This is a genomic window from Pseudoalteromonas sp. SWYJ118, assembly GCF_015864505.1.
Taxonomy (GTDB): Bacteria; Pseudomonadota; Gammaproteobacteria; order Enterobacterales; family Alteromonadaceae; genus Pseudoalteromonas; species Pseudoalteromonas arctica.
The window spans coordinates 1-57,671 of sequence record NZ_JADYXC010000002.1; the positions used below are offsets into that span (position 1 = coordinate 1).

A 57,671-nucleotide genomic window follows, 5' to 3' on the forward strand; every position below is an offset into this window, starting at 1 on the left:
CACAGGGCGTGCATCTGTGAAAGTGTTATGGCAAGGATGGCTTAAGTTACAAGCCATCCTGGAAGGCTACGATTTAGCAAAATCTCTTGAGCCAGACTTGTGATCAAGAGACAGCTAATTAAGCGCTATTTTTCTATCTGCATTTTATTATTTAAATTACTTACAATGGCTCTTTTCTACCAACTAACTGCCCGTTAGCATCATTTATTACCGCATTGCTAATATCTACATGTTCATTATTACTCCAACGAACCGATACATTATTTATCTTTGTACACGTACCTAAACCAACGTGTAGCTTGCTGTTTTCGCTTTGTGAAAAGCCAGCACCTGTTGCGCCTACAACGCGTTTATAAGTTTGCCCACACGCTTTTATAGTCGCAGTAGCTCCCAATGCCGACACACCAGCGTTAGGTGAGTAACCAATATTAGTGACTAAAAAATTATGCTGCGCGTTTAAAGCTGTGTTGTTGGTAAATAAATGCCAACGGCCGCGCTCGTTTGAATAAATTAAGTCAAGGTCGCCGTCATTATCGTAATCAAAGGCCTGTGCGCTACCCCCTGTTGCTCCAAGCTCAGTTGAAATAACACCATGGTCTTGTAAAGTCTCAAAACCTTTACCTTGCTGATTTAAATACAGTAGCTGCTCGTTAGCTTTTGCCGGATTGCCATAACGTAATACAAATAAGTCACTCCAACCATCGTTGTTAAAATCCCCGGCTACAGCACTGGTTGTGGGTTCGCTAAGATTAATATTGAGTTTGGCTGTTGCATCAACAAATTTACCTTGCTGGTTTTCTAATAATACCGCTGGTAATGGCTCAAGCCCTTTTACTTTGGGTGAATTAGTCACTCTTTTAATAACACCCGCTGTAGGCGATTTAGTATCCCCCGCTACGCGCCAAGTATCGTTACCTAAGTAACCTATGTATAAACCTTTTTTATGTAGTTTTTTAGGCCAGCCAGCAGCTTGCTCTTTTGTTACCTGTACCGTACGTTCACTACCGCCATGCCCTTCGAGTGTTAAAGGCGCACTATTTTTGCCAATAAACACATTAAAATGGGGGTAAGCCATTTGGAGGTTTTCTATTTCAAAATTGCCTTCGATTTTAAAATCTTCAAATTTAAATGCTTCGTTACGAGTAAAAAAAGCAAAATTTTGAGATTGAGCGTCATAAAAAGTGTGTTGTTCAAATTGGTGTTTAGCGCGGGTTAAAAATAAATCAAAGTCACCGTCATTATCAAAGTCGATTTCGGTCATGCTGCTTACATGGCTAATATTGCGATTATTTCCTAGTACAGCCTTACTTTTATTTTTATAACCTAAATCAGATTTACTCTGCGCTGCAACAATGTCATCTCCACCGTAAAAAAATAAATCATCGTGCCCGTCATTATCAAAATCACTAACTAAGGCTTTATATCCAAGCCATTTTGCAGTAGGTAAGTAATCGACAAACTTAAATTGATTATGCCCTTCGTTTTTATATATATGATTAGCTCCCTTTTTTTGCTTTTTAAGTGGAAAAGCAGAGAGCATTAAATCTAAAGTGCCACTGTTATTACCATCAATTAATTTAACCGCACGTCCGCGTGTACGTTCAAAATCATCAAATGTTTCTCCACCTTCAACAGTACGGTCATGATTTATTTGAAACGATACAGGTAAACGCGGTTTTAGGCCTCCACCACCGCCTTGGGCTATTATTAAATCCATACGACCATCTAAGTCATAGTCAGCAACAGCCACGCCGTGTGTGTCGCCTTTAATAATTATCTGTGGTGCTGAAAAGGTATTTTTTTTGTTATTCCAAAAAATTTTTACTGCGTGGGTATGCTCAGTAATTAATACATCTTGATAGCCGTCTTTATCAAAGTCTGCAATCAACGCACTGTCCCATTTACGACGCGATAGTGGCTCAAAAGGTATGATATTGTGCGATTCGCTAAACATTAATTTATTACTGCTGTTGTCGCTTAGCGTTTCATTGCTTGCCCTTTGAGTGGTGTTACATCCATAAAGCAGAACACTTGTAGCGATCAGTGATAAACAAAATAACGTGTTTGCTGGCTTACTATTTTTTTTCATTTAACCCACTCCTTACTTAACTGACTGTAATGGTTTTTGTTGCCACACACGGATGTATTCAATTTCAAAGTCGACCACACCATCATCTTTTTTGCCCTCAGGGCTATTACGTTCAAGCTCTTCTTTACTTTTTGGTACGCCATGCCAAGGAAAAGTCTCCTGATCAAGCCATAAAAACAGTGGCTTAGTGGCTACGTAACCTTTATCAACCCCGCGATGCTCTTTTGCCCAGGCATCAGCTTGTTCTGCAGATACTTCGCTAAATAATTTACCGTCAACATAGTATTTAATTCCTTGGGCGCTCCAATCAATTCCATACACATGAAAGTCATCGGCTACTCTAAAACCTAAGTCTTTTCGTTCTGTGTAAGTGGGCTTGCCCATTACCTTTTTATTCCAATCGCGGATTGACCACCATAATTCACTGTCTATGTGATCTTTTTTAGGGTCGAGCGAATCGCCAAATAATTCAAAAAAATCAACTTCTAACTTTTCGCCCATCGACCAAAATGCACTGCTCACTTGCGCATCAGCGGCTTTGCTTTTAATTTCTATGTATCCGTACTGAAAAGACTTTCTGCCAATAAAGCATGCCGTTGTCAGGTTTTCGTATTTAAGTGCATCGCCAAACACGGGTTTATGTATTTTTTCTTCAAAAGGAAAGTCGGGTTCCCACCGTGTTTCTAGCTTTAGTTTGCCATTTTCTAGTCGGTAGTTATTACCCGAAAATTGCGAAGGTGCGCGGCCTTTCCATACTTTTTTATTTGGATTATCTGGATGCTTATAAATAGGTTTACCGTTTTCTATTTTACCCACAATGTACCAACGTTCTTCATCGATACTGCTGGCTTCAAATTCATCACTTACTTGAGTGTTTAAAACCCACTCGCCTTCATTTTGGGGATCCGTTAGTGGCAGTAGTAACTCATTAGCCGAAGCGCTCTTACTACCAAAAAACATCAACATACTAAGAGCAATTACACTTATTGCTGGCTTTTTAATGTGTAAAGTATTCATATAAAATTTTGCATCCTATAAATCAGATTTTAAAATTAATGTTAGGGAATATTTAGGGCATGTTGATCTTTGTGGATTGAAATTTGTTCAATCTAGGGGCGATTTAATCGCGGCGCGAGGTTTGTAACCTAGTGGGCTAAGTAAAAACCGAGCAACAAAGAGTTAATCGTCCCTAGAAAGAACCCAAAGGGCAGCGCATGTTTGGTCTTTATGCTGCGTTATCGCCTATTTATGGGGAATAACCACACTGCATAGACTCTGCCTTGCCTAAAAACCAAACAGTCTGCTGCAAATTCACCCACCAAAGATCAACACGCCCTAATTACGAGTTCAAAACAAAAATCCCATAGCTAAACTAACTATGGGATTAAAATTAAACGGCGCAGTTATTTGGTAATAAAATCGGTGGCGCTTTTAATACTGCCACCATTTTGATTAGTTCCATCAATGGCATTTTCGCGATAAATAGTCGATCGATTACGCGTAATATCACCTGCATTAAGTCCTAATAATGAATAATCAAGTGTAGCGTCAGCTTGTATAGCAGCATTAATTTTAATGTTGTATCGACCGCCAAACTTTCTATAACGCTTTCTTAGTGTGTTATTGCTACCTTCATCTAAATCTTGTCCAGATGCTTGAGCTGGGGCTTCAATATCACCATCAACAGTAAGTAAAGGGTTGTCGTAACGCTTAACTAAGTCATTCCCTACATCACTTTGAGAATATGAAGACACTACTGCAATTGGTGCTATGGGTTGACCTAACCAACGAGCGCCTGAACCATCGCGAGGCAATTTAAACAACTGAAAATTACCGTTAGAGCCATTTGATGCAGTATCACGAATACCCTCTCGCGGTAAAAAGTAACTACCAGCTTTAGTGATATCTGACTTAAAGTTTTTATTACTAACAATGTGCTTTACCGTGCCGCCTATTTTAGTGTCAGTAAAATATCCACGCGTAAAACCTATGTCGTCCGTATCAGCCCATACCGGCGCACTGCCTGAGTCAGCCCAAATAACAAAAGTGCTATTTTTACCTTCAGTTGTGCCTTTAATTTCTATGTTTTCGTTTATTTTTGTATGCGGTTTTAAAAATATGGCTGCAAACCCACCTGTATTACTAATATCTTCTAATATAATGTTTCTGTATGCACCGATACGTGGACCAGCTCGGTTTAAGCGATCTGTTACTAAACCACTGCCAGGCTCTATGCGCACTGTAATACCACGCTCACCGCTTATATTTTTAAAGTATAAATCTTCGCCACTAAAAGGTTGAATAACGGCATACCCTGTTGCTATTTTTTCTCCACTGATGTCAGCTAAATAACCTTTTTTAGGTATGCGAGCATAACTTGAGTTAAATACAACATTGCGATTTATATTAGTACCACCAGCGTCAGTTTTAACACCTGGTTGGCCATTATCATCTGCGACTAAAAATATATTGGGTGTTTGCGAGAAGTTATCTTTTTGATGTAGACGAGAAATAGAGAAATTTTCGGCATAACCAACTCTCACCATCCGTTTATCCTGAAAAATAGTATTAGTATTTACATCAATAATAAAACGGTCATTTCGGGTCGCATTTGTTTTTGCACCCGTTGTGGTTATTTCAATATTTTCTGCTTTTGCTCCATTGCCGCCACTTTTACCAAAATCAAACAAAATATTTTGATTCATTTTTAAAATAGTATCGGGTTCTATTTCAAGGCGAACATTAGAGGGCATAACAATGCGATTTAAAGTATAAGTACCTTTTTTAATAACTACTACACCACTAACCGCTGATGCAGCATTGAGTGCATTTATAATTTTATTAGTACATTGACCTGGAGTAGATGCACTATTGCTAGTACCACATTGTCCCGTATTAGTGATTGTCGCTTCTACGGTATTAGTAATAGTATTTGTAAAATACCCTGCTTTATTACCAATTGAGTCTGCGTAAGCTGAACTAATTGATGCACTTAGTAAAAGAGTGCAAAACGTAACTTTCTTCTTTTGTGTGTGTGTGAATTTCATAGGTAATCCTATTTAACGTGTGAGTTATGTGCCTCAATCGGCACATCGTTGCTAAAATAGCCATTACTGAATAAATAGTAATAACAGCAATAACTAATATTTGGTCAAGCTGTTATTCACTTATAATATCGGTACGTGTAACTGCGTAATCGTCAATCAAGATTGAATCACCCGTTGGCAGTCCATACACTTCCCAAAGGGTAAACACATCGGTAATTGAGCTCCATGTAGCTGGAATAGCCCAGTCCCGTTGATTAGTTGAATCCTCTACAAACTCGATGTATTGCCACTGCGTAGTAGCTGCGAGTGCTGCGCTAAATAAGCCGGCTTCTGAGTAACGACCTGTAAATCCATTTGCATCCTCAGGTATGCCGTCATAAACCCACGGTACAACCACATGGCGTAACGTAACGGGTTCAACAGGCACTTGATTTAACTTAACCCACACGGCATAACGGTATGTTTTACCAACAGACTCAGCACCACGCCCATAGTTGGCGCTATACCAGTTGCGTTGTTTATTCCAAACTTGCTGAGTTGCAAAAGAGTACGGTGTATTCGCTTCACCTTGAGTTGCAGTACCCGCTGTAATTTCAAGCGAACGACCATTACCCGACACAGAGGTTGCCGATACGCTATAAGTGGCATTGCCTTTATAAGGTGCGCCTTCACCATTGAGGTTAAAGTCGGTGTTAAAGCCTGCTTCGTGTTCAGACACACCCGGCTCACACATTTGGTTATTAACGGTATTGACCGTAATACTTTTTTGCGAAATAAGTGATAAAGGTGTACTTGCTGTATCGCCATCAATAAGTTCAACCGTTACCGTATTTGAGCTATCTATTGTTGTAGGTGCTTTAACGGCAAGTACTTCTCCAAAGCCGCTTTTTGCGGTTAAGCTTTTCGTAAATGAAACTTCATCGTTAAGTGTCCAATCAAAAGTATATTCGCCGCTTAACTCTGCGTTTAGTAAAGCCGGCTGTACTTCTACACCACTGGCCACACAGATTGGAACGTCCTTGTTACCTGAAGAAGCGCCTAGCTCATTTTTATCGTCGTTTGTTATTGCAAGACTAAAAGCACCTGTCACTGTAAGTGTGGCGCTTGCTGAAGCATCGGGGTTATCAACACTTGTGGCTGTAATAGTTGTTTCACCGGTATTTTTAGCGCTAATAAGGCCATTTTCATCAATGGTTGCAATATCTTCATCTGCAATTGAATAAATAAGTGCGGGGTTACACGCGTAACTTGGTATCGCTGATGCGAATACACTTGCTTGACCACCAGCAGGAATTTCAATCGGCGAGACGCTGACCTCAGTTACAACATCATCAATCGCATTGACAGTTAATTGTAATGTACGTGTAGGCAGTGCGCCGCTCGGTTCAACAGCTGCACCATTATTGATAGAATATGTAATGTTATAAATAACTTGGTTCGGAAAATCTAAGTTACCATCAGAAATAGGATTACCACCGCCATCTAAAGCGCCTCTTATATCGGTTTGGTCGCATTGTCTTAATGCCGCCGAAAACGCATCGGTATTTATAACTAATTTAGTGCTATCACTTGATTGTGTAAAAGGTGAAATTCGGTGTGATGCAATGGTATTAGCACTTGTTTGTGGGGTAGTGAAATTATTATTAACCACAAACTCTAACTCACTTACGTTTATGGTTGCACCTGACTCAGAGGCTGGTTTACCGTCGATTGTTACGCCTTGCAGTAAATCAATTTCTTGAACTCCGGACTCTTCATTTAATGTGCTCGTGATTACTGCGGTATCGATTACAAGTGCTAAATCAGATTTAAACTGCGGATCGTAACCTTCATCCGTTCCACCGCACCCTGTTAATACTGAAAATATAACACTGCTAATTGCTGTTTTTATTAGTAAGTTATGTTTCATCTTACTCTCCAAGATTTGTAAGGCAGCGCGCCTAACGTGGCCCGCTGCTAATAGTTTCTCAATTAAAAGGTACCGCGAAGACCAACACGGAACTGACGACCTGTTTTCCAAACTGATGCTGTACGCGAAGTAGTCACACTGCTATCTTCAATTGCATTACCTTCATCAAGCACAACCTCTTGCGAGTTAGCTTCAAACGCATTACGACTAAATGAACTGGTGTAATAAATTCGGTTAGTTTCATCAGTTAAGTTAAGTGCCTGAAAAGTTAAGCTAAAGTTTTTATTAATTTTATAACTTGAGCTAAAGTCCAAACGATGGGTTGCCTCTTGCCATGTAGCGCCGCCAACTAAACCTCGGTTAACTAATTGATCCCCTGTGTAGCGACTCGCTAAACGTAATTGAATCCCTTTTTGTTCCCAATACAGTGTTGTATTTAGGGAATGCTTTGGAGTGAAAGGTTGTGGTAGTGGTTTTAAAAATATATCGGTATTACCTACCTGCTGACGATCAGATTCTGAATCTTGGTAGGTATAGTTCATGTTTAAACCTAAGCCACCCCAATAACTTGGTAAAAAGTCATAGTTTTGGTTGTAACCTAGTTCAACACCTTTAATATCGGCGCCTTTACCATTGGTTACTGTGGTTACGTTTACAACGTCACATTCAATGCGCCATTGGTCAAAAAATCCCGCAACTTGCCTAAGTGGCATACAATCTTCTTCGCTACCTGGTGCTCTATTCTCATCGTAATCAAGTAATAAATCGGCTGTTTGTAAATCGTATTCAGTCCTAACGTCTTTGTAGTGATACGGAACAACCACCGTTTCTTCAAAGTCTTTCATATCTTTGTAAAAAAACGCTGCCGACAGCAAGCCTGAATCGCTAAAGTACCACTCATAAGACAAATCGAGATTGGTTGATTTAAGCGGTTTTAAATTTGCATTACCTGCTGAGCCATTAGCAGAGTCCCATTGTTGCTCAAAAATTTGTGTACGTGGGTTTAATGAATCAAAACGAGGACGCGTCATTGTTCTACTAACAGCAAAACGTGCAATCATTTCTTCGTTAACTGCATAATTTAAGTTTAAGCTAGGTAAATAAGCGTCATGTCCGCCTTTTTTAGTAACCCATGCAACGCGGTCTTGTACTTCACGTCCGCTACCTTGTGGCCCTGCAAATGAGGTTGTTCTGTCTAAAAATGGCCAAATTTGTCCGTTACTTGCAAAGTGTGCCCATGCATTAGCTGACGTTGGAACTAAATTTCCGTTGCTGTCGTAAATTAAAGAAGGTAATGCATTGTTAGCTATAATGTTGCCATTTTCATCTACAAACACTTGCTGATTTACACCCAGCCCAGTGTTGCCATCAGCACCGGGAATTACAAACTGACCCGTTTGCGGATCAACAGGGAAAGTAGCTGGGTTTGAGCGGTTATACGCATGAGTGATTTGCCATGCCCAACAGTTTTGTAGCTCAGCATCGTTTGTAGGTGTGTAACGATGATCAGCCTGACCCGTGTCAGAGACCCCCATAACAGCTGCCGGGCAGGCATCTAAATTTGTATTTGCTAAACCACGTTCAACTAACAAATTGTACGCATCAACCATTTGCGGATTACGAATAAAGTTAATACCGCCTACGCCTGTTGCTGTTGTGTCATCTTTTACATACCTAAGGCCTAAGTTACCTGTTAGCTTGCCATCCATCAGCTCAAAGTTTGCTTTAAAATAAGCGGCTTTTGTTTCGGTTTCAATATTACGACTGCCTGTAATGGTTTCGCGTATACCTACTTCGCCTGCATCTTTACCTGAAACAATTTCAAGCGCTTTTTCGGCATCTAGTAACGGCCAGCCATTAAAAAACTGTGCAGAGCGGTCTGATTGAATATCTTCACCAAAATTATCGTAAGGATAGGCGCTATCAGCCACTATATCGGCTAAGCGAATTGTACCAAGCCCACGTACTTCAAACGCTTGATCAGGGTCTTCTAAATCTATTAAGTCACTGCCATTTGTGGTTGCTCTATTTTGAATAGAGACATCTTTTTTACGATTTGACCACTTAACTCCAAATTCAAGCGATCTAAGAAAGTCGCCATCAAGCGCATAGTCAAAATCAACAAAAAGCGACTTGTTTGTATCCGCTAATTTATTTTTACGAAGCACTAAACTACCTAAGTGATTGTGCTGCATGTCATACGGATTAAAACGGCTGTATACCGCATTAGACGTACCATCAAAGGCGTCAAACTCCCCTGGAGTAACACCTGTTGAGTAACTACATTCTCCATTGCCGCCACAGTCGTAGCCAACCATTTCGTGGCTGCCATCGGGCATTGATTCAACTATTTGACGACCTGCCGTGCCCCATGTAGCTGTACTAATAGAGATGTAACGGTCTTTCTCATCATCATTTGGTGTTTCATCTGTCGTTTTAGAAAAACCAGCTCTTACATTCATATTTAATGAATCGGTTACCTGATAATCAATATCGAGTGACGCTACATTAGTATCAATTTCTCTAAGTCCGTAGGAGCGAACAAAGTTACCACCTGTAGAGCGGCTACTTGATTGCTGCAAGGTATTGGTCGATAAATCAACCCCGTTTAGTGCTGTATTATCGTCACCGGCATAAATTAAAGGTGTTACAGGCCCCATGTTCAAACGCAGTCGTTGACTGTCGGTTAACACATCTTGCTCTGTATGAGTTACATCTAGCTGAATATCGAGTGACTCTGTTGGTTGGTATTGAAAACCTGTAGACACTGACAAGCGATCTCGTTGGTCATTATTCAATGTAAAATCAATAACCTCACGCGCTAAAACAAATAAATCACCTTCATGTAATATTTGCGTTTCAGGGTCGTAATTATTAAGTGAACTCAGTGGATTTAATAATGCTTCTCCATTTTCACCAAAAAGCTTATTTCCATCAGCATCACGTTGATTGCCAAGTACCCTGATTGCTTTGCCTGTAACGGTGTCATGTGCTGTACGACCAGTTGCATCATCTAAATCAACAATAGGAATTGCGCCGTTAGCCCAATCGGTATTGATACGATCTTGTCGTGTTTTTTGGGTATCTTTAGAGGCCGTTATAATAAAGCCAAAGGTGTCGTCGAAGTATTTATCAGAAAAGCTAAAATTAATGCGTGAGTCACTTTCATCAGAAAACTCGTTGTAGCGCCCTTCAACCGTAAAAGAGCGACGTGGTTTATTTAAATTTAACGGTTTTACAGTTCTAAGCACAACACTTGCGCCGAGTGAGCCTTCATCGTTATCAGCAGAAGATGTTTTAATTACATCGATAGATGACAATATATCTGACGAAAAAGAGCTTAAATCAACACTGTTATCGTTAGTAGCACCCGCACTAGAGCCATCGGTACTTAGTCCGCCGGTAAGTGCTACACCATTCATTGATATTTGATTTAAAGAAGGTCCGGCACCACGAATTGATATACGTGTTCCTTCACCGCCCTCTTCTTGAATACTCACCCCGGTTACTCTAGATAGTGCATCAGCGATGTTTTGATCTGTTGATTTACCTACATCTTCAGCATGAATTGAGTCACTTACGTTGTCGGAAAAGCGCTTTGCGTTTACCGCTTTTCGTAAGCTACTTTTGATTCCTTGGACTTCAATTATTTCGATATCTTTTTGTAGTTTTATTTTCTCTTTTTCTTCATCTTCTTGTGCAAAAGCAGATGATGAAATAAGCGAAGCAATAATAGCTGCAGAGACTGCTGATAACCTAAAGTTATGCTGCATTGTGTGCTCTCCTGTTTATCGGCATCGTTTTTCTCAATGCCAGTGTGTGATGATGTCGTCTGTTTTTATTGTTAGTTAAGCGCCACAGATAAAATGAATGAACGTCCTGGTATCCTAATTTCGTTTCAGAGCGTTGCTTAACTTGCGATCAAGTTAAACATATGATGTTTATATTTACAAGTCGTTTACTTTGATTTTTACATTTTTGTTTCTTTTTTAAACGAAGTAATTTAAATCGCTGTTTTTAAACAATTTAAATTCATTAATATTTAAGTGAAAGTGATGTAGATATTTTTATTTTTTATACAAAACAAAAAAAGAGACTCAAAATCCCCATTAATAAATAAAATATGTTGTTGAAAATGATCAAAATTGAGTTGTTCAGAAAGAAATTTACGAGGGTTTATAATATTAACTTATGCTCATTAGAATATTTACAGCGATCAAAAGCTGCCAATCAGCAGTTTTGAAAGCGGTAAACCAAATGTATTGCCCATAAATCTAAAGCTCAAACATACACGGCAATACACACGATTTTAATTTAAGAACCTAATTTAAGCGCTTAACTTAAATTAAAACCTTACTTATTATGTAACTTAATTTCACTTACCGTATAAGGTTTGCCATGCCCAGTATTGGTAATGCCTGGGCCTGTAAGCAAGTCAAAATTCGACATAAGCAAAGAGCCTTTATAATAAATAATATCGGCGGGTTGGTCTAATTCACCATTTTCTGAATTGTTATCGGGGTACGATGCAATAACGGTTACATTTTGGTTTGTATCAATTTTTATAACTTGATTATTTAAAAAACCTGCGGCGTATAAATTACCTTGAGGGTCTATAGTTAAGCCATCAGGTCCACTTCCTTTTGTAAGTGTTGCATAGGTACTTTGGCTAAGCAGGTTGTTGTTTGTATCAAACGTTAATTTATAAATTAAGTCGTCACCTAGGTTGGTTACAAACAAGTTGCCCTGTGAATCAAACACTAAGCCATCAAGTCCAAATTTACGTTGCTTATTAGCTGTTTTAGCCAAAAACAATAAATGCGGATCATCTGTACTGTTAGTCACTAATATATTGGTATCTGTGGCCTTAAAACGATATATCCCGCTGAGAGTCTCGGCCTTATTTTCACTTGGCACACGCAGTTGAGTTACGTAAATATAGCCATTTTGATAGCGCACACCGTTTGGCGAACTCATGCCTTTTGCTACTATTTGAGTATTGATGACTTTGTTATTTTTTAAGGTGAGTTTAAGTAATCGAGCTTTGCCAGCACCTTGGTTATCGGCTATAAATAACGCACCATCGGGGGCATAGGCAAGCCCCATAGGACGGCCCTTCCCTTTATTGTTTGGCCCCGATAACTGGGCTATTTTAGTAAACGTTTTATCATTATTAATATTAACCAGCACACCCGCTTGTAGCCCTTTATTGGCATAGTTAACACACGATAAAGTAAGCTCTCCTGAAGGAGAGACAGCAAAAGCGTCTGGGGTTGGGCAATAATCAGGGAGTGATGCAAATAAACTCGCACTCTCAAGCAGTGTATTAGACGTTTTAACAGACGCTAAAGATGCACTTTCGCCCCCTTTATTTATATTTTTATTATTGCTTTGAGCCGTGTGGGTACTGCAACCAAACACAGTAAATAAGCACACTAAACCCGCTAATTTATTTTTAAGATGAGTGATGTTATTTTTATTCATTATTGCTCTCTTTTACTCTTAATTTTTTGCGAAAAAAAAGCAAGGCTTGTTACCAAACCTTGCTTTTTACCTCTCATAGTTAACTTTGTCGTAATCAAACGTTGTAATTAAAAATTGATTACTTGATCTGTCCCAACCTTAGATTTATTGATTACTTCGCCATTGCTGTAACGCACACTTACGTTATCTATTTCGTTGCACTGGCCTAAACCAAAATGAACCACGTTATCAAATGATTGTGTATAAGGTGCGGCATCAGGCGACACGCGCCTTGTAAGGGTTTTACCACAGCCTTTAAGTGTCGCTATAGCGCCAATGGGGCTTGCATTATGCTTAAGTGAATTACTTATACGCAGTAATGCATAGTGATTACTGTTATTGGCTTGATTACTAAATAAGTGCCACTGACCTCTGTCGTTATTCATAATAATATCGACCTGGCCGTCTAAGTTGTAATCAAATACATTTGCGCCTGAGCCAATGGTACCTAAGGTGTTTGTTATTAATCCCGAATGAGTCGCTTGGCTAAATGTGTTATCGCCATTATTTAAATACAGTATTTGCGATGTAGGCGTTACCAAGTTGCCTTGTTTAACAACAAACAAATCTTGGTAGCCGTTGTTGTTAAAATCTCCCACACTTACGCCGGTCGTATTTAAATTTGTTTTAATGCCAGCTTTAGCACTCACATCTACAAATTTTCCACTTTCATTTTTAAGTAACAAATCTGATGGAGCTATTGGTTTTTTATTTACCGTATAATGTTTAACACCGGTTACAACACCCGTTGTAGGTGAAAAAGTATTACCCGCCATACGCCATTTATCATTGCCTATATAACCAACATATAAGCCTTTATTAGGTTGGGTATCGGCCCAGCCTAGGCCATTACTGCTAACAATATTGACGTTTTGACCACTGTGCCTTTCACCTTCAAATTTATATTTATAAGTGCCTTCGCCTACAAATACATCTTGGTTTGGATAAGGTGACTGGTAGTTAACTAAATTAAGCGTATCGCCAATAAGTAAGTCATCATATTTAAATGGTCCACGCTTGGTGTAAAAACCAAATGTGTGGCTTTTAGCATCAAAAAACGTATCGCCTGCTTGTAATGGGTTAGCACGACTTATATATAAATCAAAGTCACCATCATTATCAAAATCGATTTCGCTAACACCCGTCGCATCCATTATTTTATTAGGTAAAACATTGGCGGTTACGTCACTAAAGGTAAAGTCGCCATTGCCTTTTAAAACACGTAAAGCACCGTCGCCGTAAATCACTAAATCGTCAATTTTATCGTTATTAAAATCTGTAATAAGGACTTTTTGACCATCTCGATTAGTTTTTGGTAAATCACTTGCGTGAGTTATATTGCCGCTACCATCGTTTTTATAAATAAAATTACTGGTTTGTTTACCGCTATTAGCCTGCGGGAATCCCATTAGTAATAAATCTAAATGACCGTTGTTATTGGCATCAAAAAACTTACTAGTGCGCCCACGCAACGTTGGCAGTTTGGGTGAAAACTCACCGCCTTCAACAATTTCTCTTTTGTTAAAGTGAAATAACTTAGCATTACGCGCGTTATCGCCAGAGCCACCACCACGCGAAAGCAAAATATCCATTTTGCCATCTTTGTCGTAATCGCCTACGCCAATACCGTGCATATCACCCACAATCAGGTCGCGCCCTTTGTCGTAAACACCTTTATTGTTCCAATACAAACGAATGGTATAACCATGATCGGTAAGTAATAAATCTGGGTAACCATCTTGGTCTAAATCGCTTATTAATGCGTTATCCCATTTACGGCGATTTTTGTTTTCTAATTTAATTGCTTGGTGCTGCTCAGTAAATAATGTTTTGCCCGGTGTTAGCTGAGCACCCGCTAGAGCACTCGCTTGTTGACAACCTAGTAAGCTTGCGCCCATGCATAACAAAGAAACATGCCATACAATAGTTTTTACTTTCATAAAGCCTCCATGAATTTGATAAAACTTACTTAGTTGTTTTAAACGTTTTATCGAATCGTGGCATGGCATCTAATCGCCAGTTCGCACCTTCAGCCGTTTCGTGAAACCATTTTGGTTGTTGATTATCCCAGCTCCATTTTTCCATTTCGCGAACCATGTCGGTTAACAGTGCTTTGTTAGATTTACTTACATCGTGTTTTTCAGAAATATCGTTTTCGATATTAAATAACTGCCATGGTTGCTGGTTAACTTTTAATGCTTTCCATTGGTTCATACGAATTGCAGCATCGCTATAACCTTTACGATGGCGAAGTGCATAAATAGGCTCATCTTTATGTGGGTTTTCATTTTTAATAAATGCAGGCCACATATTTGTACCATCTAAATGTTGGTTTTCTTCAACTTTAGCGCCCGCTAAAGCTGCAAATGTTGGGTATAAGTCAAGTGCCGATACAGGATGCGAAAAACGCTTGCCCGCAGGTACATGTTTAGGCCAATGAAACAACATAGGAACTCTAAAACCGCCTTCTTGTGTACTGCCCTTACCTGCTTTAAGTGGGAAGTTATTAGCGCCTTTACTTAATTTGCCACCGTTATCACTCATAAATACGATAAGCGTATTATCATACTGATTATTTTTTTTCAGGGTTTCTACTAGTTTGCCCACGCCGCGGTCAACTGCGTAAACCATACCTGCGTATGTTTTACGGTCTTTATTTTTTATATCAGGAAACATCGCCATATCTTCGTCTTTAGCTTGCAATGGCACATGCGGTGCGTTGTAAGCTAAATATAAAAAGAATGGATTTTTTTTATCCGCTGCTTTGTCTACAAAATTAACGGCTTCGCGCGAAAGTGCATCAGTAATGTACTGCGTTTCTTTTACTTCTTTGCCGTTGTGCTCTAGCGGAGTTATGTACTCAAAAATATTTTTTAAGCCTTGTGCCTTTTGCTTTTTATACTGAAGTTGATATTGGTCAGGAAAATAATTGTGCCCACCGCCTAAAAATCCATAGTATTCATCAAAACCACGTTTATTTGGATGATACTGCGGCGCATCACCTAAGTGCCACTTACCGAGAGCGCCAGTAAAGTAGTTATTTTCGTTTAATAGTTTACTAATAAACTTAGCGTCAGTAGGCACGCCTACGTTTGAGCCGCGTGTCGGTAAATTAAATTGTGAGCCAATCTTATGTGGATATCGACCGGTCATTAATGCCGCTCGGCTTGGGCCACAAAACGGGTGCGCTACGTAAGCGTCTGAAAAGGAAGTACCCGATTTAGCAAGATCATCAATATTTGGGGTAATAATATCCTTAGAGCCATTAAAACCAACATCTGCATAACCTAGGTCATCTGCAACAATAAGAATAATATTGGGTTTTTGTTCACTTGCGTGTATGCCCGCAGAGCCAATTAATAAGGCAAGCGATGATAAAGCGCTCAATAATTTTGTGTGTGTTTTCATAGTGCCAATCTCAATTTTGATAATAAAAAATAGCAGGCCAATTAAGGCCCACCAAAGGGCATTACTCGGCTATAAAAAAGCTTTCATGTGGTGATTAAATTTAGTTAATGATGGGTCTTCAATACGCTTAAGCTCTCCTGCCATTTTATGCACTAAATAAGTAAGCTGTTTTTTGTATTTAGGATTATCTATTTGGTTTGTGATTTCGTACGGATCATTTTTTAAGTCGTATAATTCATCGCGGCTGTCGCCTGGATTCCATACAAATTTCATTTCAGGGGTACGTATAGCTCTAATACCAAACCATCCACCGTTGTACCATTCGTAGGCATATAACGAAATATCATCTTTATCAGCATCGGCACTATCGCCTTGTTTCATCAATGGTAAAAGTGAACGTCCATCTTCATCGCCATCAAGGGGGAGTGTCATCCACTGGCGAAGTGTTGGTGCTATGTCTAGCATAGACACTTGGCGGTTAATTATTTTAGGCTCAAGGCTAGGGTCACGAATAATAAGTGGCATACGCATTAATTCGTCGTAGGCATATGGGCCTTTGTCATAAAGGTTATGCTCGCCTAGCATACTACCTTGGTCGCCTACTAAAATAATGTGTAGGTCGTCGTATAAACCTTCTTCTTTGGCGGTGTTAATAAGCTCGCCAACTGCGTGATCAATCATGGCAATGGCACCATAGTAAAAACTATGCGCTTTGCGCCAATCGGTTTCAGTCATGTGGCTTACATCGTGCCAAGGCCACCAAATATCATCTTGTGCCATTGGTTTATGTTTACGTTCTATACCAAAGTTTTTAGGAAGTTTTATGTCTTTGTAGTCGTACATGCTGGCGTAAGGTTCTGGTACGCGGTACGGCGGATGAGGTTGCTCAAAACTAACAATACCAAAAAATGGTTTGTCTGATTTGGCCGCATTTTGCAGCATTAATTTGCCTTCGTTTACTTCTTTAGCTGTTACTGTATCTGCGTATGTACCCGGAAGTGTTTTGTAGTAATCGTGCTTTTCGCCGTTTTTATCGCGCTCACCTGCATTCATACGGGCAACATTTTTTTGTGTACCATAAGGCGTAAAAGGACGGCCATTACGCTCTTCATCTTTATCGTGCCCCCACATAAAGTTTGCACCGCGCAGTGCTGGGCCTTGTGCACCTAAGTGCCATTTACCTACATAACTTACGTCGTAACCTACGCTTGTTGCACGTTTAATTACGCTGCCTTCACTAAGTGATAACTCCGAAAGGCGAGAATGATAAAGCCCCACGTTATCGTCAAGCCCCGTTTTATGTCCCCAGCGTCCAGTAAACATAGCCGCGCGCGAAGGAGAGCATAAGCCAGTAGATGTCATCGCTTGATCAAAACGTGTACCTTCGTTTGCTAATGCGTCAATATTTGGCGTTGAAACTGGGCCATTACGATAAGAAAACGTATCAAAGCGCATATCATCAAACAGTAAAATCAGCACATTTGGCTTTTTGGCTTCAGAGTTTTTCAGCTCTGCATCTTTTGCATATAAATTGGGAGCAAATAATGTGCAGCACCCTAACAGCATCACCATTTTTATTTTAAATAAGTTCATGTGTGTGTCCTTTTAAACAACTAAAAATTGCTACGTCAGTGTTTTAGCAATCTGCCTGTACTTTATTATAAAAGCATAAAATTGATTTCAATAATATAAACATATGATGTTTATATTGGCAACAAGTAAATTTTAATTTGGCTAATATTTACACTTTATTAGAATGGGCTTTAGGGTTTTTATTGCTTTAACCACGTTCTCACGTAATCAATTTCCATTGATGTTGGAAAACCTTGTGCAGACTGATTATCTGAAGGATAAAATTGATTACATTTCCATTGTGTATGCGGTGCGCGTAAGCCCTGCGATAATGTTAAGTTCATATCGCGGTGCCAGTACAAATTCTTTTTATAGCCAACCTGAACGTTATCTACATACCATGTAATGTCGTCTTTGGTTATATTAACCCCATAAGTATGAAAGTCTTCACTGGGATCAAATGGTAAGTGATAGCCATTATGGTTTGTTTCTGGCGAGCTACCAGGTCGCATCCACTTGGGTGCGCCATCTTTTATAACAATATTATGTAGGTCGTGGTCCGACTCCTGAAGCGTCTGTTTTTGAGTTAACTCAACTACATCTATTTCACTATATTGCACATCGCCTTCATTCGTTAAAGTACGATCTATTTTGCTGTACATCCAAAATGCAGGTGATACTCCCGGAAATTTATCCGCACCCTTTATACGTGCCTCATAATATCCGTAACTCCCTGTTGCCCTAGACTTAGCAACTCCCGAAGTGTAAAACAATCTATAATTAGGCACTTTTGTTTTATTACAGCCATCCCAAAACGTTCTTAAATGCGTTTCTCGTTTAGTGGTTAGTTTTAATATGCCTTCAGAAACACTGGCATTTTCATCTTTCCAAGACCAAACACCGTAGTTTTCTGTTTGAAAATTCCATTTTTCAGCATCTTTAATATCAAACTCATCTGAGCGTTCAGTTTGTAAAACCCAATTTTCGCCTGGTTGCGCAATATGAGGCATCGGCTGAGCATTAACCCCTGCACTACCAAGGATTAAGCTCAACGATATTGCTATTAGTTTAACCTTATTATTTGTTTTCATTTACTATCCACAACTTAATGTATCGTGTTAATTGAAAAGCGAGCACATAGGTATGTACCCGCTAAAAAACTATTTATTGAGCTGTAACTTCAACAAGCAAGACACCCTCAGAAGGAATATCAAAGCTGGTATTCATTTTATTGCTCGTCATTAAGTTTTTAACATGAATAGATTTACCATTTTTAAGCGACAGATCAACGGTTGCTGTTGTGTGGCCTAAATTTAAAATATTAACCAGGTAACTACCATTGTCTTGCTTAACAGTACGCCATGTTGTGGTTTTAAATGACTCACCATTATCTACTTTTACAACAACATCAGGCGTACTACCCGAAACCTCTGCAAGTGCAGTTTGTTTAATAGCTTCAACATCGGCCCCTTTTGGCATAACAATAAGCTTACCTTTACTGGCAACTAACTTAGCCTTACGCGGATGCCCGTACTCGTCTAAAGACAAGCTTTGCGCTGAGTCTAAAATAACGGTACCACCTTTGTTTAAATACCCTTGAAGCGCTTTAAATTCTTCATCTGTAACAAAGTTATTGCGATAAACCAGTATTGCATCCCAATTGTTATTGTCTTGCTTTTCGATTACATCTTTAGTTGCAAAACCAAGCGGGAAACCTTCAAAAAATAAATTTTCGTAAAGTGTGTAGCCCTTTGTCATATAGTCGTTTGTATTAATTGCTGTTGTTTCAGAGTAAAACAAACGAAGTGGGCGACGCTGCTCTCTAAGCTCAACAATTTCCTCAGAAAAACTATTAAGATCAAACATTACTTGGGTAACTTCGTTAGTTACATGTGGCTGCATATTGTTAGAACCCGCAAATGCACCGCCAAGACCTGGGTCAAAAAAGTCCAGATCGCCTTCTAAACGATCCTCTGGTGAACCATCTGGATCACGCGCCCAAAACCAGCCCATATTGGCATCCATACCAAGTAAAGTTGCAAGCCAATAAACACTACGTACATAGCTTGTACGTGTGTCTAAATCTCGCCACTGACCTGATGATAAAAAATGAGACTCTGAATTTACATTAATTTTATTCGGCGCAACTGATTCCATAAAGTCATGAAACATAGTAACTATGCCCCAGTTATATGCGTACTTTTCAATCCACTTAGATGACTTACCTGGGCGAATATTTTCGCTACCAAACGACTTAGCATCGTGCCCTACCATGGTTGTTAACTCAGCTAATGCTTCGGTATCAATACCGCCAGAGCGTGAATCGTCCATAAACATGCGCGGCATAATTTTTATATGGGTATCAGCGTCTTCATTTACAGAATGCAGTTCGTTTTGAACGTAAGTAAACCAGTCAGTGCTTCTGTCCATATTGTAACGCGTCCAGTCGTACCACTTAGGCTCGCCTTTAATCGCAGGATCAATAGGTATCTCAATAGCTACATCTGTAAACTGGCTAAAATGCGTTCCCCAGTTTTCATTTAGCTCGTTAATATCACCTTGGTATTTTTTATCTAACCAACTTCTAAACTTATTTAGTGTGTATGAAGAGATGCTGGTCATTTCTTCATATTTTTGTGTCCAATGGCCTTTTTCGGCGTACCAATGCGGCTCGTTAGCTAACACAAACCCAACTTCAGTTACTTTTTTGCCTTTAGTAAGCTCACCCGTTTTACGAATTATTTTACCCCAAAGATCTCGCGCTAATGGGTTATCAATATCGAATCCTGTAAATAACGAACGGCCTTTTCTAACTTCTGGCTCTTGCTCTTCAACCCACTTTGGAATACCCATTAACCAGTAAACTAAAAAACCAATGTTGGTATCAGGGATACGCGTTAGCTCTTTCATTAACTCTTCGTCAAAAGTGCCATCTTCACGCACTAAAAATGAATTAATGGCACGGTCGTGATCTACCGGGTATAAATCTTCACCGCCATGATAGAGCGCGCCTAAATGATCGTTATAAACATCTTTATTTGTAAGTGGCTGACCAACACTCTTTGAAAAATAGTCATATAAAAAAATAGGCTTGCCATTACTAACAAACATATTGTCTTGTGCTTTAGTATTTTGCCAATCAACCTTATTTACAGGGCGGCGTTTGATTTCGCCTGCAAGCTCTTTAGACAAGTCATCAATACCTTTATCTAAAATTTGAATTACTTTTTCGCGTTCAAAATTTGGTAACTCTTTTGCTAACCTTTCCTTGTCCGCTGCATAGTGGCGCTCGTAACCAAAAAGCTTTACAACCGCGTCGTAATTATTTTCATCCCAGTTAGCAAATTTTAAAAACTGCTCTGCAAACCAAACTACGCTTTCTTCACGAGTCACATCAATCTGTTTTGTTTGAGCTTGTTCCATCAGCTTTTTAAGTTTACTGATTTTTAAAAGAGCAGATTGCTCGTAACTATTTTGAGAAGCGCTTAGTGTTTCTGTGCTATTAACTTTAGCTACGCTTTCTTGCTGCGAGCATGCTGTTGTAAGTAGAAATAAGGGGGCTAGTGTGAAGCCTAATAGATGTTGTCTCATATTTTCTCCCGTTGAGGTCGTTATGTGTTAACAGGTTTTTGCACTGCTGTTATTATTTAATATCGACAACATACATCATATGTTTATATTTGTAATTCCTTTTCTTTCTGGAAAGTGAAATATTTCATGATGGCACCACATACTTATCTAACTTAAATGTGAATGCTTTTTAGTCTTTATGATGGCGATCCTAATTGATAAAAACTATAAGGATTTAAAAATGAAAGTATTGAAGGAGAATGATCTTAAATTTATATTATTGGACTTGAAATTAATAATATGCGCCAAACCCGTTACTATGGTTTTTGCACTTATTAAAAAGGATAGTATTTACTCTGTTATTGGTACAAGCTTTTTGTTTCATATAAAAAATTTAATAAAAATATCACTGAAACAAACCCGGCAAAAGCAGCTAAACTAATGTCTATAAGCATTACATTGAACAATCCGGTAATTAAAAAGTTAGCTATCCACTAGGGCGTGTTGATCTTTGGTGGGTGAATTTGCAGCAGTATGTTTGGTTTTTAGGCAAGGCGGAGCCTATGTAGTGTGGTTATTCCCCATGAATAGGCGATAACGCAGCATAAATACCAAACATACGCTGCCCTTTGGGTTCTTTCTAGGGACGATCAACTCTTTGTTGCTCGGTTTTTACTTAGCCCACTAGGTTACAAACCTCGCGCCGCGATTTAATCGCCCCTAGATTGAACAAATTTCAATCCACAAAGATCAACACGCCCTAGTATAGTAGGTTTCAAATTCGCTCCAAAATGTAGCACCACTGCCGCCATGAAATTGCTAAGAAACTGCAAAGAAAAACAAACCTAGCTCCCGAGCTCCTATTTTTACTGTTTTGACATAACGTATATGAAAAATTAAGAGCGTTTGGTTTTACGTTCGAGTTTTAAATTTTAGAATATTAATAAGAGCAATTAATTTAGCAAGCCTAATAGCTTCTCTTATATAAATAAGCTTATTAGCAGTATTTTTTATTCATTACTTTGTTCAATGGGTGTAAAGCGCCACCCTTTAAAAACTAATTTGCTTGTTGATCCATTACCACCAGATGAAGAGCCACCAAAACTTGCTTCATTTAATGCCGTGTCAAAGTGAATACCACCGGCGCCGCTTACAATAACGGTATCTCCTAAAATAGAACCTTTAAAACCGACAGCTGAAGTAACTTTAACTTGTGTAAGTGGTGCGTATATAACAGCGTAAAGCTCTCGTGTACCACCTGAAAACTCTATCCCAGTGTCACTTCCACTGTATGAACTATAAATACTAAAAACGGGTCGGCCTTCATTTGTAACTCCATTATCTGGTGCGTAAACTTGTGCCCCATTTCCTATCTTAAGTTTTCCTTTAATTATTATAGTTAAACTGCTGTTATCAGGGATCGTTAGCGAACTTGCGCCATTCATTGTAAAATCACCATCTACAAACATAACCGCATTGTGGTTGCTTTTTACCTGCATTCGCCCCTTAATTTTCACGTCATCAAAATAAAATATTTGAGTTGCTGAATCAAGAAAAGCTGCAGCTTTAGCAGTGATGGCACCATCTGGAGTACTTCCAAAATCTACTAAAAAGTTAGCCTCATTAGTTTCTAATTCGAGTAAGTCACCTGCACTGCTATTATTGTTTATAAAAAGATCAGGGCTTGCCGTATTGACTGACACACCATCAATTGCTGTTGCAATATCAAGTGGATCACACGCAGTTAATCCTCTATTATTTTCACTTTCTGGTGTTATTTTTTCAACAGGTTCAATAGTTGGTATTGATATTTCTGTACTTGATACTTTATAAGGAGAAAAAGCATACTCTGGTGTATCGCCTTTAAAAGAGCCATTACCTGCGTATCTTAAATCTTTACCATCTATAGTGCTGCCCCACTGTTTAAGTGTTACATTACCTTGAACACGCACACCACCAAAAACACTTCCACCTGTTTGTTCATAATTACCGGAAGTGTAAACACCGTTACGTATTATTGTTTGTGTAAGAGCCACTAAACCATATGAACGAATTGTTCCTTGGACTGTATTACCTGTAACCGAAATTGGACCTGATGAACTAATATCACCACCAACCGGAGTTTGCTTTACTGATATAGATTCATTTGCAGAAATACTACCCGAAACAGTACCACTACTTTGTGTGAAGCTTAAATATGCAGATGCATCCCCTCCAATAACCACACCACCAGAGAGTATTAAATCGCCATTACTATGAATATTGCCTGTAACATCTGCGCCTTGAATAATTGATAAGTTACTAGAGGATAAAACATCACCTTCAATTGTACCGCTACCATTGAGCGTAATATCACCAGTATCGTTAACTGTATTAACAAAAGATTCTTCTGATGTATTTCTACTGCCATCATCTAGCGTGTCGTTATAATCCCCTAAAGACGAATCATAACTATCAATTAAGCCACTTCCACTAATTGCAACACCAGAGCATCCTGTAATTCCATTAGAAAAAACTGAGGCACTGGTAGTTCCGCCACCACCTGCTACATATTCGAATATAGCTTGCATTTGGTCCTCACCTTCAAAGCGGGTTCCTTCGCTAGAAATTAAAATATCGCCATTACTGTCAATTTCAATGGTTGCATTGTATATACTAGATTCAAGTGAGCCTGTTCCAGAAACTTCACTATTACGGGCTATTAGATCATTAATATTTATAGTCGGGTCTGCAAGCATTGCTGTTTCAAGTTTTTCCATACTTGAAAATACGCCTTTTTCAGACATCAACCTTGCGTTCAACTTTTTCTGAAAATTACCACTCAAACGTTCCTGAATCACACTATCTCTAAGAGTGCTAAGTACAACAATTGAAGCCATAGATGTTAAAATAAGTACAGTAACAAGCGTAAAACCAGATGTATTTTTCATTTATTGAAATGCCTTATTCATTACCATTTGCGACAAAGATATATCAATAACTAAGCTGTTATTAAATTGGCTTGGTAAGTTTGTAGGTTCTACAAGGACACTCACAACATTGTTATCAATTAGATAGCTGATTGTATTAACACCTTTTAATATTTTTACTTTGCCATTACCTATATCACAAAATAATGAGTCGTCTTCGTGACTATATTTTTCAGTGAATGGCGCATTAATTATTGAGCCTGTGCATGCAAGTACACCCGATTCTTGCTCAACACTTAAAATATTATCGCTATAAGTAGGAATTGAGCTGGTTTGTTTTAGACTTCGTGTAAATACTTTACTGCTAAATCGGATTACATCTAATGCATTTTCTAAATCTTTTGCTGTGCTGGTACTGCTATTAATTGAAGAATAAGCCAGGCTCACACCACCTAATAAAAACATACCTGCAGCAAGTGCAACCATAAGCTCTATTAACGTAAAACCATGGTGCTTATTTATTAAATTTTTCATGGCACGCATCCAGCAGGTAGCGTCGGAAAACTTCCTGTAATTACAACACGGTTTTCTAAATTGTCAGTCAAACGTTTATCTTGCCATGTTATTTCAACAGTTAAATCATTAGAAAAATCCGCTGGTAAAATAAGTGTATATGCATCAATCTGTGGAGATAAATAAGCTCTGAAATCAGCATCATTGTACAAATCAGGATTCGTTTGTTGCAGTTCGCATAGGTGTGGCCAAATTCGTTCTAATACATTATTAGCCTCAATTATAGATACCGTATAATTAAAACTGTTTGTTATGTATTGCAATGATTTTAATTGCCCTGAGGCTAATCCTAATAAAGCCACGGTTGCAATAATTAATGCAATCATAACCTCTAAAAGAGAAAATCCTTTATTGCGATTCTTTAGCATGTTTCAGGCGCCTCAGCTAACCAACTTTGCCCGCTTTGTAAAATACACAGTGTAAAATCAGAAGTTGAGCTATCACCATCGGTTACTAAAATTTGATAGGATTGACTTAATTCGCCTGTACTTGAAATATTAATATCTTCAAGGCCGACTGAAATGCTGTTATGCGTGATTTCAAACATGTTTAACATTGTTTGCTTAGAGTCTATTTCTGTTTGTACCTGCCATTGGCTGTCTGTTAGTTTGAGCGAGACTTTTTGATCCCTTTTGACCGCTTCGCTTCGCGCGAACTTAAAAACACTATGCAATTGGTTCGAGTTTGTAATTAATCGATCCCGCTTTATAAAAGTAATAAACGAAGGAGCCGCAACGGCAGTTAGAATACCGATAATAGTCATCGTGATTAAAACTTCGAGTAAAGTAAAGCCAATGCTTTTTTTTACCAACACTGGGATTTATCTGCAGACTTTGTACCGCTTTGATTTACAGACAACTTGCCACACTCGTCACTTTTTTGTGCACCTTTAGGAGTAACTTGTATTGTAAATTCAGACCCATTTGAAGCACCTGTAGTTGCATCGGTTGTATAGCTAAAGGAGTAATAATCTGAGGTAGGAAAAGTAAATGTACTTGGGTAGCCACCAACACGGGTGTATTGCCTTTCTAAAACAGCTGTTTGTTGTAATAAAATCTGTTGCACATCTGCTCTTCTACTTTGCTGTATGTAGCTCGTATAACTAGGAAGTGCAATTGCATATAAAATCCCAATAATTGCAATTACTATCATTAATTCTATAAGAGTAAAACCGGAAGGTTTCTTAACCCGCTGTGTGTCCAATTATTTAATTCCATTATTTATAGCAATATGTTTAATTTTGCAAAAATTAAGCCAAGATTCATTTTGTAGTACATGATAGTGCCAAACAATGTGCTGTCAATAATATAAAAGTTTGAATATTAAGGATTGTACGATTAACTTCAACAATACCCTGAATTAAACTAACACATCTAAAAAGTTGCACTAAAACAGTGCGTTAGGTAACTCCTTAGAATAATTATATATTTAATTAAAACCAACCCTTAAGTACTGCAGGCTTTAGCATTTTATTTATTTAATAAATAGGCGTGGGTTATTACTCTAAAAAATAATTTAAAAAAATTCGTGCGGCCTTTTACCTCACTATTTAAGTTTCAAAAATAATTACCTGTATTTTATTTAAGCATTTTTATATTGAATTTTATCCACTAGAAACAAAACCTCCCGTGTGTTATTTTTAAAAATATAAGTAATTAACCAGTTTAGGAGCTTTTCTTGAAAACTACGCCGCCCTAAGCAAACACGTCTATTTTCATCAGCACACTTCGTGCAACTCTAATCGCCGCCTGCGCGAGAATCTCTGTTATTTAAATAAAAAAAAGCCGAGAAAAAAAGCCGAGGGTCAAATCTTGACTTCAGATATCAAAATTTTTGAATGACGGGTTCTCGCTCACTGCAGACTATCAGCTGTATTTGCTTTTTAGTTGCTTATTACACAAACTGCGCAACTACGTCTTGTTAAAAAAAACTACGTCACGTCTAATATTATTCATTTTTAGAACATGGCCGAAGGTTGATGACCCAGTTAACAACTAAGGGAAAACAGCGATGGAGGCAGCTTAAATCGAAATAATAAAAGTGTAAAAAATGATGTTAAACGCTATTACTGATCGTGATATTGAACAAGCGACTTACACTTTACTTAAATGCATTAGTAATTTAACTATTGAGAAGTGAGATAGTTACTGCGAGTTTATAAAGTGTTTGGGTTTAGTAAAAAAAGCTTAACGAGTGAAGCAGTATAACAACGCCAAAACTATTGCTTTAGTTCTATTATTCTAGTTCTATTGCTTTAGTTTTGGCGCTTATTAAAGGAATAATATTTACCCTTTCATTTGTTCAAGCTCTTTGCCTTTGGTTTCGTGTAAAAACTTAAATACAAATATAACTGAAACAAACGCGCAAAATGCGTAAAAACCATACGCACCTGCTAAACCTATACCGGTGAGCATAACAGGGAACGACCAGGTAATTAAAAAGTTAGCTATCCACTGGGCAAAGCCGGTAACTGCAAGGCCAGAGCCGCGAATTTGGTTAGGGAACATTTCGCCTAACATAACCCACATTACAGGGCCCCACGATAAGTTAAAAAAGAATACATAAGCATTAGCGGCTATTAAAGCAACTATGCCCTGCTCTCCTAATTCTAAGTTGCCTGTTGAGCCAATATCTGCATTTAAAAAGGCATTAACAATAACCGAAAGTGTCACCGTCATACCAATTGAGCCGGTTAACAAAAAAGGTTTTCTGCCAATTTTGTCTATAAAATACATGGTAATAAACACCGCTAAAATACTTACAAAGCCGCTTATTATATTAATAAGTAACGCGTCAGATTCAGTAAAACCGGCTGCTTGCCAAAGTACCGCGCCGTAGTAAAAAACAACGTTAATGCCTACTAATTGCTGAAATGTAGCTAAGCCAATTCCTATCCAAACAATGGGGCGTAAACGTTTTTTAGGTTTATCAATAAGATCAGATAATTTAGGGTGGTGTTTATCGCCAGCAAGAGACTCTGCTATTTCATTTAATTTAAGAGCGGCAGTTTCAGCACCATATAATGACGATAAAACACGTGCAGCAGCGTCTTTTTTACCAGCCATAATTAGGTATCGCGGGCTTTCGGGGATAAAAAATAAAGCGATTAAAAACAAGCATGCCGGTAATAACTCAACCCAAAACATCCAACGCCATGTTTCAAAGTCGAGCCAAAATATAGCCGTAGAGCCGCCAGCCGTATTTGCTAAAAAATAGTTACTCACAAATGCGCTAAACAAACCAAAAATAATAGCCACTTGTTGAAGTGTAGAGAGCGTGCCTCTGTATCGAGCGGGGGCAATCTCGCTAATATAAGCTGGGGTCATAACCGACGCAGCCCCTACAGCTAAGCCGCCTAAAATGCGATAAATCACAAATTCAAACGAGGTGACTGACACACCCGAGCCCCAAGCACTTATAATAAATAAAGCAGCGGCAAAAAGTAATATCGGACGCCGACCAAATTTATCAGCTAACCGACCTGCGCAAAACGCACCAATGGCACAACCAATTAGCATGCTCGATACGTTAAATCCCGTACCCGCACTACTGGAGCCAAATGCCGTTTGTAATCCATCAACCGTGCCGTTAATTACACCGCTGTCAAAACCAAATAAAAACCCGCCAATGGTCGCAACAAAGCAAACCAGTACTATTAAAAGTACATTTTCTTTCTCGTTCATAAGTATCCATATTGTGTGTTGTTGTTATTTTATATAGATTTTGAAGCTCAAAAGGGTGTGCGTACTCGTTTATTTAGTTGTTTTTATTGGCTGAGCTTGATTCTCTTTCTATTAATTCAAAATCTAAAATATGTCTTAAGTCTAAGCTTTTTACATTGCTTAAATCGTTATACTGACCCGATGCAAGTAAAGTAATCGCAAGCTCAGCCATTTCATTAATAGGCTGTTTTACCGTAGAAATATTTGGCCAAACTATGGTTGCAAGTTGCGTGTCATCAAAGCCAACAACCGAGAGTTCGCTTGGAATATTAATACCTTGTTTTTGAGCTATTGAGATTACAGCGGCCGCCATATCATCGTTAGCTGCAAAAATAGCTGTTGGTTTATCATCAAGCGAAAGTAATTTTATTGCCGCTTCCATGCCCGATTGATAGGTAAAACTGCCCTGCTCTATATACTCAGGTGGCGTTATTATTTTATTAGAGCGCAATGCATCTAAATAACCTTGGTAACGCAAACGGCTTACACCTTGTTTAGTGTCGCCAATAATATGTGCAATTTTGCTATGCCCTTGATTTATTAAATGCTCTGTAACATCAAACGCCGCTTGATAATCGTCCATGCATATATAAGGGGAGCGATTTAATTTTGTATCTGGTGTTATTCTTACAAACGGAATATTTGCTTTAGTAAGAACATCTAAAACCTGTTCGTTGTCGCACATAGGTGGCAGTAAAATCATGCCATCAACCTGTGTAACATCAATAAGTTGCTTTACCGATTCAATTGTTTTGTCAATATCGGTATGCGCTTCGTCAACAACAAGGTGGTAGCCCAATGCGCGGCATTTTTTAAGCGCTGCCAATAAAAATTGGCTTATGTAAGAGTCACTTGGGTTATCGTATAAAAGCCCTAAAAAGAATGACTTAGTACTAGCAAGGCGCCTAGCAGACACATTTGGCCTGTAATTTAATTGCTCAACAACAGCCATTACTTTTTCGCGGGTTTTGTCGCTTACTTTTTTGTCTTGGTTGAGCACGCGCGAAACCGTCATCATTGATACACCAGCCTGCTCGGCTACATCTTGTATTCTTGCTCTTTTAGGATCGGCCATTACTGTTATTACCTACTCACAATCAGTGGATTGTTATAATTAACTTTCTTAATTTTCATTATACATAATTGTAAAGCTTGATATTGTTTACAGCGCGTTTTAAATGATTACTTATTGACAAAGTCTTATACTACACTGAAAATGTTAGCGCTAACAACAAATTTATAATATTCACACCCAATAATATAAAAAACTTAAAAAGGCCTATATTATGAGCATGCTGCAAAACCCAATTCTAAGAGGCTTTAACCCAGACCCAAACATTGTCAGAGTTAATAACGACTACTACATAGCCACTTCAACATTTGAATGGTTTGGCGGTGTGCAAATTCACCACTCTACCGATTTAGTAAATTGGCGAGTTATAGGCCAAGCACTTAACACCGTAGAGCAACTCGATATGCGAGGAGTGCCCGACTCTTGCGGCGTATGGGCTGCGCAACTTAGCTACAACAATAGGTGTTTTTATTTGGTATATACCAATGTAAAAAGCTTTGATGGCCCTTGGAAAGACACACCAAACTATTTTGTATCAACCACTGATATTACCGGTAACTGGTCACAAGCGACTTACTTAAATTCTAGCGGTTTTGATCCGTCTATTTTTCACGATGATGACGGTAAAAGTTATTTACTCAACATGTTGGTTGATCACCGCAACAACGCACTATTTGGTGGCATAGTGATGCAAGAGCTTTGCCTAAAAACCAATAAGTTAATAGGCGATGTTAAACCTATATTTTCAGGCACAGAACTTGGTTGCACTGAAGGCCCACATATTTTAAAACGCGGCGATTACTACTATTTAATTACCGCTGAAGGTGGCACTGGGTATGAACACTGCATTAGTGTAGCGCGTGCTAAAAACGTATTTGGCCCTTACCAAGTACACCCACACAACCCTGTAATAACAGCAGTACATGAGCCGATTAATGCGCTACAAAAATGTGGCCATGGAGATTTTTTTCAAACACAAACCGGTGATTGGTACACGGTATTTTTAACATCAAGACCACTGACTGAGCGTGGCCGCTGCATTACAGGGCGTGAAACAGGGATTGAGCAAATAATCTGGAAAGACGATGGCTGGCCTTATGCAAAACACACAAATAAAGCCCCCAGAATACACGTACCCGTTGAAGGTTTAACGCTAAATCCCCAGCCGCAACCTCCTGCACATATTGATTTTAGTAACGATGAGCTTACTGTTGATTTTCAGTCATTGCGTATACCTATGTGCAAAAGTTGGGTCTATAGAAACATCCAAAAAGCATCGCTCACCCTAGTAGGTAAAGAGTCTTTAAGCTCATTGCATCAGCAAAGTTTTATTGCCAGGCGTGTACAGGCTCATCATACTGTTAGCAGCACATGCGTTGATTTTGCGCCGAGCAGTTTTCAGCAAATGGCGGGGCTAGTATGTTATTACAACACCGCACATTACTACTATTTGCATATAAGCGGCGGCGATGTAGGCGATGAAACCACACCACGTTATTTAAATATAATAAGCTGCGATAAATATCAAACAAGCACGCCTGTTGCACCGTTTTTGCTTAAAACAAACAAACCTGTTTACTTAAAAGCTGATTTTAATGGCGCGCAGCTACAGTTTTATTATGCTACCGAGAAAAACTGCTGGATAAAGTTTGGTCCAGTGCTCGATGGCAGTATTTTATCTGATGATTACGTGCAGCAATCACCACAAGGGTATCGCCCGTGTTTTACCGGCGCTTTTGTTGGTATGGCCTGCCAAGACTTATCGGGGAGAAATAAAGAAGCTCACTTTTCATTTTTTAATTATGACGAACCTAGCGGCGAATAAATCGCCGCCAGTTAAGTTTATTAGTTGATTGAAAGCTTTTTGAAACTGCTTTAAAGCTCATTCAAAACTCTTTTAAAGCTCTATTAAAGTTCTCTTAAAACTATTTTAAAACAGGGCTTTAATACGCTCCATTTGTGATTGTAAAAGTAAACTTTGAGAGTGGCTCATAATGTCACTCTCTCGTTTATTTTCGCTCAGTAAGCGCCCTACTTCTTGGGCTTCAAAGCTGTAACCTTGTGACTGCCTGCCATCTTCAAAATGCTCAATTAAGTCATCAAGCTCATACAAAGAGCACTCATAAGCTCTAAATGCATCGGGTATTTTTATATAGCCTTTGTCGCCAATAATATACGCGCCATTCCCTAACCGGCATTGAAATGACGTTGCTAAGCTCACCATGACATCGCCACAATTAGCAGTAATAAGTACATCGTCTTCCACGCCTTTATAGCGAATATTTGCTCTTACGTGTAAGTTTTCAAGGTCGTTATTTAAAAAGTAATTGGCAATGGCAAGCGGATAAATTCCCATATCAAGTAAACAACCGCCCGCTAAATCTGGGTTGTATTCACGCCCGTCGGGGTTAAAAGGCACAGGGTAACCAAAGTCAGCTTTAACATGTTTAATAGTGCCAATTCGCCCTTGCTCTACCCATTGTTTTGCTTTTTGTATTGCAGGTAAAAAGTACGTCCACATGGCTTCCATTAAAAATACGTCGTGCTTTTTAGCCAGTAAAGACAACTGCTTGCACTCTTCAGCCGAAACCGTAATGGGCTTTTCGCACAATACATGCTTACCTGCTTTAATAGCATCGCTGGCATTTTTAAAGTGAAAGTTATGCGGGGTCGCAATGTAAACTACATCAACGTTTTTATCGTCAAATAATGCCTGATACCCTTCGTAGGCATTGGCCGCACCATACTTGCTCGCAAAAGCGGTTGCATCATCCCCATTTCTTGCTGCAACTGCGTACGCAACACCATTATTTGTATGTGCTAAGTCTTCACAAAATTGTGCAGCAATTCGGCCACAACCAACAATACCCCAGTTTATTTTTTTCATAGTGTTTCCTTATGATCTTAAAAAGAAATTTAAGTGAACTCCAACAACCAAGCAATAAACTTGCAAATTAATTGTTAAACATAGTTTAAAACTAGCTTGACTTAACAATATCAAATCATTAATGTTAGCGCTAACACTAAAACAACATTAAGCATCACATTTATGTTCCTTGGTATCGATTTAGGCACTTCAGGTGTAAAAGTAATTATTTTAGACGAGCAAGACCAATTGCTTGCTCAAGCAAGTGGATCTTTAAGCGTTTCACGCCCAGCACCACTTTTTTCTGAGCAAAACCCTACAGATTGGTGGCTTGCTACATGTAGTGCAATTGATGAGCTTAAAAATACTCACCCTGCATTACTAAAATCGGTAAAGGCTGTGGGCCTTTCTGGGCAAATGCATGGCGCTACGCTGCTTGATAAAAACAATAACATTATTCGCCCAGCCATTTTATGGAACGACGGGCGCAGTGCAGCACAATGTGTAGAGCTTGAAAAACGCGAACCAAATTCTCGTAATATTACCGGCAACATAGCAATGCCTGGTTTTACTGCACCTAAATTGGTGTGGTTAAAAGAGTTTGAACCAGAAAACTTTGCAAAAGTAGCCAAAGTATTATTACCAAAAGACTACCTACGCTTTTTAATGACCGGTGATTTTGCATCAGACATGTCTGACTCAGCAGGCACACTGTGGCTAGACGTAGAAAAAAGAGCATGGTCGCAAAAAATGCTTAGCGCTTGCGACTTAACAGAGCAACACATGCCTACCCTTTTTGAGGGCACACAAATTACTGGCAAATTAACAGCCCAAGTTGCTGCTAAATGGGGTATGGAGCAAGTGCCTGTTGTTGCAGGTGGTGGCGATAATGCCGCAGGCGCTGCTGGTGTTGGCGTAGTAAGGCCTAAACAAGCGTTTTTGTCATTAGGTACTTCGGGCGTTTACTTTGTTGCTAACGATAAATACCTGCCTAACCCAGAAGGTGCTGTACATACTTTTTGTCATTGCATTGAAAACACCTGGCACCAAATGTCAGTGGTGTTAAGCGCAGCAAGCTGTTTAACCTGGGTCACTAAATTAACCGGTTTTAAAAACGAAAGCGCATTGCTTGAACAAGTAAGTAAATGCGATTTTAGCAAACCAAGCTCTGTCATATTTTTACCTTATTTAACTGGCGAGCGTACGCCGCATAATAACCCCGATGCCAAAGGCGTATTTTTTGGTTTAGACAGCGATACCGATGCAGCAGCTCTTGGCCGTGCAGTACTCGAGGGCGTTGCTTTTGCCTTTGCCGATGGCCAACAAGTACTGCTTGATGCCGGCGCACAAATTGACGATGTAACCGTTATTGGTGGTGGCGCTAAAAGCCCACTGTGGGGAAAAATCATCGCAAGTGTACTCAACCGCCCCCTAATTTACCGAGAAGGCTCAGAAGTTGGCCCCGCATTTGGCGCAGCAAGGCTTGCCCGAATAGCAGTAACACAACTCCCTGCACAACAAGTGTGTGTTAACGGCAAAGTAACGCAAACAATTGAGCCAGACCCAGTCATGCAAAACTTTTACGCACAGCAATACACAACATACAAAGCACTTTACCAAAGTGTAAAAACATACTTTTAATACACTATTATAAAATTAATGGAGCACATTATGAGCGAACAATTTTTTACAAACGTTGAAAAAATTAAATTTGAGGGTGAAAACTCTAAAAACCCATTTGCATTTCGTTACTACGACGAAAACCAAGTAGTGCTTGGCAAAACAATGAAAGAACATTTACGTTTTGCAGCCTGTTACTGGCATAACTTTTGTTCTACAGGGTTTGATATTTTTGGTGAAGGTACGTTTGACCGTCCTTGGATCCAACCTGTAGGCAACCAATTAGAACTTGCTGAACAAAAAGTAAAAGTAGCCTTTGAATTTTATGAAAAATTAGGCGTTCCTTACTTTTGTTTTCATGATGTTGATATTGCCCCTGAAGGCAAAACACTACAAGAAAGCCACGATAACGTAACGCACATAGCTAACATTATCGAAAAAGAAATGCAGCGCACAGGTGTAAAACTACTGTGGGGTACTGCTAACTTATTCTCAAATCAGCGTTTTTGTGCCGGTGGTGCAACAAACCCTAATCCTAATACGTATGCATACGCAGCAGCACAAGTTAAACATGCAATGGAAATTACGCATCGTTTAGGCGGCGAAAACTACGTACTTTGGGGTGGCCGTGAAGGTTACGATACGCTACTAAATACAGACCTTGCACAAGAAAGCGAACAGTACGCACGCTTTTTGAAAATGGTTGTAGAGCACAAGAAAAAAATTGGTTTTAAAGGCACATTATTAATTGAGCCAAAACCACAAGAGCCAACTAAGCACCAGTACGATTACGATACAGCAACGGTTGCAGGCTTTTTATATAAGCATGGCTTACAAGACGAAATTAAAGTAAACATTGAAGCAAACCACGCAACACTTGCGGGTCATAGTTTCCATCACGAAATTGCAGTTGCTTGCGCTGAGGGCATTATGGGTAGTATTGATGCTAACCGTGGCGACATGCAAAACGGTTGGGATACTGACCAATTTCCTAACGACGTAGCCGAGTGCACACTTGTTGTTTACGAAATTTTAAAAATGGGTGGTTTTACAACCGGTGGCTTTAACTTTGACACTAAACTTCGTCGTCAATCGTGTGAGCGTGATGACTTATTCATTGGTCACATTGGCGGTATGGATACAATGGCTAAAGCATTACTCAATGCAGCAGCAATGATTGAAGGTGGCGAGCTGACTGATTTTGTTGAAAAACGTTACGCTGGTTGGAAAGAAGACCTAGGTCAAAGCATTCTAAATGGTGAGCAATCACTTGAGAGCCTTTCAGCCTTAGTACACGAGAACAACATCGATCCTAAGCAAGTTTCTGGTCGCCAAGAGCTGCTTGAGAATATTGTTAACCGCTACGTATAAGGACATCGCCTCGGTTTTAAAGCCGAGGCGTACATCATTATGAACTTGTTAGAACAACTCAAAAAAGTAACCACAGTCGTTGCCGACAGTGGCGATGTAGAGTCAATCAAAGCCCTACAACCGGTTGATGCAACAACCAATCCTTCGTTAATTTTACAAGCTGCAAAATTACCTCAATATAAACATTTAATTGAAGACGCTATACAAAAAGCTGGCAACAACGTTGACGCTATATGCGACCAACTTATTGTTAACTTTGGCTGTGAAATACTAAAAGTAATACCTGGGCGTATATCGAGCGAAGTAGATGCGCGTTTATCGTTTGACACCCAAGCAAGTATTGTCAAAGGGCGTAAGCTTATTTCACTTTACGAGCAAGCCGGTATTTCAAAAGACCGCGTACTCATTAAACTTGCTTCAACATGGGAAGGCATTAAAGCCGCCGAGCAGTTAGAAAAAGAAGGCATTAAGTGTAACTTAACGCTGCTTTTTTCGATGGCTCAAGCCATTGCCTGCGCACAAGCTAACGTAACGCTTATATCTCCGTTTGTTGGTCGTATTCTTGATTGGTATAAAGCGTCTGAAAACAAAGAGTACACCCCAAGTGAAGATCCTGGTGTGCAGTCGGTTACTGGTATTTATCAGTATTACAAAAAGTACGATTATAAAACGGTGGTAATGGGCGCAAGCTTTAGAAACATTGAAGAAATAATCGAACTTGCTGGCTGTGATTTACTCACTATCTCGCCACCACTGTTAAATAGTTTACAAAGCCAAGAAGGTGAACTGGTTACAAAGCTTGACGCTGCAAACATTGCCAAAGCACCGCAAAGTGACTTAACCGCACTCACCCATCAGCAGTTTTTATGGCAGCACAACGAAGATGCAATGGCCAGCGAAAAGCTCGGTGAAGGCATTCGTAACTTTGCCAAAGACCAGCGTATTTTAGCTAAATTGGTTGAAGACCTACTACACTAATTTCCCTCAAGCCTGCCACATTACGTGCGGGCTTTTTTATTTTTATTTGAGGTAATACATGACTCAGCTTTCTTCTCGTGCGCCTTTTGCTAATGCCATTCGCGCACTCAGTATGGATGCGGTACAGCAAGCAAATTCAGGGCATCCGGGCGCACCTATGGGTATGGCCGATATAGCCGAAGTACTGTGGAACGATTTTTTAAACCACAATCCTAACGATCCAAATTGGCCTAACCGAGACCGCTTTGTACTCAGTAACGGTCACGGCTCTATGCTTATTTATTCTTTATTGCATTTAAGCGGGTACGAGCTACCACTTAGCGAGCTTAAACAATTTAGACAAATGCATTCAAAAACCCCAGGTCATCCTGAATACGGTTATACCCCAGGTGTTGAAACAACCACAGGTCCGCTTGGCGCAGGTTTATCAAATGCCGTAGGGATGGCCATTGCCGAAAAAGCCCTAGCAGCACAATTTAACAAAGAGAGTTTTGATATTGTTGATCATTACACTTACTGTTTTATGGGTGATGGCTGTTTAATGGAAGGCATATCGCACGAAGCATGTTCGCTTGCAGGCACATTAGGCCTGGGTAAACTTATTGCTTTTTGGGACGATAACGGCATATCTATCGACGGACACGTTGAGGGCTGGTTTACCGACGACACCGCTAAACGCTTTGACGCTTACGGCTGGCATGTAATAAAAGATATAGACGGCCACGACCCAGAACAAATTGCCAGCGCCATTGCACAAGCCAAACTAGTGAGCGATAAACCTACCCTACTTTGTTGTAAAACCGTGATTGGCTTTGGCTCGCCAAATAAATCAGGCTCGCACGACTGCCACGGCTCGCCATTAGGCAATGACGAAATAACTGCTGCACGCAAATTTTTAAACCTCCCAAATAAAGCATTTAGTATCAGTGATGATATTTACGCCCATTGGGACGCTAAACAAAGCGGTGATAAAAAACAAAAACAATGGCAACAACTGTTTAGCGACTACACCAAAAGCCACCCAGAGCTTGCTAAAGAATTTGAGCGTCGCGTAATTAAACGCACCCTGCCTGACAACTTTGAAGCTATTGCAAACAACTATATTGCACAGTGCAACAATGACGCCGCTAACATTGCCAGCCGAAAAGCCTCGCAAAACACCATTGAAGCCTTTGCCCCGCATTTACCAGAGTTACTGGGTGGCTCTGCCGATTTAGCCGGTTCTAACTTAACGCTGTGGTCTGGCTCCAAAGGCATAAGCGCAGATGACGCCAGCGGTAATTACCTGTTTTATGGCGTGCGCGAGTTTGGTATGAGCGGCATTATGAATGGCATATCACTGCACAGTGGTTTTATTAATTACGGTGCTACGTTTTTAATGTTTATGGAATACGCCCGTAACGCAGTAAGAATGTCGGCACTTATGGGTATTCAAAATATATTTGTGTATACCCACGACTCTATTGGCCAAGGTGAAGACGGTCCAACTCACCAACCTATTGAGCAACTAGCCAACCTACGTATGACGCCAAACCTAGTAACATGGCGCCCATGTGATGCAGTAGAAACTGCAGTATCGTGGAAAAACGCAATACAAAATCAGCATCAACCTACTGCGCTTATTTTTAGTCGCCAAGGGCTAAACCACCAGCCACGTAGCGCGCAGCAAATTAACGACATAGAAAAAGGCGGCTACATTCTTAGCGATAGCAGTAAAACGCCTGAGCTTATTTTAATTGCAACAGGCTCTGAGGTTGATTTAGCAATGCAAGCCGCTAAAGAGCTTACAGCACAAGGCGTTGCCGTGCGTGTGGTATCTATGCCAAGCACCACATTGTTCGACCTGCAATCAGACGATTACAAGCAAAGTGTATTACCAAACTCGGTTGTAAAGCGCATTGCAATCGAAACCTCACACCAAGATTACTGGCTTAAATATGTTGGCTTACAAGGCAAAGTAATTGGTATGAGCACCTTTGGTGAATCGGCGCCAGGTAACGTGCTATTAGCGCACTTTGGCTTTACAACCAAAAACCTAGTTAGCACCGCGCACGCGTTAATTAAAGCCAACGCTTAATATATTTAGTACGCGTAATGCGCTAAATAATCCAAACTTTATCCAATTAATGCGCTAAGTATCCCAATGCTTAGCGCATTTTTAAATTTAAGGAATATGATGAAATACTTACTATTAATTATGCTTTTTAGTGCAAGCACTAGTTTTAACGCATGGGCAAATGACGCTCAAAATGATGAACTAATGCTAACGATTTTTTTAAAGCACGACCAATCAAAAAGCCTCTCTGAAATAAAAGAAATACTCAACAACGCTAACTTTTACAAACATTTTCCGCCAGAGGGTGCAACGGTAGAATCTTGGAAAGTAATGATGGGCATAGGCCAAGTTGTTACCTTGCGCTTTCCAGCAGCGTTATTACCAAAAGTAAATTTATCGATTGAGCGCTATGGTTGGAAAGCCTACAGCACTGAGTTTTACCCAACTTACGATCTGTATCCAATCGTAAAAGAAGAAATTAAAAAAGCCAGAATGAACAATTAAAAGAGTAACCACCATGACAACTTCACTTGTTCCATACACACTAAGTAATGAAACAAACGATACTATTTCTATTATTAACTACGGTGCCCGGCTTACCAGCTGGGTTACCCATGTTGATAATAAAAAACGAAATATTATACTTGGCTATTCTAATATTAATGACTATTTAAACGATACGTTTTACTTAGGCGCGGTAGCCGGTCCTTATGCAAACAGGCTAAGTAACGCACAAGTACACATTGATGATAAAGCCTATGAGCTTAATAAAAACGAAGGAGTAAACCAACTCCACGGCGGTCAAAAAGCATTAAGCGACTTGTTTTGGCAGCTCGATTATCATCACAAAAATGCATTAAGTTTAAGTATTACCCTACCCGATGGTTACAACGGCTACCCAGGTAAAACCACATTTAATGTGCTGTACAGCTTTACCACTAACAGTAAAAACCAGAGTAATCTTGATATTAAATTTACAATTACCAGTAATAAAAAAACCATTGCAGGGCCAACAGCGCACCCATATTTTAATTTAAATGGCATTACTAACAGCGCACAAGGGCATATATTAAAATTGGCCGCAGCGCATTATACGCCCATAAATTCGCACGCAATTCCCACAGGCTTAATAGCCCCTGTAGCCAATACGCCTTTTGACTATACAAATGCGCGAGTGCTTAATAAAACCGATAAACTCGATCATAACTTTGTAACCGAACAAACACTTAACCTGCAAACCAATAAGCAACACGCTGAGCTTACAAGTGCTGATGAAAAGGTAATGCTGAGTGTGCTTTCTAACTACCCTGCCATTCAGGTGTATACAGGGCAGCATTTAAAAAGTCCTTTTAATGCACATGACGGTATTTGCCTAGAGCCGCAATTTTGCCCCGACAGCCCAAATACCCCACACTTCCCATTTAGCTATTTAACACCACAAGTGCCTTTGCAAACGCATATTAGTTACTGCTTAACTAACTTGAAATCTTAATAATAAACCTATCAAAAATAGCTATTTTAAGCGCTTAAAACCAAAAAAGGATCGCTATTAAGCGATCCTTTACGGGAGATTAAATGTTTTTTACTATTATAAATCGCTTACAAAGCTTTTAAGTTTTAACTCACGGTCAATTAATAATGGGTAATCGGTGCGCCCTTGCATTGGCCAATCGTTACGCCAAGTGCCTGCATCGCTTATACCCCAAAATGTTACGCGGCTTACTTTATCGTCATGCTTTTTAAGTATGTTAAATACGGCTTTATAACGCTCGCCCAACTGGGTATTTACTTCACTCGGTAAACCATTCGGGTATGGATTAAAGCGCTCTTGCAAGGCAATATCTAACGAAATGTCAGCGCCTTGTTCTTCACCTTCAGGGAACGGTAAAACCGAAATATCAAGCTCGGTTATCATTACATCAATACCTGTTGCTGCGTATGCCACAATAGAGTCTTCCATTAACGAAAGCTCTGGGTTATCAAGCGAATAATGCGCTTGCATACCAATACCATCTATTTCAATGCCTTTGCTTTGTAAATTTTTAATAAGCGCAATTGCACCGGCTCTTTTTTCTGGCTTATACAAGTTGTAGTCGTTGTAATACAGCTTGGCATTAGGCGCTGCCTGCTTAGCGTATTTAAACGCGTATTCTATAAAGTCGTCACCAATAATGGTGCTCCATTTAGATTCACGCAGTGTGCCGTCTTCGTTAAGTGCTTCGTTTACAACGTCCCATGCAAAAATACGGTTTTTATAACGCCCTGCAACAGCATTAATATGGTTTTGCATACGCTTAAGTAATGCGTCGCGGGTAAGCGGTTCGCCCTGCTCGTCTTCAAAAACCCAATCAGGCGTTTGCGAATGCCACACTAATGTATGCCCAACTAACTCTTGGTTGTTCTCTTGTGCGTACTTAACTAACGCATCAGCGGCTTCAAAATCATACGTTTCAAGCTCTGGGTGTATACGCTCCCACTTCATAGAATTTTCTGGCGTAAAGGTATTAAATTGCGCTTTAGCTACGTTTAAATCTTCAGGCAAAGCTCCTAATACTTGGTCGCGGCTAATTGCTGTACCAATTTTAAAATGATCTTTAAATTGCGCTTTAAGCGTTAATTGCTCCGGCGCTTTTTGTGCTTTTAGTGTCGGTTTACTTTGCTCTGCTGAGCCATTACAGCCAAGTGCAAGGCTCGACATTCCTAATAAAATAGCAATCGTTAGTTTATTTTTATGCATGATGTACCTGTTGTGTGTTTTTTAGTGTGCAAGGTAAACTTAACACCATATAGTCTTTTTGACAACAACGTTTTATTAAAATAGACTGAACAAAAATAACACAGTACACATTCCTTAATTGCATACCTAACTAGCAAGATAACTAGTAAATAAATTAGCAAGGACACACATGAAAAACACAACAAACACCTTATCACTAAAAGCCGCAGCCATTTTTGCATTAACGGTCGCATTAACTGCTGCATTAACTTCTGCATCACCTGTTAGCGCAGCAGATAAACCCAAGCAACTTACCTCATCTATAGTGAGCCAAAAAGACGCGCACATCACTCACTACGAAGGCGGTGATTTTCATACCTACTTTTATGGCGATACATCACTCACCAAAGGCGCTATTACCGGCGTCGCGGTTATTAAACCTAATAACGAAATACACCCTGCCCACCAGCATCCTGATGAAGAATACTTAATGATTCTTGAGGGCTCAGGCACCTGGACACTTAATGGTAAAAGCCAACCAGCACTCACCGGGGATATTTTATTTGCAGCCCCTAATGACCTACACGGCATTTATAACAACGGCGATGTGCCACTTAAGTTTGTGATAGTGAGGTATCAGGCTAAGTAATTTTGGATGGCTTTTTTCAGTTTTTAGTGAAATAGATTAAGTGAATTATGCACAAAGAGGTTAAGAGACGCTTCGCTTTTAGAGGAAAAAATAGCCTGATATAAGATCAGGCTATTTTTTAATTAAAACGAAATATCGTCATCTTTTACTTCTGGAGTTGACTGTCTGTACTGCGGTTGTTGAATTGGCGTTAAGAGTTTATCTATTCTAGTTTCATTTTCTAACACGTATTCAACCCCATCTTGCGTTAATTTATAGCCATACCACTCATTACCATTAAAATCTGAATCAAGTACTTTCTCAATTAAACGCATTCGTTCTAGTTTTATTAAAGCTATAGTACTTTTATGTGGCTCTGAACTATTAGACAAACTGAAAGCTGAAATACTGTCGTTGTCTGTTGCTGTTGAAAGTAAGTTGCAAAGAATAATGAGCATAGACTCTGTTACAACGTGTTGAGGGAGAGATTTTTTGTATTCAGTTGTACCAGCTGATTGACGTAGATCGTCTTTAAATTGGCTATGGAAACTACCTAACTTATCTATTTGCTTTAAAAACCTGGTACATGCTGAATTTACTGCCGATTCTAAATCATTATCTCTGCGAATAGGATCATAGTCGTTGATGTTTACACCCAATAAATCCGTCGGCATATAAAGCTCTTCATGCCTAGGCTTAAGAATAAAACAGCGCTCTTTGCCTAAGGCTCCAATAAATAATCCCAACTCAAATATTACGTTGTCTCGGACTGTAGGTTTAGGATTACTTCTCATTACAGTTAGATCTTCAGGGCAAAATATAAAAAGCGCAAAATCAACATTTTTTGCTTTATCGGTAAGTGATGTAAGAGTATCTCCACCTGAGTTAAATATCTTATCCCAAATTGTTACTTCAACTTTGCGGTCAAGACAAACATTACATGCACTAGCCACATCATAGCTTTCCGACGATGAACCAATAAATAGACGAGGTTTTTCCATGTTAATACAACCATTTTAAATAATTTATATCACGCTATACAGATACTTAATTTTGATGATTCGTATAGCTATTCATACAGAACTTATCTATCTCATTTAAGATATAAATAAATCCTGCTATTTATTCTTATATTAGTACAAAGTACTATAACGTATTGCTAGTTATAAGCTTTAAGTTATTTTTTCTTATCATGATGCTTTGAACTCGTCGGGCACTTCTCATTTTCTTCTCTTCGTGAAAATTTTCTAAAAAAAGCCGAGTATTTAAAAATATCCAGCTTTGATTACACTTTGCTTAACTTCATATGCAATCGTTTTATTAAAACGTCATCAAACAACCACAATAGGCAACGCTACTTAACTTGCTTCATTTTGAGTAAAACAATTAAAGCACACGCAAAAAAATAGTCTGTATAAAAATACAGACTATTTAATCTGGGGTTAATTACTTTTAGTTAAACTTATTATTCGACCAAGGTTACCGATACATCATCCACATAAAAGTCTGCAGTGAGTTCACTTGACTCAACATAAAGTAAAGCCGCACTTTCCTGCGTTGTAATTGAATGAGTATAAGTACCTGATAGCTGTACCCAGTCGCCTGCTGCAACGGTTGTAACAGGCGTAAGCTCAAGGTATTCAGTGCTAGTGTGCTCTATTTGTAGCGTTAGTTTTATATCTGGTGAAACGGTACTGGTATCGTCAGATAGCTTAACCCATGCAGATACGTTATAGGTTTTATCTGCTGTAAATAAGCCTTTTACATCCTTTTGTATGCCATTCCACGTTTCTGTTCGCCCTTGTACTAAAGCGCTATTATTGCCACTGTGGGCTTGGGTTGACTCTAAGGTTATGCTTGCACTTCCGCGCGCTTGCCATGAATCAAGTCCGGCTTCAAAGTCGCCATTAGTTAACAGTTCTGATGAAGGTGCTGGTTGACCTACTTCAATTAGCTCTTTTAATGCATTAGCAAATCCTTGTAAGGCAGGCTTTGCAGTAAAGTCATTAAAAAATAACAGTGGCCATTCTGTTGTTGGCTCTGGCCAGTTTTGTAACCAGCTATCCTCGTCAATTACGCCCCAAATAGTTATGCCACCGCGTTGATCTTCAGGTACAGTTTCTAGGTATGTTTTAACAATATCGTAGTAGTACTGCTTTTGTTCATCCGCTCTTTCACTGGTTAGGTAAGTGAGAGGAATGCCGCCTTCGTTGTTCATACGAACATCTAGCTCGGTAATTTTTACTTTAATTTTAGGGCGAATATCGACCACTTTTTGAAGGTGAGCCTGAATGGTTGAAATGTCAGGGCTGTTAAGTGAAATATGAGATTGAAACCCTATACCATCAATAGGCACGCCGTTGTTGTGAAAATCGTTAACCATAGCTATAACAGCATCTAATTTATCGGCATTCCAAATCAGGTTGTAATCGTTGTAGTATAAGTCTGCATCGGGGTCGGCCGCTCTTGCTGATTTATAGGCTAACGGTAAAAATTCGGCTCCTATATTTTCAAACCATACAGATTCGTCGGCGCTGTCGTTTGTGGTTTTTTCACCACGGTATTTGCCATTTTCCATAAACGCTTCGTTAACTACATCCCAACTCACTACGGTATCGTTATCGCCTTCTTCTTCAAAGTGAGTGGCAACTTGAGTGATGTGATTTTCCATCATGGTTATCCACGCGGCTTTATCACCTTGAAAACTCTGCATCCAAGGCGCAATTTGCGAGTGCCAAACAAAAACATGGCCATGCACGGTGAGTGAGTTGTCTTTGGCGTAGTTAACTAGCTCATCAGAATCATCGTAAAAAAATTCACCTTGGGTTGGTTGTAAATAGGTAGGCTTCATAATATTTTCAGCAGAGAGCTGATTAAAGTGTTGTTCAATAATAGTTTTAATCTCTGGTCTGTCTATTACGCTGTTACCAAAACCACCCGCTGGCACAGCCACACCAATATTAAAATTAGGTGCCAATGCTTTTAAACTTTGCGCTGTTACTTCGCTGTATTGAACATCAGGTATTTCTTCTGCTGGTACATCGTCTAAAATAAAGCCTGAAAATTCGTCTAGGTATATAGACTTGTTAATGTTCTCTTCTTTTGAAAAGTGAATTGCCAGCCTTACTAAAGAGTCAGCTTCGGCCGTTGCGGCTGTTAATGTTATTTTTTGCCACTCGCCTGTGAGTGTTTCTTTTACTAGGCTAAGTTGACCGTAATCTGGCGCAGGTGTTTGAATCCAAAAATCGGCACTGGTTCCCTCTTCACCTTTGGCCCAAACGCTAAACTCATAATTTTTACCACCGGTGATAGGAAGGTCTTCATAAGCTATTTCAATTCCCCACGGGTTGTCACCCAGTGTATTAACGCTCACCTCAACTGCTTTTGTGCCTTGGTAAGTATTAACGCCTTCTTCGGATTCTATTACTTCTATAGTAGAAGTTGCGCTTGATTCTTGTGCTGGCCTAAATACCCAATTTCCGACAGGTGTTGTTTGCCCTGCAGTGTCTTCTTCAAACCCGCCATTTGTTATTTCAGCTGCTATTGGCGCTTCAGGCTCTGGAGTATCAGGGGCTACTACTTCCGGTATGGGTTCAGGCACCGGTGTATCTTTATTACTCCCCCCGCACGCCATTAAAAGTAACACTAAAGTCACTAATCCGGTGTTACGAAAAATCGATTTATTCATTTTTTATTCCTTAGACTAAAGCAATAAATGAGTCGTTTTTAAACTAGGCGCAGTAAAGCCATTTAATTGAATAAAATATGATAAGAGTATTTATACTGCATCATCAATATCTATTATTCAATATGACTACAACTAATTAGGAAAACAAACAGTCATTTATATTTATTATTTTAATATCTCTTCAAACGTTAATATTTACCTTGTACAAGGCTGCAAATATAAACTTAAAATCATCGAGTTATAGTTAAGGCTTAAATTAAATTTTTATTGTTCTATATCGTGTGTGTGAATATACAATCATTAAATTAACCTAAAACCAACATTGTTATAGTCTATTTAACAATAAGGATCAAGGTTAAAATTAAACCCGCTTCATATTGCGTTTTCTTTGAGTATGCTTTGAGTTTGAGAGAAATAATTAAATAGAAGGTATAAGTGATATTTGCGCTTGTATTACTTAGGTAAGTTCAAGGTTTGCCAGTTCATCGCTTAGTAAAGTGACTTTTATTTGCCCCTATATGGAAATTTCCAAACAAAAAAAGCCGAGTATTTAAAAATAGCCGGCTTTGACTACACAATGCGATTTACTGAACTACATCAGCAATTGTTTTAATAACTGCCTTAGGGTTTAAATTACGATCCCATAATAATGGGTAGTTTGTTCTGTTTGGGATTGGGTAGTCGTTTTTCCACGACATACCATCGTGTAATCCCCAAAAGGTTACGCGGTCTATCTTGTCGCGTTTTGCGTAAAACAGTTCAAACAAGGCTTTATAACGGACGTTTAATTGCGCCTCTACGTCGCTAGGTAAACCATTTTTGTAAGGGTCAAGGTAGGTTTCAAACTCTTCTAACTGAAACTGTGGCTTCATCATATCGGTGCCGGTAATCTGCCCTTCTTTTGTTAAAGGCAGCACATCTATATCAAGCTCGGTGATCATCACTTTTATACCCAGCGCGGCATATGCATCGATGGCTTGTTCAATGTATTGCATTTTAGGAAAGTTAAGCCCCCAATGCGCTTGTATGCCAATGCCATCAATGCGGATACCTTCTTTTTGCAGCATTTTGATCATACGTATAATGCCGTCTCTTTTTTCTGGTCGCCATGCATTAAAGTCGTTGTAGTAAAGTTCGGTATTAGGTGAATACTGCTGAGCGTATTTAAACGCGGCTTTTACCATTGTATCGCCATCGCCTACGCGGTTAACCCATACAGTTGGTCGATAAGAGCCGTCATCAGCAATGACTTCGTTAACTACATCCCACGCATCTACTTTGTTTTTATAGCGCCCTGCTACCAGCTCTATGTGTTTGCGCATTTGCTCTAACTGCTCTGCTGGGGTATTTGGCTCATTTTTGCTATTTGTAAAAAACCAGTCAGGCGTTTGGTTATGCCACACTAAGGTATGGGCTACGGTAAACATGTTATTTTGCTTGGCAAAATCTATAAACGCATCTGCACCACTAAAATTGACCTTACCTTGCTGTGGGTAAATTACTTCTGCTTTCATAGCGTTTTCAAGGGTGACTGTATTAAATTGCTTAGCAATAATTGACTGCGCGGCTGCGTTTTTGCCTGTCACTATATCTTGATTTACAGCAACCCCCATTTTAAATGAGTCTGCAAAGGTGTTTTTAAGGGCTGGGGCTTGGTCTTGGTCTTGTGCAGCGTTTACGCTTAAAGACCCTGCAAGTAAAAGCAGGCCGAGTGTGTGTTTTTTATGCATGTGTGTGCTCCGTTGAATCGTTATTATTTTCAATAAATATCATACAACGAAAAAAATAAATGATATAGTCAAAATGACCATTAATTATAAATTAAACAAACCTGAGTAAACGTCCATGCTAAAAACACACAAAAAAACACTAAGCTTAGTTGTATTAATGCTCTGTTTTAATAAAGCAGCGCTGGCACAACAACTTGAAAATACACCTTTGTTAAACGCTGTAAACAGCCAAAGCAATGAGCAGTCACCATTAATAAAAGGCGTTAAGCCCACACTTGTTAGTGACGAGTTTTTGTTTTTAGAAGGGCCTACGTGGTCAAGCAAAGACAATGCGTTTTATTTTTCTGAAATGAATTTTGCAAGCTCGCAAGCACTCGGCCCCGATTCAACCATTTATAAATTAGTGCTGCCCAATATCCTTACCACTTATTTAAAGCACAGTGGTACAAATGGCCTGTATGCAAAAAACGGTAGCCTCTATACGCTTAACCACAGTACGCAGTCGCTTTCTAAAATTAATATAAAAAGTAAAACTAATACCGTAATAGTTAGCGAGTTTGATGGGCTGAGCTTTAGCTCGCCAAACGATATGACTATGCATAAAAATGGCGACATATTTTTTACCGATCCTAATTGGCAACTAGGCGAACGCACTCAACAAATGCCTTATACCGGTGTGTATAAGTTAAGTAATACAGGCGTACTTAGTTTAATTGACGCTACTCTTGAAAAACCCAACGGTGTTGCACTATCCCCAGAGCAACATACCCTTTATGTTGGCGACTTTAGTAACCGTGTAAGTAAATACACTATTGATAAAAACGGTGAGATTTCACCGCGCGAAGACTTTATTAAAATAACCTCGCCAGATGGTATAAAAGTAGACTCTGCTGGCAATATTTACGTAAGTAGCCACAGCAAAGGCGTTATTAATATTTACACGCCAAGTGGCGCGTTTATCGATAAAATTGAACTTGGCCCTAATGTAACCAACCTTGCGTTTGGTGGTAAAAATCGCAAAACATTATTAATAACCACCGCTAAGGGCTTGTTTACACTTGATGTAAAAGTAGCGGGTTTGGCTAATTAGCTAAATTAGTTAAGCAACTTATTAAAGATAAAAGTTAGCTTACTCGTTATACATAAAAAACCGGTGTAACTTGGTTACACCGGTTTTTTGCTGCCTAAGCTTTTGCTACTTAGGCTTTTGCTGCTTAGGTATTGTTATTTTAATTAAACGTGTTGTTGTAAAACTTAAAGTTACCCGATACATGCAGCATAGCTAACATATATAACGAACCATTGTAGTAACGGTAGTCACCCGTTGGTTGCGATAAAGACCAAAAGTCGTTAAAAAACTCATTTGCTTGCCCAGTGTTTGTTGAAGCAAGTAACGCTACTGCATTTGCTGCTTTTTGACCTTCGCCTGCGCAGCCTTTGTTTTGCGCTCCACCGTACGAATACACTTGCTCGTAACAGTTTTTACTGTTGTTTGTTTTTGCATAACTTAAAAAGCCAAGTGCTTTATTAACTGCATTTTTATGCCACACCTGAGCACCCATTAAGTGCGCGTCTAAGCCCACATTCATAATTACGCGCCATGCATCAAACTCATACCATTGACCTGGGTTTGCTTGGCCGTTAAAAATGTAACCAATAACAGGGCTGCCATCTAAGCGCGATAAAAATGTAGGTAAGTTCCAATGCGGATTATCATTCACTTTTGTAAAATGGTTTTTAAGTAAGGTTCTACTTTTTGTAGCCACTTGTCGCCAGTAATTTTTGTCGGCTTGATTAGTCACGTTATTTGCAAAGTAGTCGTAAAACGCAGGTATATGGTAAGAAGGGTCTGTTAGGTTATCAATGTAAGGTGAAAAACGGATTATTTGGTTTTGCATCAGCTTGTTTTTAATTGTGTTTAACATGGTAATGGCATCAGCATAATAATCAAATTCGCCCGAATTACCCCAACGGGCTGACGCATTAAGTAGTGCGAACGCAAAGTACTCTTCGCCATCCGGAGCCGGACCTTCATCTACTTTATAAACAAAGCCGTTTTGATTAAGCTTTAGTTTCCACGCATAAACGCCTTGTTTTTTTACATCAGGGTGATTGTCTGGATTTTTTTGATACGCTTTAGCAAAGCGCCATAGGTTATCAAATTCTTCTTGCTTGTAGAGCATAACAGCAGCAGTCATTCCCCACGATTGCCCTTCTGTTCTTATATCATCACCTTCGTCTGGGTTAATTGCTTTTATGTAGTGTGCTTTATAAACACCGTTTTCGGTGTACGGGTAGTAAAGTTGTTGAGTGTTGTTATAGCCAAACATATTGTCAAAAGTACTATTCACCTTTTGCTGTATATTTGTTTTACCCATTTCTTGTGCGAGGTTACGGTATGTCACTGAACTGTCGGCGCCTACACTCGATGGGTTATTATTAAATGCAGCAAGTGATTGATAGCTTATTAGTGTTAACAATAAAGTTGTTATTTTAAAAAATACTTTCATGTTTATCCTCTTTATTTGAATTATATCAGCGTGCAAATTTAATATAGTCTTTTTGACCATTTGATCAAGCAATTCTCAAAGCTATTTGTTTATTTTATGAACTAAGTTAAATGAGTGAGGTGTTTACACAGTGCCTAAAATGCAAAAGGCCGCTTAAAAAAGCGGCCTTAGTGATGTAAATAATATTAAAAAGTACATTTATGAGTTATTCATTAATTACTGCTTTTTAACCCTTTACCTGTTGCAGCCCAATAAATACCGCCATAAATATGCTCGGTTAAAAACTCACTGCTATACACCGCATTAGTATGTCCAAGAGCGGTATAAAATGATCGGCCGCCATCGTAATTGTGATGCCACGAAATAGGATGAAACGATCCCATGCCTGAGCCTGTTTTGTTATTACCCCAATCGGCAGTTGGGTTGTAAGTTTGCTCATCAACCGTGAGTAAGTAGTTTAACTTAGTAAGCTCTGGCCCAAACTCGTACCACTCGTCAGTCCAAAGCATTTCCTGCGGCATATGGTTTAAGCCTATAAAGTTAGTATTAGGCACTTTGCTTAATACACCGGTTTGAATAACAGGATGAATGTTAAAGGTGCGCCCCACCAGCTTTTGATACCACGGCCAATCGTATTCGGTGTCTGATGCGCTATGAATACCCACAAAGCCTTTACCTGCTTTTACAAATCGTTCAAGCGCGGCTTGCTCTTTTGGGTTTAAAATATCGCCTGTGGTTGATAAAAACACTACTACATCAACATTTTTTAAGTAGTCGTCGTTAAAATAATGGCTTTCTTCGTGCCAAATTAAATTAAAAAAGTGCTTATCGGCTAAGCGTTCTAGCGCTTTAACGCCTTCGGTTTGCGACTTATGGTGCCACCCTGCAGTTTTTGTAAATAGCAGTACATTAAATTGCTTTTTAGGGAGAGTATCAAACCCTGTAGCATGACTTTTTTGCACTGTTGCCGTACTCAGCGCCAATACAAAAAAGCTTAATAGCCAACCTTTATATGCGAATCTAGGTAAAGAAAAAAACATAGTATTCCTATTTAAAATGAACAAACATATTGGCTGTTAGCCGCCCTGTTTGTGGACACGGTGAAATATCGGTAGCCGTATTAAGCAAACTTGTATGCAGCAAATATCCAGGAAACACAAGAAGCCTATTTGGCTTGTATGCTATGTGCTTGTAGCACTCAAATTCACTATGCTGCGTGCTGCAGTAACTAGGTTTTACATTACTGTGTTCAAGGTAGTGTTGAGCATGCGTTAAATACGTGTTTTTGCGCTTTGTGCTTATTGTTTCAAACCCTGTTTTTTTATGCCTAAAGAACCCCGTTCCGCCGTGCGCTCCCTCCCCAAGGTAATGAATAATCGCAATTAAGTTAGGATCGTTTGTATCAAAGTGTGGCAAGGTTTGTATTGGTGATAGCTGCTGCTCCGTTTTAGTAATTAACGATAAGGTATTATCTTTTGGGTATGGGGTAAGTGTTTGCCCAATATTAAATACGTTATAAAACCCCTGTATAAGCGGTTTTAAATAATCAACCACACATTGCTTTGGCAGCGGCATGCGTAAACCTGGGTATTGAGTGAGTTCGTCGGGTTTAAACTCTCCCTGATTTTGCGCATGATTTTCATCACTTTCATCAGCACTTTGCGCTAATTTTATAAGTTTTTGCGGCTCACTAAGGTAGTCGTCAATTATAATAATTGGCGTTTGCTCTTGCCCTATAAACTCATATTGCGGCTGTAAGTTATTGCCAAGTGTTAGCATAAAACTTACTTAGCCTTGCAATAATGATTAATAAAATCAATGTGGCTCGGTAAGCTATTTGCCTTTTTAGCTGCATGATTTTTTATTGATTCTAAAAAGCGCTTTAGCTCATCATCGCTCATGCTATCTACAATGGGGTGATAATTTTGCGGCACTATCCCTTGCCCTAACATCACTTGTAACCACGATGCTTCGCCAAATAGCTCTTGCTCTGCTTTATAAACATGCCCACTTTGCTTAAATAGCTCAAGGCGTTTAGCAAGCGACTCTGGTATTGGCATGTTTTTACAGTAACGCCAAAAGTCGCTGTCGGTGCGCTGTGTTACATGGTAATGCAGCACAATAAAGTCGCGGATATTTTCCGCCTCAAAGCGCATTTTGTTATTAAAGTCATCTTGATAGCACGACTCAATTGCTTTGGTTGGCATGTTTTGCATTAATCTAATAATGCTTTGCTGAATTAAATGAATACTGGTTGATTCAAGCGGCTCTATAAAACCACTGGCTAAGCCAATAGCCACACAGTTTTTGTTCCAATGTTTACGTCGTGTACCGGTGCGATATTTTATAACGCGCGGCTCATTAATGGGTTTGCCTTCTACGTTATTAAGGAGCGCTGCTTTTGCCTCTTCATCGCTCATGTATTTACTACAAAATACTAAGCCATTACCACGGCGGCTTTGCAGTGGTATTTGCCACTGCCAACCACATTTATGCGCCATGGCGCGTGTGTATGGCACTATTGGACTTACTAATTCAGTTTGTACTGCTACTGCGCTGTCGCACGGCAGCCAATGGCTCCAATCTTCGTATCCGGTGTGTAGCGCTTGCTCTATTAATAAGCCTTTAAAGCCGGTGCAATCTATAAATAAATCGCCCTCAATAATTTGCCCATCACCCAAAGTAAGCGATTTTATAAAGCCATTAGAGGGCTCTAAGTTAACTTTGCTTATCATGCCTTCTATACGTTTAGCGCCGTTTTGCTGTGCAAAATTTCGTAAAAACTTAGCGTACAAACCGGCATCTAACTGATAAGCATGATTACGGTCTTGATTCGGCACTACGGCAAATTTACCTAAACGGCTTGCTACGTGCTCTGTGCAATAGTCGCCAATATCGGCTGCTACACCTTGCTGCATGCCTTTAAGCCAAAAATGCTGAAAACCCGCAGCCCAACAGCCTTGCCCCACATAACCAAACGAGTGAAAGTAGCTTTGTTGGTTTTGTTTCCAGCCCTCAAACGATATGCCTAATTTAAAGGTGGCGTTGGTGGCTGCCATAAATTCTGATTCACTAATTTTTAGTAAATCATGAAATATATGCAGCGTAGGGATAGTTGACTCACCGACTCCTACGGTCGGTATTAAATCAGATTCAACTAAGCACACTTCAATATTTTTACCTAGCAGCTTTGCCATTGCAGCGCTGCACATCCAACCGGCGGTGCCGCCACCTGCTATTACGATTTTTTTAATTGCATTTTGATTCATATTTCAAACCTTACAAGTACGCTTAGCGTCTTAATTTATTTTGTAATTCGGCTCTTAATTTACGCGCTGTAAGCTCATCCATTGGCTTTGCTAAAATAGACTGTGCAGGCGTTGATATGTGGGTAAATTCGTTATCGGCAAATACGTAGTAATTAAACAAACGTTGCCATGCTGCGCGCTCATGCTTTGGTAAATTACGTATGTTTAAAATAGCAAGGTGCAGTGCATTAGTCGGTTGACCATAAACCGCTGGCGTATTTTTAAACCAATAATTAAACAGAATATTTAAACTGCCAAGTCCCTCTACTTGGTGCCACCACATACTGGGTAAAATAAGTGCATCGCCCGCCTCTAAGTCAACGGTAATTGCCGCTTTTATTGCCTGTTCAAACTTAGGAAACTGCTTAAAGTTAGGTGCAGTTGTGGTGGTTAAACTTATAGGCTGACCACCTGGTGCTTTATCAAGCGGGCCTACATATAAATTATCGATTTGATCGGGGGGAAATAAAGTAAAACGCCTTTTACCTGCAACGCAACACGCTAAATTTTGCGCTACGTCGTAATGTGCTGGCACGGTAACCTTACCGCCTGCCCACACATTAAATAAACAGCCTTCGCTTAACGCATTAACGTGGCAGTGATCAACCAAAGAAGGTAAGCATTGTGCAATGCTAGTAGAGCCAATGTATAGCGTATCTGCGTGTGGGTTATTTGCAGTTTGCGTTATTTGCTCAAGCGCGTTAATAAATGGCGCTTGCTGATTAGTAAAGTTAAAACCGCTCATATCAGGGTTATACCCTACAACCCCATTTTGACTGGCGGCTATTGTGCAGGTATTAACTAAAAAACCTTCGTAAAACGGCGTTAAATAATCAATTGCTGCAGCATCAGATTTTTTAGCAGCAATAACTAGGGGCCATTCGCTTACAAACCCTTTTAGTACAATAGGCACAGGCGAGTTTAAAAGCTCCCTTGGTAACGTACTGGGAGTTAAACCACTGAGCGATTGAATTTCATTTACTAAATTTGCCATAGTTAAGCACTTACATCGCTTGCTTTTGTAGCATAAGTTGCTCGTTTTTAAGCGCCACTAAATCACGTACATGTACTTGCGATGCAATGACCATATATATACACGCTAAATACCCTTGTGAGTGAAGCTCTGCAATTGCCTCGCTACCTAGCTGGTTTAGCGAGTCTTCGTTTATGGTATAAAAACCGAGTAAGTTATGTTTAAGCCCGTTTACTAAATCAAGTTCTAGCGATACCGACTCAAGCAAACTATGTTTAATTAAGGTTTTAATAAAAGGCTGATTTTCTTGAAGGCCATGATGAAGGCTGTCGAGCACGTTTATTATATTTTCGAGGTAATCACTATTTCCGCCGTGTTCTAAAAAGAGGCTAATACCCTGCTTTGTTGACACTTTTGGTGAGTCTAAATCAATACTAAGCATGCGCTCTTGCGTTGCTACACCGTTTTGCATTGTATTTTGAGTCGCAATAGCAAAAGGCAGTCGCTGCATGCTGAGCGGAATGTAGTGTGCTTGCCATTGTTGGTTTACTAAAAATAAGTTTTCGTCTTTGTTTATGCCGTATAAACACACCGGCGAAAATGTATTTGTTGCGTCATCTTTGGTAAAAAATATTGGGTAATGTGCTTGAGCGACTCTAAATTCGCTTACAAATGTTTCGCTGTACCAAACCCCGTCACCTAAGTGTGTGCCGCGTGCAGGGTTTATTTTTAAATGCTGATGCTCAACATTATTTAATAATGCATGATTGGCCATGGATTGTGTGCTCCAATTATTGTTATGTGCCTTTACTTACTACTACGCATACCTACTGCTGTGAAGTGAATGTAACAAATAAGTTAAATTCACATTGACTATAACAGGTGGGTATTATTATTACTAGATTAAAAAGAGCAAAAAAAAGCCGCATAATGCGGCTTTAAATAGGTAGATAATATTTATTAAAAATTATAACGAACACCTAAACCGTAGCGAGAGCCTGTTTGAGTGATGTTATAAATCAGCTCTTGCTTGCGCCCGTACGATGTTACGTACTCGTCAGTAATATTTATACCTTCAATAAATACGGTAAGCCCTTCTACTGCGGGTACTTCGTAACTTACGTTAAAGTCTATTTGGTAATATTCATCGGTATAAATTGGCGCAGTTAAATCGCCATTTACACGGCGCTCATTTAAAAACGAGTCGCGCCAGTTATATGCAATACGTGCTTGTAAGCCTTCTTTATCGTAAAAGAACACCACGTTTGCCGTATCACTTAACCCTACAAGTGCTTCTGTATCCTCTAATGAGTCGTTGTCGTATTCAAGTCCTGAGTCAACCATGGTGTAGTTAAAAATACCGCCAAAGCCTGACTCACCAAATAAGTGCTGAATATTAAATTCAAAGCCATCAATGGTGTATTCTTGGTCGCCATTTACAGGCACGTTTATTCTAAAGTTTACAGGTTCATCTGTTGCTGGGTCACCAACAATTGTGCCGCCGTCTAACTCGCCATTTTCATCAAAATTAGGCTGTACATTTGGATCATCAGCAAAGTTTTCAAAAATATATGTTCGAATAGCTAAGTTAGAAGCATCAGCACCAAGTGCACTTTGTGCTGCTTTGAACTTCTCACCGTTTAAAGGATCGGCAAGATTAAAAATATCCGAATCTATTGTGCCTGTTGTGATCCAATTGGTTACGTCTTTTTTAAAGTAACCAAACGAAATATAGCTACCTTCGCCGTAATACCATTCACTTGATAAGTCGTAGTTAATTGATTCAAGTGGTTTGAGTCCTGGATTACCAGAGCCACCCGAATAACCACTTAAACTACCGCCGGTATTAATAGTTGTTCCGCCTTGTAGCTGACCATAACCCGCTCTTGAAATAGTTTTGCTCGCCGCTGCGCGGATCATTACATCTTCAACTACTTCAATATTAAAGTTAATATTTGGCAGAAACTGGCTGTAGTCTGCCGATTGGCTTAGCGTTTCAATACCGGTAACACCCGTTACTGATGTGGCTGTATCTTCGTTCCATTCTACGCTGCTATAACCGGGTGCTGTTGCTTTAGAAAATACGTCTGTTTTTTCGTAGCGTAAGCCAATTTGTAGGTCGAAGAACATGCCGCTCAATTCGCCTTTATAATTTACTTGTGCAAAAGCAGACTGCGTTTTTTCTTCAGTAAAGCGGTTTGTTGCTGCATCCCAATCGGTTGAAGCACAAAATTGTCCTTCGCCATTTGGACCTGCCGCTGCGCCAGCCGCTGCTTTACAATCACCGTAAAGGTTATCTACGTTAGCAACAGGGTCAGCAAACTCGGCAGCATTTACAATCGCATCAAAGTCGGCAAAAAAGATTGTATTAAATAAATCGTATTCGCCTTGTGTTGCAGTGCCTTCAAAGTTACCCGCTTTAGCTTGAAACTTATCTAAAATAGTATCTTGGCGCCAATCAATATCAGCAAAGTCGCCCTCAACACCAACACCACCCCAATCTGGGCGTTGTACTTGGGTATGACGATAATGGTTATTTACTTTGTTAACCGCAACACCAAAGTCGATGCTTAGGTTGTCGTCAATGTAGTAGTCACCTGAGATTTGTGTTTGATCGATTTCTGAATCGTATTTATCATTTGCAAACCAGCTACCCGATAAGCGCATAGTGCTTGGGTTAAAGTTTTCGATGTTACCAATTGCAATACCGGGTAAATCGCCAGTTAAATCAAGCCCAGAGCGCGTACGTGTGTACGAAGGCAACTGAATATTGTTACGCGTACCGTGGCGTGGATCGGTTGCTTTCATAGAGGCTTTTGAACTGTGATGATCAAACTCTAGGTTAAGTTGATCCGACACTGCCCACTCTAGGTTAAAGCCTAATGAATCTGTTTTTTCTTCGCGGCCCCAAGAACCTACAGTAAGCGACGTATCGCGGTAGTCGGCATCACTTTGAATGTCATAAATTTCTGAGTAAATAAGTGGGTACGCGTTAGGCTCGCCCGCCCAAACAGATTCACTTCTGTCGCCAGCGTAGTTAAACCAAACTGAGGCATCAGTGTGCTGCTCTTCAACGGTTGTTTTAAAGCCGGTGTAATCAAGGGTTGCTGTAATGTTTTCAACAGGTTGATATTGAAATACCAACTGACCATTTACACGTTCACGTTGACGTTCTTCAAACACATAACGTGGTTGTTGCGGGTTTGAATAAATACCTGATGTAGGTCTGTTTGTTCCGCCTTCTGCTCCTGCAGGTACGCCGCCCCATCCTGTATTTGTGTAATCAGATGCTCTGTAACCTTGATCTTGAATAAACTGTTGCATACCGCTTTCACGGTCTTGGTAACTACCCGATATCGAGATACCAAACTTGTCATCCCCAAATGTTTGCGAATATAAACCGCTTACCTCTGGTGTAATGCTGCCCTCATCGGTTGATTGATCGTCTACGGCTTTTACGCCAAACGATGCTTTTATACCTGGGCTATTTAAGGGTCTGTTTGTTGTTAAGTTTATAGTTGCGCCAATGCCACCTGAGGTAACACTTGCGTCTGATGTTTTATAAACTTGCACACCCGATACGCTTTCAGATGCGACATTTGCAAAATCAAATGTGCGGTCACCTGTTGTATTAGGAAGCTGGCGGCCATTAATAGTAATTAAGTTATTAGCAGGACCAAATCCACGGACTGTTACGCGGCTACCTTCACCGCCGGCTCTATCAATTGATACGCCGGTAATACGTTGTAGCGATTCAGCAAGATTGGTATCAGGAAATTTCCCCATATCCTCAGCCGAAATTGCATCGACAATACCAGAAGAATCGCGTTTAA

The 57,671-nt window shown here is 39.6% G+C and carries 39 protein-coding genes (1 of these 39 running past the window's edge); 9 read left to right on the forward strand and 30 right to left on the reverse strand.

The genetic code is table 11. From position 1 onward, the window contains the following. Positions 1-160 precede the first annotated feature (160 nt). From I6F48_RS02790 to I6F48_RS02875, 18 genes are all read right to left on the reverse strand, one after another. Positions 161-2,089 (reverse strand): CRTAC1 family protein, encoded by a 1,929-nt coding sequence (locus I6F48_RS02790; protein WP_197118733.1) that lies wholly within the window; start codon positions 2,087-2,089, stop codon positions 161-163. 12 nt (positions 2,090-2,101) lie between these two features. Then, entirely contained in the window at positions 2,102-3,106 is a 1,005-nt protein-coding gene (locus I6F48_RS02795; RefSeq protein WP_231609347.1) for a family 16 glycosylhydrolase, read from the reverse strand. Positions 3,107-3,492: 386 nt separating this feature from the next. Continuing rightward, the gene (locus tag I6F48_RS02800) at positions 3,493-5,136 is read right to left on the reverse strand and encodes a hypothetical protein (RefSeq protein WP_024594191.1); all 1,644 of its coding nucleotides are present in this window, start codon (positions 5,134-5,136) and stop codon (positions 3,493-3,495) included. 112 nt (positions 5,137-5,248) lie between these two features. After that, the gene (locus I6F48_RS02805) at positions 5,249-7,045 is read right to left on the reverse strand and encodes an Ig-like domain-containing protein (RefSeq protein WP_197118734.1); all 1,797 of its coding nucleotides are present in this window, start codon (positions 7,043-7,045) and stop codon (positions 5,249-5,251) included. A 62-nt stretch (positions 7,046-7,107) separates the two neighbouring features. Then, positions 7,108-10,818 carry a TonB-dependent receptor gene (locus I6F48_RS02810; protein WP_197118735.1) on the reverse strand — a complete coding sequence of 1,237 codons (3,711 nt, stop codon included), beginning with the start codon at positions 10,816-10,818 and terminating at the stop codon, positions 7,108-7,110. Between the two features lie 580 nt (positions 10,819-11,398). Continuing rightward, positions 11,399-12,529, reverse strand: a complete 1,131-nt coding sequence (locus I6F48_RS02815; protein WP_197118736.1) for a Vgb family protein — start codon at positions 12,527-12,529, stop codon at positions 11,399-11,401. 107 nt (positions 12,530-12,636) lie between these two features. Further along, positions 12,637-14,508: a CRTAC1 family protein gene (locus tag I6F48_RS02820; RefSeq protein ID WP_197118737.1), complete on the reverse strand. Its 1,872-nt coding sequence runs from the start codon at positions 14,506-14,508 to the stop codon at positions 12,637-12,639. 25 nt (positions 14,509-14,533) lie between these two features. Beyond that, on the reverse strand, positions 14,534-15,976 hold the full coding sequence (locus I6F48_RS02825; protein ID WP_197118738.1) for a sulfatase-like hydrolase/transferase: 1,443 nt from the start codon (positions 15,974-15,976) through the stop codon (positions 14,534-14,536). Between the two features lie 69 nt (positions 15,977-16,045). After that, entirely contained in the window at positions 16,046-17,569 is a 1,524-nt protein-coding gene (locus tag I6F48_RS02830; RefSeq protein ID WP_197118739.1) for a sulfatase-like hydrolase/transferase, read from the reverse strand. Between the two features lie 179 nt (positions 17,570-17,748). Continuing rightward, complete coding sequence (locus I6F48_RS02835; protein WP_024594197.1) at positions 17,749-18,639, reverse strand: family 16 glycosylhydrolase; 891 nt, start codon at positions 18,637-18,639, stop codon at positions 17,749-17,751. Positions 18,640-18,712: 73 nt separating this feature from the next. Next, positions 18,713-21,139 carry a glycoside hydrolase family 42 gene (locus I6F48_RS02840; RefSeq protein ID WP_197118740.1) on the reverse strand — a complete coding sequence of 809 codons (2,427 nt, stop codon included), beginning with the start codon at positions 21,137-21,139 and terminating at the stop codon, positions 18,713-18,715. Between the two features lie 989 nt (positions 21,140-22,128). After that, on the reverse strand, positions 22,129-24,048 hold the full coding sequence (locus tag I6F48_RS02845) for a DUF7305 domain-containing protein (RefSeq protein ID WP_197118741.1): 1,920 nt from the start codon (positions 24,046-24,048) through the stop codon (positions 22,129-22,131). Then, positions 24,049-24,561: a PilW family protein gene (locus tag I6F48_RS02850; RefSeq protein ID WP_165741665.1), complete on the reverse strand. Its 513-nt coding sequence runs from the start codon at positions 24,559-24,561 to the stop codon at positions 24,049-24,051. It lies immediately after the preceding gene. After that, positions 24,558-24,968 (reverse strand): prepilin-type N-terminal cleavage/methylation domain-containing protein, encoded by a 411-nt coding sequence (locus I6F48_RS02855; RefSeq protein ID WP_165727826.1) that lies wholly within the window; start codon positions 24,966-24,968, stop codon positions 24,558-24,560. Before I6F48_RS02855 ends, I6F48_RS02850 begins: the two co-directional genes overlap by 4 nt. Beyond that, on the reverse strand, positions 24,962-25,414 hold the full coding sequence (locus tag I6F48_RS02860; RefSeq protein ID WP_165741667.1) for a GspH/FimT family pseudopilin: 453 nt from the start codon (positions 25,412-25,414) through the stop codon (positions 24,962-24,964). The genes I6F48_RS02855 and I6F48_RS02860 overlap by 7 nt, the downstream gene beginning before the upstream one ends. Continuing rightward, positions 25,405-25,803 carry a type IV pilin protein gene (locus I6F48_RS02865; protein ID WP_197118742.1) on the reverse strand — a complete coding sequence of 133 codons (399 nt, stop codon included), beginning with the start codon at positions 25,801-25,803 and terminating at the stop codon, positions 25,405-25,407. Before I6F48_RS02865 ends, I6F48_RS02860 begins: the two co-directional genes overlap by 10 nt. A gap of 1,082 nt (positions 25,804-26,885) precedes the next feature. Beyond that, positions 26,886-28,289: a sugar porter family MFS transporter gene (locus I6F48_RS02870; protein ID WP_442960986.1), complete on the reverse strand. Its 1,404-nt coding sequence runs from the start codon at positions 28,287-28,289 to the stop codon at positions 26,886-26,888. Between the two features lie 67 nt (positions 28,290-28,356). Next, entirely contained in the window at positions 28,357-29,397 is a 1,041-nt protein-coding gene (locus tag I6F48_RS02875; protein WP_197118744.1) for a LacI family DNA-binding transcriptional regulator, read from the reverse strand. 211 nt (positions 29,398-29,608) lie between these two features. Here I6F48_RS02875 and I6F48_RS02880 point away from each other — a divergent pair, with 211 nt between their 5' ends. Then, positions 29,609-31,219 (forward strand): glycoside hydrolase family 43 protein, encoded by a 1,611-nt coding sequence (locus tag I6F48_RS02880; protein ID WP_197118745.1) that lies wholly within the window; start codon positions 29,609-29,611, stop codon positions 31,217-31,219. A 105-nt stretch (positions 31,220-31,324) separates the two neighbouring features. Here the strand turns inward: I6F48_RS02880 and I6F48_RS02885 are convergent, their stop codons facing one another. Further along, a complete protein-coding gene (locus I6F48_RS02885; protein ID WP_024594230.1) occupies positions 31,325-32,281 on the reverse strand; it encodes a Gfo/Idh/MocA family protein in 957 nt (318 codons plus the stop codon). Positions 32,282-32,443: 162 nt separating this feature from the next. On the opposite strand from I6F48_RS02885, the gene xylB reads away from it, so the two are divergent. The 6 genes from xylB (at position 32,444) to I6F48_RS02915 (ending at position 39,777) form a co-directional block, all read left to right on the forward strand. Next, positions 32,444-33,901, forward strand: coding sequence for a xylulokinase (gene xylB, locus I6F48_RS02890; protein ID WP_197118746.1), 1,458 nt, complete (start codon positions 32,444-32,446; stop codon positions 33,899-33,901). Between the two features lie 30 nt (positions 33,902-33,931). Then, complete coding sequence (gene xylA / locus I6F48_RS02895) at positions 33,932-35,251, forward strand: xylose isomerase (RefSeq protein WP_007375167.1); 1,320 nt, start codon at positions 33,932-33,934, stop codon at positions 35,249-35,251. 39 nt (positions 35,252-35,290) lie between these two features. Then, positions 35,291-36,229, forward strand: coding sequence for a transaldolase (tal, locus tag I6F48_RS02900; protein WP_197118747.1), 939 nt, complete (start codon positions 35,291-35,293; stop codon positions 36,227-36,229). 58 nt (positions 36,230-36,287) lie between these two features. After that, positions 36,288-38,306, forward strand: a complete 2,019-nt coding sequence (gene tkt / locus I6F48_RS02905) for a transketolase (protein WP_197118748.1) — start codon at positions 36,288-36,290, stop codon at positions 38,304-38,306. A gap of 99 nt (positions 38,307-38,405) precedes the next feature. Continuing rightward, positions 38,406-38,789 carry a hypothetical protein gene (locus tag I6F48_RS02910; RefSeq protein WP_197118749.1) on the forward strand — a complete coding sequence of 128 codons (384 nt, stop codon included), beginning with the start codon at positions 38,406-38,408 and terminating at the stop codon, positions 38,787-38,789. Between the two features lie 13 nt (positions 38,790-38,802). Next, positions 38,803-39,777: an aldose epimerase family protein gene (locus tag I6F48_RS02915; RefSeq protein ID WP_197118750.1), complete on the forward strand. Its 975-nt coding sequence runs from the start codon at positions 38,803-38,805 to the stop codon at positions 39,775-39,777. A 96-nt stretch (positions 39,778-39,873) separates the two neighbouring features. On the opposite strand, the gene I6F48_RS02920 is transcribed toward I6F48_RS02915, so the two are convergent. Continuing rightward, the gene (locus I6F48_RS02920; protein ID WP_197118751.1) at positions 39,874-41,022 is read right to left on the reverse strand and encodes an endo-1,4-beta-xylanase; all 1,149 of its coding nucleotides are present in this window, start codon (positions 41,020-41,022) and stop codon (positions 39,874-39,876) included. A gap of 169 nt (positions 41,023-41,191) precedes the next feature. On the opposite strand from I6F48_RS02920, the gene I6F48_RS02925 reads away from it, so the two are divergent. Beyond that, positions 41,192-41,650 (forward strand): cupin domain-containing protein, encoded by a 459-nt coding sequence (locus tag I6F48_RS02925; RefSeq protein WP_197118752.1) that lies wholly within the window; start codon positions 41,192-41,194, stop codon positions 41,648-41,650. A gap of 122 nt (positions 41,651-41,772) precedes the next feature. On the opposite strand, the gene I6F48_RS02930 is transcribed toward I6F48_RS02925, so the two are convergent. The 3 genes from I6F48_RS02930 to I6F48_RS02940 form a co-directional block, all read right to left on the reverse strand. After that, positions 41,773-42,630 carry a TIR domain-containing protein gene (locus I6F48_RS02930; protein WP_165727813.1) on the reverse strand — a complete coding sequence of 286 codons (858 nt, stop codon included), beginning with the start codon at positions 42,628-42,630 and terminating at the stop codon, positions 41,773-41,775. A gap of 464 nt (positions 42,631-43,094) precedes the next feature. Continuing rightward, the gene (locus tag I6F48_RS02935) at positions 43,095-45,317 is read right to left on the reverse strand and encodes an endo-1,4-beta-xylanase (RefSeq protein WP_197118753.1); all 2,223 of its coding nucleotides are present in this window, start codon (positions 45,315-45,317) and stop codon (positions 43,095-43,097) included. A 584-nt stretch (positions 45,318-45,901) separates the two neighbouring features. Beyond that, positions 45,902-47,047 (reverse strand): endo-1,4-beta-xylanase, encoded by a 1,146-nt coding sequence (locus tag I6F48_RS02940; RefSeq protein ID WP_197118754.1) that lies wholly within the window; start codon positions 47,045-47,047, stop codon positions 45,902-45,904. Positions 47,048-47,162: 115 nt separating this feature from the next. On the opposite strand from I6F48_RS02940, the gene I6F48_RS02945 reads away from it, so the two are divergent. Beyond that, positions 47,163-48,137, forward strand: a complete 975-nt coding sequence (locus I6F48_RS02945; RefSeq protein WP_197118755.1) for an SMP-30/gluconolactonase/LRE family protein — start codon at positions 47,163-47,165, stop codon at positions 48,135-48,137. A gap of 139 nt (positions 48,138-48,276) precedes the next feature. On the opposite strand, the gene I6F48_RS02950 is transcribed toward I6F48_RS02945, so the two are convergent. From I6F48_RS02950 to I6F48_RS02980, 7 genes are all read right to left on the reverse strand, one after another. Further along, on the reverse strand, positions 48,277-49,557 hold the full coding sequence (locus I6F48_RS02950; RefSeq protein WP_197118756.1) for a glycosyl hydrolase family 8: 1,281 nt from the start codon (positions 49,555-49,557) through the stop codon (positions 48,277-48,279). A gap of 212 nt (positions 49,558-49,769) precedes the next feature. After that, positions 49,770-50,597, reverse strand: a complete 828-nt coding sequence (locus tag I6F48_RS02955; protein WP_197118757.1) for a ThuA domain-containing protein — start codon at positions 50,595-50,597, stop codon at positions 49,770-49,772. A 7-nt stretch (positions 50,598-50,604) separates the two neighbouring features. Beyond that, complete coding sequence (locus I6F48_RS02960) at positions 50,605-51,336, reverse strand: DUF6445 family protein (RefSeq protein WP_197118758.1); 732 nt, start codon at positions 51,334-51,336, stop codon at positions 50,605-50,607. 5 nt (positions 51,337-51,341) lie between these two features. Next, positions 51,342-52,826 carry a tryptophan halogenase family protein gene (locus tag I6F48_RS02965; RefSeq protein WP_197118759.1) on the reverse strand — a complete coding sequence of 495 codons (1,485 nt, stop codon included), beginning with the start codon at positions 52,824-52,826 and terminating at the stop codon, positions 51,342-51,344. Positions 52,827-52,848: 22 nt separating this feature from the next. Beyond that, positions 52,849-53,859: a cupin-like domain-containing protein gene (locus I6F48_RS02970; protein WP_197118760.1), complete on the reverse strand. Its 1,011-nt coding sequence runs from the start codon at positions 53,857-53,859 to the stop codon at positions 52,849-52,851. Between the two features lie 10 nt (positions 53,860-53,869). Beyond that, the gene (locus I6F48_RS02975; protein ID WP_197118761.1) at positions 53,870-54,613 is read right to left on the reverse strand and encodes a SapC family protein; all 744 of its coding nucleotides are present in this window, start codon (positions 54,611-54,613) and stop codon (positions 53,870-53,872) included. A gap of 185 nt (positions 54,614-54,798) precedes the next feature. Next, on the reverse strand, positions 54,799-57,671 hold the 3' portion of the coding sequence (locus I6F48_RS02980; protein WP_197118898.1) for a TonB-dependent receptor. 157 nt of this gene lie beyond the right edge of the window; 2,873 of the gene's 3,030 nt are visible here — the last part of the coding sequence; its start codon lies off the right edge, out of view; the stop codon is at positions 54,799-54,801.

Bases quoted from the DNA above. Each gene is read 5' to 3' on its own strand.
- I6F48_RS02815 (WP_197118736.1), bottom strand. From the start codon at position 12,529: ATGAATAAAAATAACATCACTCATCTTAAAAATAAATTAGCGGGTTTA.
- I6F48_RS02850 (WP_165741665.1), bottom strand. From the start codon at position 24,561: ATGAAAAATTTAATAAATAAGCACCATGGTTTTACGTTAATAGAGCTT.
- I6F48_RS02965 (WP_197118759.1), bottom strand. From the start codon at position 52,826: ATGAATCAAAATGCAATTAAAAAAATCGTAATAGCAGGTGGCGGCACC.
- I6F48_RS02875 (WP_197118744.1), bottom strand. From the start codon at position 29,397: ATGGCCGATCCTAAAAGAGCAAGAATACAAGATGTAGCCGAGCAGGCT.
- I6F48_RS02845 (WP_197118741.1), bottom strand. From the start codon at position 24,048: ATGAAAAATACATCTGGTTTTACGCTTGTTACTGTACTTATTTTAACA.
- I6F48_RS02925 (WP_197118752.1), top strand. From the start codon at position 41,192: ATGAAAAACACAACAAACACCTTATCACTAAAAGCCGCAGCCATTTTT.
- I6F48_RS02855 (WP_165727826.1), bottom strand. From the start codon at position 24,968: ATGCTAAAGAATCGCAATAAAGGATTTTCTCTTTTAGAGGTTATGATT.
- tkt (WP_197118748.1), top strand. From the start codon at position 36,288: ATGACTCAGCTTTCTTCTCGTGCGCCTTTTGCTAATGCCATTCGCGCA.
- I6F48_RS02885 (WP_024594230.1), bottom strand. From the start codon at position 32,281: ATGAAAAAAATAAACTGGGGTATTGTTGGTTGTGGCCGAATTGCTGCA.
- I6F48_RS02910 (WP_197118749.1), top strand. From the start codon at position 38,406: ATGAAATACTTACTATTAATTATGCTTTTTAGTGCAAGCACTAGTTTT.
- I6F48_RS02935 (WP_197118753.1), bottom strand. From the start codon at position 45,317: ATGAATAAATCGATTTTTCGTAACACCGGATTAGTGACTTTAGTGTTA.
- xylA (WP_007375167.1), top strand. From the start codon at position 33,932: ATGAGCGAACAATTTTTTACAAACGTTGAAAAAATTAAATTTGAGGGT.
- I6F48_RS02975 (WP_197118761.1), bottom strand. From the start codon at position 54,613: ATGGCCAATCATGCATTATTAAATAATGTTGAGCATCAGCATTTAAAA.
- I6F48_RS02880 (WP_197118745.1), top strand. From the start codon at position 29,609: ATGAGCATGCTGCAAAACCCAATTCTAAGAGGCTTTAACCCAGACCCA.
- tal (WP_197118747.1), top strand. From the start codon at position 35,291: ATGAACTTGTTAGAACAACTCAAAAAAGTAACCACAGTCGTTGCCGAC.
- I6F48_RS02805 (WP_197118734.1), bottom strand. From the start codon at position 7,045: ATGAAACATAACTTACTAATAAAAACAGCAATTAGCAGTGTTATATTT.
- I6F48_RS02950 (WP_197118756.1), bottom strand. From the start codon at position 49,557: ATGAAAGTATTTTTTAAAATAACAACTTTATTGTTAACACTAATAAGC.
- I6F48_RS02795 (WP_231609347.1), bottom strand. From the start codon at position 3,106: ATGAATACTTTACACATTAAAAAGCCAGCAATAAGTGTAATTGCTCTT.
- I6F48_RS02840 (WP_197118740.1), bottom strand. From the start codon at position 21,139: ATGAGACAACATCTATTAGGCTTCACACTAGCCCCCTTATTTCTACTT.
- I6F48_RS02955 (WP_197118757.1), bottom strand. From the start codon at position 50,597: ATGTTTTTTTCTTTACCTAGATTCGCATATAAAGGTTGGCTATTAAGC.
- I6F48_RS02915 (WP_197118750.1), top strand. From the start codon at position 38,803: ATGACAACTTCACTTGTTCCATACACACTAAGTAATGAAACAAACGAT.
- I6F48_RS02830 (WP_197118739.1), bottom strand. From the start codon at position 17,569: ATGAACTTATTTAAAATAAAAATGGTGATGCTGTTAGGGTGCTGCACA.
- I6F48_RS02940 (WP_197118754.1), bottom strand. From the start codon at position 47,047: ATGCATAAAAAACACACACTCGGCCTGCTTTTACTTGCAGGGTCTTTA.
- I6F48_RS02960 (WP_197118758.1), bottom strand. From the start codon at position 51,336: ATGCTAACACTTGGCAATAACTTACAGCCGCAATATGAGTTTATAGGG.
- I6F48_RS02800 (WP_024594191.1), bottom strand. From the start codon at position 5,136: ATGAAATTCACACACACACAAAAGAAGAAAGTTACGTTTTGCACTCTT.
- I6F48_RS02810 (WP_197118735.1), bottom strand. From the start codon at position 10,818: ATGCAGCATAACTTTAGGTTATCAGCAGTCTCTGCAGCTATTATTGCT.
- I6F48_RS02825 (WP_197118738.1), bottom strand. From the start codon at position 15,976: ATGAAAACACACACAAAATTATTGAGCGCTTTATCATCGCTTGCCTTA.
- I6F48_RS02790 (WP_197118733.1), bottom strand. From the start codon at position 2,089: ATGAAAAAAAATAGTAAGCCAGCAAACACGTTATTTTGTTTATCACTG.
- I6F48_RS02920 (WP_197118751.1), bottom strand. From the start codon at position 41,022: ATGCATAAAAATAAACTAACGATTGCTATTTTATTAGGAATGTCGAGC.
- I6F48_RS02970 (WP_197118760.1), bottom strand. From the start codon at position 53,859: ATGGCAAATTTAGTAAATGAAATTCAATCGCTCAGTGGTTTAACTCCC.
- I6F48_RS02835 (WP_024594197.1), bottom strand. From the start codon at position 18,639: ATGAAAACAAATAATAAGGTTAAACTAATAGCAATATCGTTGAGCTTA.
- I6F48_RS02820 (WP_197118737.1), bottom strand. From the start codon at position 14,508: ATGAAAGTAAAAACTATTGTATGGCATGTTTCTTTGTTATGCATGGGC.
- xylB (WP_197118746.1), top strand. From the start codon at position 32,444: ATGTTCCTTGGTATCGATTTAGGCACTTCAGGTGTAAAAGTAATTATT.
- I6F48_RS02945 (WP_197118755.1), top strand. From the start codon at position 47,163: ATGCTAAAAACACACAAAAAAACACTAAGCTTAGTTGTATTAATGCTC.
- I6F48_RS02930 (WP_165727813.1), bottom strand. From the start codon at position 42,630: ATGGAAAAACCTCGTCTATTTATTGGTTCATCGTCGGAAAGCTATGAT.